The following is a 55,814-nucleotide window of genomic DNA, read 5'->3' as shown; positions in this document are numbered from 1 at the left end:
CGCAAGAGCGCCAGTGAAGCGTTCGGCGAATGTGACGGGAGCCAGCCCTGTCACGCCGTAAACATTCAGGGTAGCCAGCCGGAGGATTTCCTCCATTGCGTTCCTGCTGAGAACAACTTTACCTTTTGTATCACTCATATCCACTCTCCAGGCAAAATGTGGTATTCGATTATACCACCAAACTTGAATTCGTTGGCCTTTGACGTAGAATTAACCTACTTTTTCATGGAGGTCCATCGAAATGAGCAGAGTATGTACTATTTGTGGCAAGGGTCCAATGGTAGGCAACACGGTCAGCCATTCCATTCGGCGCAGTTCTCGTCGTTTCCTGCCGAATCTTCACACAGTACAGGTAGAGATGAACGGCAGGGTTCAAAGGATTCGCGTGTGCGGCAAGTGTCTCAAGAAGCTGAAGGCCACAGCCTGATTCGACGCTTCAACGAATGAGTCAAGAACTCCGGAGCCTGTTGTGGACAGGCTCTAGTCTGCGTGTACTCGACCAGCTCAGGCTGCCCTTCGAGATTGAGTGGATCGAGTGTACGTCCTACAGGGATGTCTATTCGGTCATCAAGAATATGAACACTCGCGGGGCTCCCGCAATTGGCGTCGCTGGCGCCTATGGTATGGCTCTGGCTGCCCGAGAGGCGCTGACGACTCCGCAGCCTGCACAGTTTGTCCTCGACGCCGGTGCCTATCTTAAGAGCGCCCGGCCCACTGCCGTGAACCTTGCCTGGGCCGTCGATCGGTCTCTCGCCGACGGAGCGCCGAGTCTCGGCAAGAACCCAGAGGCAGCGGCCGATGAGCTTGCAACGTTCGCCGGCAGGCTGGCCCAGGACGACGAGGACTGCAATCTCGCTCTGTCGAAGCACGGTGCCGAACTGTTCGAAGACGGAGACACCATCCTGACTATCTGCAATACCGGCGCTCTTGCGACCTATCGATATGGCACAGCGTTTGGTTCTATCAACGAAGCGTTCAAGCAAGGCAGGAAGATTCAGGTCATTGCCCTCGAGACGCGGCCGTACCTTCAGGGAGCACGATTGACGGCTCTGGAACTCGTGACCGCAGGTATCCCGTTCCATCTTATTACTGACGGAATGGCCGGCTTCATGATGTTGCATGGGATGGTCACCAAGGTCATCGTGGGTGCCGACCGCATCGCCTCGAATGGTGACTTCGCCAACAAGATTGGGACCTACCAGCTGGCCGTCCTGGCCAAGTACCATGGGCTGCCGTTTTACACGGCGGCACCGTTGAGTTCCTTCGATTTTTCGATTGCTTCGGGCGCCGAAATCCCCATCGAACAGCGCGACGAGAATGAGGTCTTGTCATTTGCAGGCCAGCGTGTTGCCGCAGAAGGCGCACATGCCTTCAACCCGTCGTTCGACGTGACCCCCCACGAGCTGCTTTCGGGTATCGTCACTGAACGTGGTGTTTTCAGACATCCCTTCGGCAACTGGGAGCGAGCCTGAGCAAGAGCAACCTTGGTACAACCAGGCCACGGACCGTCACCAGAGAAGGTGTCGCGACCGTGGCCTGTTGCATTTTGTCGGACGTGGCTGGTCCCGGCATGTCGCAGGTCAACGACCTGTATCTCTTCCCGTCTCTCGACGAATTGCGCACGCTCGCTTCGTCAGCTGTAGTAGGCCTGCGGCCCGGCTACCGCTCCAGTTGGTTCCTTGACCTGCTCGCACAACTGGGAATCCCCTCTGTCAGCGCGGAGCCTTCACGTCTGGCACGCCGTTCTTCGGACAAAGCCCGGTAATGGCGCAAGCGTCGCAATCCGGTGTGCGAGCATTGCAGGCAGATCGCCCGTGGGCAATTAGTGCGTCACAGAGGGAGTTCCAGTGGCTCTCAGCAACCACAGCCATGATGTCCTGTTCCACTTTCTCCGGAACAAGGCTCTCGCTCAGTCCGATGCGGTAGGCCAGACGCTTGACATGCGTGTCGACTACAACAGCCTGCTTACCGAACGCATGCGCAAGCACAACGTTGGCGGTCTTGCGTCCGATGCCAGGGAGTCCGGTAAGAAAATCCATCTCGGGAGTCACCGTGCCTCCCCATTTCTCACAGAGCTCGAGGGATGCGGCAACGATTGCCTTCGCCTTGTTGTGAAAGAAGCCGGTCGGCTTGACGATCTCTTCGACAGCAAGAATATCGGCGTGACCCAGAGCGCATACGCTGGGATAGGCAGCAAACAGACGTGGGGTAACCTTGTTGACCATGATGTCTGTGCACTGGGCGCTGAGTATCGTTGCCGTAAGCAGCTGCCATGGGTCCCTGAACTCTAGTGCGGTGCCTCTGTCGGGATAGGTTTTCTCGAGTATGGTCACTACCTGTCGAATGTGCTTCTGCGCTGTGAATCGCATCTCGATCTCCCCTTACTTGACGTTTGCATGCAAACAATAGTATACTCCTATGTCACAGCAGCAAGATGGCTATTCTGGCCCGCTCGAACAAAAACCAGAGGGTTCAAGGCCTCTTGGGTTGTGGCAAGCGGGCAGCCCCGAGTCAGAGGGCTTGCAGCCGTGCGTGTTCTGTGTATACTACAGCAAGTCCGGTTTTGTGGGCGGTTAGTTCAGGGGTAGAACGCTTCGTTGACACCGAAGAGGTCAGAGGTTCGATTCCTCTATCGCCCACCATCTGCGTTTCCTAGGAGCGGACATGGATATCAGAATTGTTGTTGACGACGCATCGTCTCAATATTCTTTCACTGATGGCGAGTCCATCCTCACGGCTGTTCAGAAGCTCTTTCCTCAGCAGAAGCGATCTATCGTTGCTGCCAGGATTGGCGGTTTGCTCGTGGACTTGACGACGATCCCATCCACGGCCGACGACATCCAGCTTGTGAGCACTGCCAGCAGCGACGGGCTCGAAATCCTTCGCCACAGTACGTCACACATCATGGCCGAGGCGATCAAGGAGCTCTACCCGGACGCCAAGCTTGCCATCGGACCATCTATCGACAATGGTTTCTACTACGACATCGACATGTCGAAGACGCTTTCCCCCGATGATCTCGCTGCAATCGAACAGAAGATGCACGAGATCACTGAGCGCAGCGAGCATTTCACCCGGCAAGACAAGCCGATACCTGAAGCCATCGAATTCTTCAAGGAGCGGGGCGACCAGTACAAGGTCGAGATCCTTTCGGAGATCCCTGCGACGACTGTCTCGCTCTACACTCAGGGATCGTTCACAGACCTCTGCCGTGGACCGCATATTCCTTCCACCAGCTACCTCAAGCACTTCAAGCTTCTGTCGATCGCAGGTGCGTATTGGCGTGGGGACGAGAAGAACAAGATGCTTCAGCGCATCTATGGCACGGCTTTCCCGTCGAAGGAAGAGCTGGTCGGTTTTGTCACGGCCCGGGAAGAGGCTGCCAAGCGCGACCATCGCAAGCTGGGGCAGCAGCTGGACCTCTTCAGCATTCAGGAGCAGGCCGGCGCTGGACTGATTTTCTGGCATCCCAAGGGAGCCATTGTTCGCAAGGAAATCGAGGATTTCTGGCGTGCTGAGCACATCAAGCGTGGGTATGAATTCGTCTACACGCCCCACATAGCGAATCTCGAGCTCTGGAAAACCTCTGGCCACTGGGGTTTCTACCAGCAGAACATGTACTCGCCAATCCAGGTCGATGAGGACCAGTACATGCTCAAGCCGATGAACTGCCCCTTCCATATTCTCATCTACAAGTCGCAGGTTCGCAGCTATCGTGATCTTCCGCTCCGGTGGGCTGAACTGGGCACCGTGTATCGCTACGAGAAGTCGGGAGTCCTTCACGGTCTTCTGCGCGTGCGTGGGTTCACTCAGGACGACGCTCACCTCTTCGTCCGTCCGGACCAGCTTAATGATGAGGTCAAGGGAGTGCTCGACTTCACCCGTCACATGATCGAGACGTTCGGATTCACGAAGTACAACATCTATCTCAGCACACGCCCGGAACACTCTGTCGGAACCGATGAAGGCTGGCAGATGGCGACCGAGGCCCTGAGGGTGGCTCTTGAGGAAATGCATCTCGACTACAAGGTCGACCCAGGCGAAGGCGTATTCTATGGACCAAAGATCGATTTGAAGCTTGTGGACGCCATTGGTCGCGAGTGGCAGGGGCCGACGGTCCAGGTCGATTTCAATCTGCCTGAGCGTTTCGACGTCACCTACATCGGCGAAGACGGCAAGGAACATCGCCCGATCATGCTTCACCGTGTTGTGCTGGGTTCCATGGAACGGTTCTTCGGGACTCTCATCGAACAGTATGCTGGTGCATTCCCTCTCTGGCTTGCTCCCGTGCAGGTCGAGGTAGTTCCCATCACGGACGTGCAGGAAGAGTATGCCAAGGCAATCACCGCCAGACTGGTCGAACGTGGCATCCGTGCCAAGATCGATATCCGTAGGGAGAAGATGCAGGCGAAGATCCGCGATGCCGAGATGCAGAAGGTCCCGTACATTGCCGTCATAGGCGCCAAGGAAGCAGCAGTGGACTCGGTAGCCGTGCGCATGCGGCATGAAGGCGATCAAGGTGTGGTGGCCGTCGACCAGTTCATCGAGCGTCTTCTAGAAGAAATAAGGCGCAAAGTTATTTTTGCGTAGCTCAGGGCCGTATAAGGAAACGCGTCGGGATTAGTCGTATTCCCCTCGTGTGACCAGGAGCAATTAAGTTGGTCTGACACTTCTGTTTAGCCTGTTTAGCACAAAGGCGCCGTCAGCGAGACTTTGCTGACGGCGCCTTTGTGCTCTAGATTGGTAGCCACCAAGATAAGCGCAAGACTGGCCTATCTTGAGTAAAGAAATATATGTGATAATATTCACAGCTGGGTGAAGCAGGTTCTCAAGTCTTTCACCCATAAAACCAGGGGGGGTAACGAAAATGGCATCCAAGGTAGATTACACGCTCGACGAGCGTGGCGAAGTTTGTCCAATTCCAGATGTGGAGACACGGCGGAAAGTAAAGGAAATGAAGTCCGGGGAAACCCTTGAGGTGTTGATTGATTACGCACTCTCCAAAGAGAGAATTCCTGTAAGTGTAAAAGCGGCAGGCGGAGAAGTTCTCTCGATCGAGGAAAGTGGGCCAAGTGAGTGGAAGATTACCATCAAGAAACTGTAATACACCTCATAAGCGTTAGGAGACAAAAGTGAGCGCTATAATCCAAGGTCTTTTGGTTGGTATTGTCTTTGGTGTTGTCCTGCAGAGATCGAGACTGTGTTTTAACTCTGCTATCAGAGATGTAAAATTCTCCCACGATAATTATCTGATGAAAATGGCTCTTGTCGGAATTCTCATCGAAACCATTGGGTTCCAGGCTGCCGCACAGTTCGGCTGGATCAAGTTAAGTCCAATAGCGTTTATTCCAGCCGCACAGATTGTCGGAGGCTTTTTCTTTGGTATGGGGATGGTTCTTGCGGGAGGGTGCGCGAGTGGTATTACTTACAGAATTGGTGAAGGGTATGTAACCGCTCTTGTCGCAGCCGTCTTCTTCGGAGTCACTGCCGCAGCAGTAAGGGGTGGTGCCCTTTCCTTCGTGAATAAGTGGTTCGGAACTGCAATTACAACGACTAATAACCCGGGCGGAGTTTATTCGGCAAACAATGGAGCAGTAAATCTCACCATTGCGAGTTGGCTCAATATCAATCCATGGATCATTGCCATCATATCTGCAGTGATTCTTCTCGCCGTTATCCTTTTTACGAAGACGACAGAAAGAAAAGTGAGCGGTCTTAACTGGGTGTGGGGTGGTGTTGCTGTTGGTGTAATCGGTATTATTGGCTATCTCTCGCAGAAGACGTATGCACTTGGAATTACAGGAGGATGGATCAACCTCTTGAGAGCCACCACTGGGTCTCTTGATCCGACGAAGCCAGTTCCATACAACTGGATTGGAATGCTCGTCTTTGGAATAATTATTGGTTCCTTTATTGCTGCACTTCTCTCTAAGGAATTTAAGTTGAGACTGCCAAAAGATCCGAAAACATTCGCAAAAGTAGCACTGGGCGGCATCTTTATGGGATTTGGGGCAGGAGTGGCCGGGGGCTGCAATATTGGGCATATCTTGTCTGGTCTCCCACATTTGGCGATCAGCTCAATTGTGGCGACAATCTTCTTTGTCCTCGGTAACTGGTTCATGTACTGGTGGCTGTTTGAACGACAGAGATCCAAGAGGTCGTAATGAACATTACAATTCAAGTCAATGTCCCTCCATATACAAACGAGGATATGGACACTGCTATGCATTTAGCGGATGCATGCCTGAAGAAGGGACACAAGGTGTCAATCTTTCTCTTTGCTGATTCTGTGCTTGCAGCCAATAAGCAGGTAAAGCCCATGAGAATTGATAGGAACATCCCTGTAAAGATCCAAGAGCTTGCCTCAAAGGGCGTTGCCATGAATATCTGTGGGCTATGTGCAGAATATAGAGGACTCACTCAGGGAACAAATGTCGACGGCAGTGTGTTTTCAGGTGTTCCGGAAATGGCTTCTCTTGTCTTTACGTCAGACCGTTATGTTAGCCTGATGCCATAGGAGGCTCACGATGAAAAGCGTCCTGTTTGTAGCCTATCAATCCCCTGCAGGAAGCATCTGGATCAACGAGACGTTCCGCAGTGCATTTGGCATGTATGGGGAAGAGCTGGAACCGGTGGTCCTGTTTATGGGGGAGGCAGTTCTTGCAGTACGTGCCAACTGCAAGCCAGAGCAACTTGGCTGTCTACCTTTATCGATAACATTCAAATACATTGCAAGATACAAGACAAAAGTTGTCGCAGTGAATGAAGACTTGGAAAGATTTGCGATTGCTGAGGATGGAATAGAGCCAAGCTGGAATGTGACCAGGATAAGCGAGAGCGAGCTTCCTGACTTCATGCACGCATTCGACAAAGTTGTGTTTTTTTAGGAGGAGTGTATGACACTGATCGTCGTGAAGAAGAGCCCAGAGAATGGGATTTCAAACAGGCTTCTAAAAGTTGCACTTCCGTCAGATACCATACTCCTTGTCCAGGATGGGGTACTGTTCGCAATGGATAAAGACTTGGAGTCGAAGGTCACACAAGGCGTAAAGCTCGTTGCTCTGAAAGAGGATTTTCTTGCAAGGGGATTCTCTGAAGCCGACTCGTCCATTCCACTTGTGGATTACAATGGCTGGGTGGAGCTTCTCGAACAAAACGACAAGGTGATCTCATAAGAGAAGGGTTAAGCATCACTCTTTTTCCAAGGTACAGCGGTTGCGTTGCCAGGAATTGTTGCTATACTCGTGAAGGCTCGAAAGAGTAGAGCCACTGTAAAACGAAGCCGGTAAGGCTTCTACCTCCAGCTTTAAGCAAAGAGGTTCTTGAGTTCGCCAATGTGCTAGTTCAACTATATGGCGGCCGTTTTGCAGCGGCCGCCATTTTTCTTTTGGAGGTGTGGAATCAATAGGGATTCAGATCTGATTTACAACGAGAGAGTGCGCTGGAAGGAAGTCCGCGTCATTGACGACAACAATGGCCAGCTGGGCCTGTTGACGTCCGAAGCAGCTCTTGAACTTGCGTACTCGAAGGGGCTCGACCTGATCGTCGTGGCGCCCAACGCCACTCCACCCGTTTGCAAGATCATGGACCTGGGAAAGTACCAGTACGAGCAGATGAAGCGGCAGAAGGAAGCCAAGAAGAAACAGGTCACAGTCGAGATGAAAGAGATGAAGTACCGACTGCGCATCGACGTTGGTGATCTGACCGTGAAGAATCAGCATCTCAAGGAGTTCCTGTCCGACGGAAACCGTGTTCGCGTGACGATCATGTTCCGCGGTCGTGAGATGGCTTTTCCCGATCAGGGGCGTGCGCTGCTCAAGAGGGTCGCTGCTGATCTTGCCGACTATGGAACAGTCACTCAGGAACCCAAGATGCAGGGCCGCAATATGTCAATGATGATGGAGCCATCCAAAGAAGTGCTCGCCAAGATGAAAGGACCTGGAAAGGAGTAGGACATGGCTATCAAAAACAAAGTGACCAAGATCAGGACATGCAGGGGAGCCGCCAAGAGGTTCAAGATAACCGGTACCGGCAAGATCATGGCGTATGGCGCCAACCATGGCCACAAGCTTGGCAAGAAGTCCATGCGGAAGAAGAAACTGATGCTGAAGAAGCGTGTTCTTCAGGGTGCAGATGCTCGCAACATGAAGAGACTTGTGCCGTATCTCAAGGGTTAATGGAGGCTCACGATGTCGAGAGTTAAAGGTGGAAGCTCGATCCGCAGAAGGCACAAGAAGATACTGAAGCTCAGCAAGGGCTATGTCGGCGCACGCTCTATCCGGTACAGGGCTGCACGGGAGGCTGTTCAGCAGGCTGAGCGTCATGCCTATTTCAACCGCAAGGAAAAGAAGCGCGAGTATAGAGCACTCTGGATTGTGCGTATCAATGCACTGTGTCGCTCTAATGGCATCACGTACTCCAAGTTTGTGGGAAGCCTGAAGAAGGCCGGTGTAAAGCTCGACCGCAAGGTTCTGGCCGACATGGCTGTTCATGACAAGGAAACGTTTGCCACCCTCGTCGCTGAGGCGAAGAAGCAGCTGACTGCCTAGTCCTTTCATGATCTCGCTATTTGGTCGAGCGGCTCTTGCCCTCGACCTCCTGCCTCTTGGCGTCTGCAAGTGGGACCTCGCGGTCCTGCTTGAGGCGCCGGATGAATTAGAGACCGCGTCAGAGGAGAGGCTCGACCAACTGCTTTCTGCGTCGTCTTCGGCGCGCGGGAAGCATCTGTCGCTGGCTGAACGGGACAGTGCTCTGGAAAAGGCCGACAAAGAGATCTCCGAGCTCAACAGCCTCGGAGCTTCTCTCATTACGATGTTCGACGGACCGGAGATTTATCCGGGTCGCCTCCTCGAATGCTACCGTCCCCCGCTCTTCCTTCAGATTCTCGGTAATGCGACAGTTCTGCTCAGGGACTGCATTGCCATCGTGGGAAGCCGCAAACCGACGCCTGAAGGTGTCAGAGCAGCTTCCGACCTCGCGGGACAGCTGGCAGCAGCAGGTCTCGTGGTGGTCAGTGGCCTCGCCTATGGAATTGACAAGGCAGCCCACGTCGGATGTCTTGACGCAGGGGGCCAAACGATTGCAGTCCTGGGATCCAGTGTAGACGAGATCTACCCAGCCATTCATGGTCCAATTGCGCGGACCATCGCAGGAAGTGGCGGGGGAGCCGTCATTTCTGAGTTTCATCTTCATACACAGCCGACGGTCTATACATTTCCACAGCGCAACCGTGTCATTTCCGGCCTTTCGCTGGGTGTCCTCGTGGTAGAAGCTGCGAAGGAGAGCGGATCTCTGATTACGGCCAACTTCGCTCTGGAACAGAATCGTGAGGTCTTTGCGATTCCGGGTTCCATCTACGCTCTTCAGCACGTTGGAACGAACGCATTGATCAAGTCTGGTGCCAAACTGGTGCAATCTGTGCACGACGTTCTCGATGAACTCCCGGGGTTCAAGGCCGCCCCCGAGGAACACCCGTCCGAGGCACTGTCGCAGCAGGAACTGACGATCGTAGGCTGCATTCAGACAGGGTGTACCTCCGTTGATTTGCTCTGTGAACGCCTAGCCTGCACTGCACCTCAGGTGCTCAGCGTTTTGACCAGTCTTGAACTCCGGGGCCTCCTGGTGCGTCGGGGACCCGACAGTTTCGCTATCGTCCAGCCACTATAGCATGGACATTGATATACGTGTTATCGGGGGCGGCCTGGCAGGCAGTGAGGCTGCACTGACTCTGGCTCGTCTCGGTCTGTCGGTGGAGCTATGGGAGATGCGGCCCTCGCACCAGACCGATATCCACGAAACCGACCGATTCGGAGAACTTGTCTGCAGCAATTCCCTTGGCTCTGACGCCTTGCGGGACGCGAGGGGCCTTCTCAAAGCCGAACTTCGACTCCTGGGTTCCGCTATCGTGCGGTGTGCTGATGCGAGCCGTCTTCCTGCAGGCAAAGCCTTCGCGGTTGACAAGAACCAGTTCAGCGCCCTGGTGACCGAGAGTATCCAGAGCAATCCGCTCATTTCCATTCGCAGGGAGGAATACAGAGAGCTCGACTCCTCGGTTCCAACCATCCTTGCAACAGGTCCTCTCACGAGTCCGGATTTTCTCCATGAGCTCCGGAAGCGCCTCGGGTGCGAGAATCTCTTTTTCTACGATGCCGTTGCTCCCTCCGTCTGGGCTCATTCGGTTGACCGCAACTCTTCGTTCTTGAGCTCCCGAGGGGGAGATTCCGCCGACTATCTGAACTGTCCCCTGACGAGGGAGGAGTACTATGCATTTGTGCATGCGCTCCAATCTGCCAGACAGCACCTCCCCGAGACTCCGGATGAACAGAAGTACTTTGAGGGGTGCCTGCCCGTCGAGGAAATTGCGCGAAGGGGCGACGACTCTCTCAGATTTGGTCCGATGCGCCCCGTCGGCCTCCGGGAGAGACCTGCAGACTGCTTCGCCGTCATCCAGCTTCGCAAGGAGAACCGCGAAGGAACCGTCCTTGGCCTGGTTGGATTTCAGACTTCTCTGGCCGTCGCCGAACAGCAACGGGTACTTGGCATGATACCAGCCCTTCGCAACGCTGAATACGTGCGGTATGGCCTCATTCATCGGAACGCGTTTCTGCGCGGCCCTTCAGTGCTGTCTCAAGACCTCCAACTGGGAGCGTTTCCACGCATATGGGCAGCGGGGCAATTGTGCGGCGTCGATGGATACATGGAGTCGACCGCACTGGGACTCGTTGCGGCACTGAACGCTGCTGCTTCGCTTCGCGGCTTTCCGCGGCCAGTCTTTTCTGTCCAGACGATGACGGGTCTTCTGGTCGACTACGTTACGCGTGACAGAGAGGACTTCCAGCCCACGAGCGCCAACTACGGGCTTCTTCCGCTCGAATCCGGCCCCAAACAGAAGGCCGTCGACCGTGAAGCATTCGCTGCTGTGGCCCTGGAACACATCCGGGAAGTTGCCGCCCAGGTTCGAGTATGGACTGCACAGAAAACGGACCTCTAGGCTTGGGCGCGGTCGTGGTGCCGAGCCAGGGCGACGCGACGAGTCCGGAAGTGGTTGCGGAAGTCGAAGGGTCGTATCTCCGGCTGTCGGATGCAGAGTTCCGAGCTCGGATCCGGAACGCGTATCGCCGCATGGTGGCCTGCGATCTTTGTCCTCGATGTTGCGGAGCCCATCGGCTTGCTGGAGATACTGGGTACTGCGGTGGCGCTCTCAAGGCCAACGTCTTTGTCTGGAATCTGCATCGTGGCGAGGAACCTCCCGTCAGTGGGACACGAGGATCAGGTACGGTCTTCCTCAGCGGTTGCAACCTGAATTGTTGCTATTGCCAGAACTATCCGCTGAGTCAACTGCATCATGGAACGCAGATGTCGGTTGGGCAGCTCGCGGCTGCGCTCGTCGAGCTCCAGGCGAAGGGAGCCCACAATATCAACTTTGTCACACCCTCTCACCAGGTTCCCCAGTTGCTCGCAGCAGTATTTGCAGCGCGGCAAGAGGGGCTGCATATTCCCATCGTCTACAACACGAGCAGCTACGACGAGCCATCGACGCTGGCTCTTCTGGATGGAATCGTGGACATCTACCTGGGCGATCTTCGATATACGGACGAAGCCGTTGCCATGCAACTCTCGGGAGTCGCTGATTACGTTCAGGTCGCTGAACGTGCGCTTATCGAGATGCATCGCCAGGTTGGAGACATCAGCATAGACGAACAGGGCAGATATGTCCCGCGAGGACTCATCGTGCGATACCTCATTCTCCCACACCATGCCGGTATGGCTCGAGAGGTCTTTGGCTTCGTGTCCCGCCGGCTGTCACTTCGGACATACGTGAGTGTCATGACGCAGTACTTTCCTGCCTACAAAGCATTTGACCGTGTACTGGGCATCTCGCGGAAACTCACCGATGCGGAGTGCGACCGGGTCATGAGAACATGGTCCCGATCAGGGCTGGTCCATGGATGGGTGCAGGACATGGGCGACAACGGGGAAGCCTGAGCGAACGCAGAACGGGCAGAGCGCCAGCCCCGGCATCCCACCATCTCTCGGGCATGAGCGACACATCAGATCTTGCTGACAACCTCGGGAGTGATTCCTTTGAGGCATTCCATGACAGAGACTCCGCTACTGGCCATGCCAAGGTAGATGGCTTTCCCCTTCAGCTGCAGGTCATCGACAACCTCACGGACCGGCATGATAGCGGGCATGTCCCGTTTGTTCAGCTGATACATGATAGGTGTATCCGGCAACTCGTAGTCTTCGAGATTCTTGAACATATCGGCAAGGTTATTGACGTTGTCTTCTTGCCGGTCGCGATTCGGGTCTGCGACGAAGACGATCCCGTCGACAGATTTGAGCACAGACTTGCGTGTCAGCTTGTACAGTTCCTGCCCCGGCACGGTATAAAGGCTCAGGCGGATCTTGAAGCCCTTGACGGCCCCAGTTCCACTGGCAGGAAGTCAAAGAAGCGCGTCCTCTCTGTCTCAGTCGCGATGGACGTGAACTGACCCTTCGCCTTCTCCGGGATCGTCCCGAAGATCCAGCTGAGGTTCGTCGTCTTGTCGCTGATTGCCGGGCCATAGTAGACGACTTTGAACGTGATCTCAGACCTGGAGAAGTCGATCAGAGGCATGTGGTGGATCGCATCAATTTGCTAGAAGAGGTTGTCGATCTCATCCTGCAGTCCATTCCTGAGGTCCTGCGAAGGTTCTTGACGCGGGCCGGAGGCCATTTTCTCGAGGACTGGCTTGATCGAACCGGAGATCTTCTTGGCCCAAAACCTGATGGCGCCGATGGGCGCCTTGTTGTCGAATATGACGGCGAGCAGGATCAAGGGGTCTACGAGGGAAATGTGGATGTTGGTCTCTTTGCCCTGGTGGAACGTCAGGGTAAACTCACGTTCGCCGAGCAGTTTCGCCAACTCATTCGTGGCCGAGAAGACACCGGCCGCCAAGGCGGACACGGCGACTGCCGACTCCCGCGTGACAGCACCACTCTTCGCTAGGAGCTCGCCGCTCTTGTTGAGGAGGATAAGGTCCTTCGCCTGCGAATCCACGAGGTACTGTGAAAACAGTTCGTCGATGGTTTCGATATCTTCCTTTGTGATCACCAGTGAAGACAGTTGACCTTCCATCTATGCCTCCGATTTCGACAACGTAACCATCTTCTTGTCCACAAGACTGTTGAGAACTGTCCATGCGCGGAAGAACCCAAACTCAGCTTCCTTCAGGATCCTGTCGAACGACTCCAGGTTGCCAGCCTTCTGCGGGACTAGAAACTCATCGGCGGTCAGCGTAACGGCTGCGTCGGAGTCATTCTCGCCCAGGCTTACCTGCAGTTCGGACGGTTCCGTCTGGATTCCTGACCGTACGTATTCGTTAGCAAGTCCCGTGGCCCCTATGAGGAGGCTCGTATTGCTCTGGGTGATCCTTCGAGGGGGCATGATGACACTAGATACAAAATTGAACGTACCGTCACGTTCGAGAAAGGCATCAAAGAAAGCCGGTAGCCCGCTGCTGTACGGTGACTGCGCATGGATGACCTTGCCTTTCTGGAAAAAGATGGCAAAGCTACCCAGATGTCCCTTTATGTCCAACTTTCCAGTCCTTTCAGCGTTGTCCAGGGTCTGAATAAGCTGGGCAAGCGGAAAGCTCCGTAGGTCACCGCGCAATTCCATAGGACTCCTCCATTCTTCTAACTTAGCATGCTATTTGATTTCGGTCCAATTTCAAGGTATGCTAGGTTTCTCACACACTCGGAGGTGAACAGTGATGAAGTCCAAGGAAATCGGGTTGAACAAGACATCTGCCTGGAGCGGCATCGATCGCAAGGCAACCGACAAGCTGGCTGCGGAGTACATGTCGGTTATGAGGGATGCCAAGACTGAACGCGAGTTCGTCGAGGCAGTGACGGTCATTGCCCAGGCTAGCGGCTATCGGACCGCCGACGCTCTCTCTACCAAAGCATTGCCCTCAGGCGGGAAACTGCTTTTTATCAACCGTGGCAAGAACGCCGTGATCGTGAGGCTGGGTAAACGCCCTCTTGGCGAGGGCGTCAACATGATAGCTGCACACGTCGACGCTCCACGCATCGACGTGAAGCAGAACCCGCTGTTCGAGAGCACTGGGCTGAGCCTCTTCCAGACCCACTACTACGGTGGAATCAAGAAGTACCAGTGGGTGACGATTCCGCTTGCCTTACACGGCGTGATCTATGACAAGGCAGGGAAGAAGCTTCAGTTGCGCATCGGTGAGGAAGACAGTGATCCAGTGTTCAACATTTCCGATATCCTTCCACATCTGGGACAGGCTCAGGGAGAGAAGAAGCTGAGCGAAGGCGTTTCGGGTGAAGCGCTGGATGCAATCGTCGGCCACGTGCCCGCGGATGACAAGGACGACAAAACGCCTATCCGTACGAATGTCCTGAAGATACTTGCCGAGCAGCTCAACGTCCAAGAGCGGGCCTTCGCTGCGTCTGAACTGGAGCTCGTGCCGGCAATGAAACCGCGGGAAGTCGGTTTTGACCGTGGACTCATCCTCGCCTACGGACACGACGACAGGATCTGTGGCTACACGGCCCTGCGTGGCCTGCTGGACCAGAAGAAGGAGCCTGAGCGCACACAGGTCGTTTTCCTCGCTGACAAGGAAGAGATTGGCAGTGACGGCGACACCGGCATGCAGAGCGAGTTCCTTGAATTGGCCATTGAGCGGCTTATCCTGGAAACTGGAGAGAAGACCACTGCCAGACAGGTGTTCTGGCACTCCATGGCACTCAGCGCTGATGTCGATGCAGGTATGGACCCGAACTATCTGGATGTGTTCGAACCGACAAACGCTGCCACTGTTGGCAACGGTATTGTGATCGCGAAGTTCACCGGCTCTCGAGGCAAGTCCTCAGCCCATGACGCCTCTGCCGAGACTCTCCACAAAGTGCTCGGCTTGCTGGACGAAGCCAAGGTCCCATGGCAGGTGGCTGAGATAGGCAAGGTAGACGTCGGCGGAGGTGGGACTGTAGCAAAGTTCCTGTCGAAGCGTGGCATCGAAACGCTCGACGCCGGCCCCGCGCTTCTGTCGATGCATGCGCCACAGGAGCTGGCGAGCAAGGCGGATCTATATGCCTGCTATCTGGCTTACAAGACGTTCCTGGAGAAGGCCCGCTAGCTCATCTCACTTCAAAGCGATGCAACCGGATGCTCCCGTGAAGGGTTCCTCCGGTTGTATCGCTGCAGCTCCTGCATATACTATTTTCGCTCTCTGCCGTCGTGAAAACGGCCGAAATCTAAGTCCAAAGGGAGGAACTGTTGAGAGAGTTTGAATTGATGTTTATTGTGGACGGGACAATGCCGGAGGAAGAAGCTACGGTTGTCGCCACTACCGTTCAGTCCTTCATCTCATCGAAGGGCACGATTCTGAAGGCAGACCCATGGGGTCGTCGTCGCATGGCATATCCAATCAACAAGAAGCAGGATGGCTATTACTGGGTGATCGTATTTGAGTGCGAGCCTGGCGAGGTCGACGCGCTCAAGCAGCAGCTGAGAGTGAACGAAAATGTCATCCGCTGGATGGTTACGCGACCCGAGCACAAGAAGACTGTCGTTCCAGTTGAGACCGTTATCCCTCAGGAAGGTACCCCTGAACCTGAACCCACTCCAGTAGCTGTACCGGTATCTGAACCCGCTCCAGTAGCTATGCCGGTATCTGAACCCATGTCCACACCTGAGGCGTAAAGATGAACGACCTCAACCAGGTTGTCCTCACAGGCAGGATTACCAGGGATCCGGATATCCGCTACACGCCCTCGGGCAAGAAAACGGCCCGTGTTTCAATTGCTGTGAACCGGAGCTGGAACGCGTCCAAAGACCCGTCTGTCCGTGACTGGAAGGAAGAAGCCTTCTTCGTTAACATCAACGCATGGACCTACGTCGCCGACAAGATCGAGAAGTCGGCTGAGAAGGGTCTGCGCGTTCTCGTGACAGGACGCTTGTCCATTCGAGAATATACGGCCAACGACGGAACCAAGAAGCGTGCTACCGAGATCGTGGCTACAACATTCGAGATCATCGGTGCTCCTCAGAACCGTCAGGGTTCCGGTGAGCCCGCTGAAGCGCCCGGCGAAGATGACCTTCTGAAGGACTTTGAAGTCCCCGAGGGATCATTGCAGCAGGGTTCCGGCTCTGAAGACCACGACGTGCCATTCAACTGAGATGAAGGAGTAGATTACCATGCCAAACGCACCATTCAAGAAACCAAGCAAGACCGGCAAGAAGAAATCGTTTTACTTTCGCGCGCGTAAGAAGTTTTGCCCATTCTGCGCTGACAGGACTGATGATATCGACTACAAGGATGCTTCACGGCTACGCCGTTTCGTAAGCGACAAAGGCAAGATCCTCCCTCGCCGTGCGACAGGCGTGTGTGCGAAGCACCAGCGTGCCCTTGCGGGTGCCATCAAGAGAGCTCGCGTCATGGCTCTCCTGCCGTTTGTGAATCGGTAGTTCAACACCAACCATGGACAGGAAGGTAATCCTGCTCGCCGACGTCAAGGGCGTAGGCCACAAGAATGACGTGGTCAGCGTTTCTGTGGGCTATGCTGCCAATTACCTCCTTCCCCAGCGTTTGGCCATCGAGGCAACGTCCGAGAGAATTGCCGCCCTCAGCAAACACAAGACGGCAGTGTCTCAGGAAAAGGATGTTGCGCTTGCGCGGGCCCAGGACTTGGCGGCGAAACTGACAGGTCAGTCGGTTACCGTTCGCGCCAAAGCGACGCCACAGGGGAGACTGTATGGAGGTATCACTCCGGACGAAATCGCTGCGGCCATTGGCAGTCAACTCGGTGTTGCCGTGGAGAAGAGAACCGTGAGTACCGATGAACCCATCAAGGCACTTGGTGTATATGCGGTTGCTTTGAAACTGAATCCCCAGGTCACTGCCCTCGTCTCCGTCACCGTGGCGGAAATTGTCTGAGGATGGCCGATCGAAGTGATGCCCAGGTAAACGAAGCCCGCCCACGAGCCGGACAGAATGAATCCGGTTCGACTCCGGGGAATGTTGTTCCACCGTATGATATGGGAGCCGAGCAGTCTCTGCTGGGCTCCTTCATTGTCTCAAATACCACCGTCGACGAAGTCATGGACTATCTCAAGCCTGAGGACTTCTACTTCGATGAACACGTCGTCATCTGTGACTCCATTTTCCGCCTCCGAGCGTCCAACAAACCTGTCGACGTCATCGTCCTGAGCAACGACATCAAGAGTCATGGAGACCTCGATCGCATTGGCGGTGTGCCATACCTGGCCAAACTCACTGAGCTTGTCCCGACAACCCAGAACGTCAAGTATTACGCTGAGATCATCAAGGAATCATCGGTCAAGCGCAGTATTATCCGTGCGGGCCGAGACATCTACGAGTTGGGGTTTTCTCCCACTGTGACGGCCATGGAGCTGATCGACCGGACCGAGAAGTTCATCTATGAGGCGTCTCAAGGTATGGTACGCGGTGACTTCCAGCCGCTGGAACGCATCCTCCCGATGACGTTCCAGGTGCTGCAGGAGCGGTATGACCACAGAGGTTCTATTCGCGGGATTGCCACTGGTATCAAGAACCTGGATCTTCAGATCGGCGGGTTCCAGCCCCAGGAGCTGGTCGTCCTGGCAGCGCGACCAAGCGTCGGGAAGACGTCGCTTGCATTGAACATTGCGGCGTACAACGCGGTCCGCCTGAAGAAGCCCGTGGGCATCTTCAGCTTGGAGATGTCCCGAGAGCAGCTGGCCGAACGTGTTATATCGTCAGAAGCGATGATCGAGGCGGACAAGCTTCGGTCGGGCTATCTGTCGCAGGAAGACTGGCAGGCGCTGACACAGGTCAGCAACAAGCTATCGGAAGCACCCCTGTATATCGACGACGCGGCGGGGCTGACGGCTCTCGAGATACGGGCGAAGGCAAAGCGTCTTGCGGTCACAGCGAAGGTAGAACTCCTCATTGTCGACTACCTCCAGCTTGCTGCCTCCGGCGAGAAGGTCGAAAGCCGCGTCCTTGAAGTGGCGCAGATCACTCGCATGCTCAAGAACCTGGCCCGCGAACTCAATGTGCCGATCATTGTCGTTTCTCAGCTGTCACGGGATATCGAGAAGAGAGACCGCAAGAAGCCTCAGTTGTCCGATCTTCGCGAGAGTGGAGCCATCGAGCAGGATGCCGACATTGTCATCTTCCTGTATACCGACGAAGCGATAGATACTTCCGAGATGAACACCCGGACGCCCACCAATGCTTTGGTCGCCAAGCACCGCAATGGCAAGCAGGGCAACGTGAAGCTGATGTTCGACAAAAGATACACCCGATTCGAGTCTCTCGACACGACTGCAGAGGACTAAGCACAGCCACTCGACCGTCGTAACTATTGACGAGGAGCTGGTTCTCAGTAAAATGAACTCGTGCGCGGGCCGTTAGCTCAGTTGGCAGAGCATCTGCCTTTTAAGCAGAGGGTCACAGGTCCGAGTCCTGTACGGCTCACCAAAGCCCTTGTAGTCTAACGGTCAGGACACGGCCCTTTCAAGGCTGCGATAGGAGTCCGATTCTCCTCGAGGGCACCAGGTATGGGCGGATGGCTCAGCGGTAGAGCACCTCCCTCACACGGAGGGGGTCGCAGGTTCGAACCCTGTTCCGCCCACCACGTTTCTTATGTCGCATATGGTAACAGCTTTGCGCGCCTAGCGAGACTGAGACACCGGATGCTCACTTGACTTTTTGTGGAACAATCTATACTAAGTATGGTACGGGGTCGTGGTGTAGCTGGTCTAACACGCTGGCCTGTCACGCCGGAGACCACGGGTTCAAATCCCGTCGATCCCGCCAGAGCGGGAGTAGCTCAGGGGTAGAGCTCTGCCTTGCCAAGGCAGTTGTCGCGGGTCCGAATCCCGTCTTCCGCTCCATTTTTTTCGTTCTGGCCAGTTGGCTATTCGTATGCCGGCGTAGCTCAGTTGGTAGAGCAGCTGATCCGTAATCAGCAGGTCGTCTGTTCAAATCAGATCGCCGGCTCCACTGTTTTTCGCTCCTACTTCGCGATACCCAGTACAGGAGGACCCTTGTAGTGAGTATTCCATCGCAAGCAGCTGTTGCCTATCCTCTCATTCTCGTTCCTATCCTCTCGATTGTCGGCCTCCTGTTCGTAGCTGTTCTGGCGAGATCCATTGCGCGCCATCCACTCGATAACGAGGCAATCCTCCAGATTACGCTTACCGTCCATCATGGTGCGACCACGTTCCTGGCACGTGAATATGCCGTGTCGTTCCCCATCCTGGCGGTCGTGGGCGTTCTTCTCGCCCTGGGGGACGGGCTTGTAGCAGGACTTTTCTTCGTTGTCGGAGCGGGATTCTCGGTACTGGCCGGTTATGTGGGAATGCAGATTGCCACAATGGCCAATGGTCGCACTACTCTCGAGGCACGACGTTCCCTGGGGGCAGCTCTCAACATGGCCTTCCCTGGCGGGTCCGTCATGGGGATCGTCGTGAGCAGCCTTGGTGTTGCAGGGTCGTTCCTTTCGATGTTTGGCACATTGTCTATCCTTCACAGTCCGGAGAAGGCTCTCGTCCCTGCAACCGGATACTCCATGGGAGCATCCCTTGTTGCACTATTTGCGCGCGTCGGGGGAGGCATCTACACCAAGACAGCGGACGTGGGAGCAGACCTCGTCGGCAAGGTTGAGGCCGGTATCCCGGAAGATGATCCTCGCAATCCCGCCTCGATAGTGGACAACGTCGGCGACGTTGCAGGCATGGGTGCCGATCTCTACGAGTCATACGTGGGGGCCATCCTGGCCGCTGACATCCTGGGCTACTGGTTCGCCCATCAGCATGGAATTGCTGATGCTCTCCTACCGGTGCGCTATGTCTACTACATCGTCGCGGCGGGTTTGATGTTCTCTCTGATGGCCGTGCTCCTGGTGAAGCTCCTGTCGAGAAGTGACCGGTTCTCGCCTGAGTCCCTCCTGCGCTATGGGTCTATTGGAGCTTCTGTTGCGCTCGTAGCTGCCTCGCTTCCTCTTTGTCTCGTAGTATTTGCCGACATGAAGGCAGGGAGCGCTGTCACCGTGGGCGTCGTGTCCGGAGTCCTCATTGGTCTGACTTCGGAGTATTTTACGTCGTCACGACCTGTCGCGCAGATTGCGCTTGCATCCAAGAGCGGTGCGGCGACCAACATACTGAGCGGAATGCCTGCCGGAATGCGCAGTGTCGTCATTCCGGTGGTTGTGATTTCGGCGGCTCTGCTTGCAGCCTATGCCGGACTCGGGATGTATGGCATTGCGCTCGCCGGTGTTGGGATGCTGGGAACACCTGGCATATCCCTGTCAGTCGATGCCTATGGTCGGATTGCCGATAACGCAGGTGGAATTGCCGAACTGACTGGACAACTGCCTGTTGTTCGAGAGCGTACGGATCAGCTCGATTCGCTCGGCAACACAACGGCGGCAATGGGGAAGGGTTTTCCGGTTGGCTCTACCGCAATGCTTATGGTTGCCGAAGTGCACAGGCAGTTCCGCGAGATCCCCGGTCTTCTGCAGGGTCTCGCTGCGTCCGATCCAAATGCGTGCATAGCCATCAGCACGCGAGGCACGCTCAAGTACATGGTGCCGCCAGCTCTCGTTGGTATCGCCGCTCCTTTTGTCACGTACTTCCTGCTGGGCAAGGAAGCGGTCGGTGGTCTTCTTCTTGGTGCTACGGTGACCGGCACACTGCTCGGGCTGTATATGGCAAATGCCGGCGGAGCATGGGACAATGCGAAGAAGCTTATCGAGCGATCGTTTGGCGGAAAGGCCAGCCTCGAGCACCGGGCAAGCGTTGTCGGGGATACTGTTGGCGACCCACTGAAGGACACTGCAGGACCTTCACTGAACATCCTTATCAAACTCATATCGGTGGTTTCGCTCAGCTTCCTTCCCCTATTCATGAAATAGGTAGGACCAGTCCGTAGAAACCGAGGCATTCCTTCAGTGTTTGCGTCTTGCGCTGTCGCTCCAAATGGGTACTCTTTGAGTACGCAGATGAACGAATCTGGACTCTCAGGTGAAGGAACGTGCCAATGAAAACGGAAACCAAGGGACTGACGGGTTCTTCTCGCTCGACAAAGGTCCGCAAGACGCTTCTCATAGTGCTTGTCTCTATTTTGACCATTGTGGTCTGTTTTGCCGGCTACGTGGTCATCTCTCTCTACAGCTCTCTCCGCGCGATCAACCCCAATGCAGGTGCCACGAGATCGACTCTCAACCTGCAGGAACGAGTCAACATCCTGGTCGCCGGTGTCGACTCACGGGCCAAGAACGATCCAGGTCGCTCTGACAGCATTATGCTCATCGGCCTCGATCCAGCCTCCCACACCATGTCGGTCATGTCGATCCCCAGGGATTCTCGTGTCAACATTCCTGGACACGGCTATGACAAGATCAATGCTACGACAAACCCTGACTACTTTTCCGATGGTGGAATAGACCTTCTCGAGAAGACGGTCGAGGTGATGATCCCCGGCATCAAGATCAATTACTATGCGAAGGCCGACTTCGCCGGGTTTGAGAAGGTCATCGATGCTCTGGGAGGCGTGACCATCAACGTCGAGAAGGCGATGTACTTTAAGGCAGTGGACACTCTTATCAACTTGAAACCGGGAGTACAGCACATGGACGGCAAGACGGCTCTGGAGTACGCCCGCTTTCGTCACGATGCAATCGGTGATTTTGGCTCCTCAAACGGAGAAGAATTGGGACGTGTTGTTCGTCAGAAGACTCTTCTCAAAGCTATCGTGGCCCAGACCACCTCGCTTCGCAACGTCTGGAAACTCCCACCCGTCATCCGTGCCGTCGAGAATGCCGTTGTGACTGACCTTCTCCCGAACGACATGCTTCGCATCGCCCTTGCTTTCAAGAATACGACCGACAAGGAAGTAACCACGATCCCGTTCCCTGGAGTGACAGGGACTGTCGGGGGAACCTCGTACGTCATCCCGGACCTGGATGCCTTGCGATCGAAGATTGCTCCGCTATTCAGTCCGCTCGTTCCGTCCAGCTAGGAGCCCCGACGAACGGAGTCTCCGTCTGGTATTGGCAACAACCGCGCAAGTCCGTTCTTCCCGGAGCGTGCGTGTGCCTTGCCTGGCACGATCTCGCTGAGTCCTCCTTCAGCCCCGGCAATGTCTGTGATAGAGCAGTCCACCTCAAAGTGGCCGCATTACCGGCTCGTGCAGGCTCGCCGTGGCCCTGCCGACCTAAGCAAATCGGTGCTTCATGAGCGTCATTGCCGTCGTCATCACCCTGGACCGCCCCGAAACAGCATCGTGCTGTCTGTCGTCGATCCTGCACGGCTCCCAGCGACCCGACCGGGTCGTCGTCGTGGACAATGGGTCTACCATCCCGTATACGCCTCCGCAGGAATACCGGCAGGATGTCGATGTCGTTCGCCTGGAGCACAACAGTGGCCCGGCAGGAGGTGCAGCCATCGGCCAGCAGAAGGCACTCGAGCTCAAAGCCGACTGGGTATGGATGCTCGATGACGATGCTATCATAGACCCAGAAGCCCTGGAGCGCCTCCTACGAGTTGCCGAAACGCACGGCGTGCGGACGTACTTCCGCTCTGTATGCTATAATATGCCACAGCCGGAACTCCCTTTCTTTAACTCGTTCACATACAGTCGCCAGACTGGAATGCTCAAGCCAGTGCCCCGGGAACGCTATCAGGATCCTGAATTTCCCTTTGACACCTGTGCCATGGCAGGCCTGTTCGTCCCGTCTTCCTTGCTCCTTGAATCCGGCATCTTCGACGCGTCGCTGTATGGATGGTACGACGACACAGAATTCACTCTGAGAGCAACGTTGGCGGGGTTCCATGGGTACGCCATCCCCGCGAGCAGGTTGCTGCACCCTTCGGCCAACCGGAGACAGCTGCGGTTTCTCGGAAGGTCACTTGCGGTGCTCATCGACCAGCCGTGGCGCTTATACTATGGAACCCGGAACTGCATTCTGACGCAGCGCCGGCTCCTCACGCGAGCCCGTTTTCTGGCCTTGTTCCTTCCTCTCTTCGCAGTTCGGCGTTTCATTTCGATTGTGCTCTTCTACAATAATCGTCGTGCCTTTCTGCACTACTTCGTGAGGGGCCTCTCAGACGGCCTCCGCGGCCGAAAGGGCGAACTCACACAAGGGGGTCGTAGCATATGAGAAACAAATGGATTGTTGGAGTCGTTCTTGCGCTCGTCGTCATCGCGGGTGTCGCTGCAGCCTATAAACTAACGCGTCCCTCTACCGGGGCAAAGGGTCTCAGTGGCAAACGCATCGAGGCCACGTTCCTCGCTTTTGGAATCGAGCCGGAGACAGCCGCACAGATCAAGATGGGTGCCCCCATCTATGACGAGACGGGCAAGGAGTGTTTTACGATTACGAACATCACGACATCACCAGCCGAGGAGGACGCGTTTGACAGCAAAGGGGAGCTTCACATCGTCAAGCACCCGATCCTCAAGGACGTCGTTATCACGGCGCAGTCCATCGACGCGAAGGTTACATGGGTATACATGTACGGCCGCGACAAGGTCCTCGCCGGAGTGAACCTTGCCCTGTATGGAGACACGTGGAAGGTATGGGCACGTACCCTGACGGTGCACGGTCTCCCATAGGGACGGAATGAACCTCAACTCCACCAAGAGCAAGAGGCGGTTGGCAGCGAGAGCTTTTCTCCTGCTGGTTGCCTATTACCCTCTTGTCAACTGGATGATCCGGAAAGCCAATCTGCCTCTTGCCAACCTGTGGGAAGAGATCATGCTCCTGGTCTTCCTTGCCTTCGCCGTCGCCACGAGTTGGCGGAAGATCGGGCGGCTCATCACTTCACCCGTCGTTCTGACAGCCCTGCTGTTTGGTGCTGCAACGCTTCTGGGCTATGCGGCGAACACCTACTACATTGGCGCCTACATTCATGAAGCCCGCCTGGCGTTTGAACCATTCATGGCTTTTGTCATCCTTTGGCTCCTCGTCGACGGGGATGCTGCCGGTCTTCTCCGCGAGACGGCTCCACACCTTGTGGCCAGCGCAACTCTCGTGGCGTTCATCGGTGTCTATCAGTATGTCCGGAAGGTCCCGGTCCCCGCTCAGTGGCTCGACAAGGCCACGGAGACCGGGGTTATCAGCACTCGGGCGTTCTCGCTCTTCGGCAGCCCCAATGTTCTCGCTGCCTACCTCGAGACCATCATCCCCCTGGGTGTGTACGTGGCCCTCGTGCGGACAAGGTGGTACGAGCGAGCGATTGCAGTGGGATGCGTGCTGGTTATGGGAAGCGGATTCCTTCTCACCCTGACGCGAGCCGCCTGGTTGTCGGCAGCGGGGTCCTACTTCGTCGGACTCCTGATCTTGAACCCCGCACTTGCAGGGGTATTTGCCGCCGCCGGCACAGGTATCCTCATCGTCGTCCCGACATTCCGACTCCGCATGGCCAACCTGCTCAGTTCAACTTATATCGACAAAAGCAATAACCTCGGTCGCCTGTTCCGCTGGAGGCAGGCCTTTGTGAATCTCATTGATCACCCTCTTCTTGGAAGTGGCCTTGGCACGTTTGGAGGTTCCGCAGCACAGAAGTATGGCTACTTCACGGGCATCTCCATGGATTCGGTGTGGATTCGTGTACTTGCTGAGACAGGCATGGTCGGTTTCGCTTTGTATGTCTCATGGTTGTCGAGCGCCTTCGCGTGTGTCGCCACACGCTTCTTCCGCTCGAAGGACAAGCTCTGGCTGTTCGCGTCGGTGGGCCTCCTTGCGCTTCTGGTCAACCTTTTCACCGACAACCTTCTCGACTCGTGGGCAATAGCGCTTGTTATGTGGAGTCTTTTCGCCCTCGGCGCTATTCCCGAGGCCGGCGAATGAAGGCGCTTGTCCTCAGCACCAACAACTATCGCTCGTTCCCCAGCCGAAAACAGCGCTTTGCCCGCCGACTGGCCGAACGGGGCTATGACGTTCTCTACGTCGAGGCCCCGGTAACCTGGCTAGCGGTAGCCCGCCCGAAACAATGGTGGAAGTTGAGTGCCTGGCGGTCAGGCGTGCATGACCAGGGAGACCACATGTGGACTGCGTCGCCCACGCCGTGGCTTCCGTACTTCAAGAAGTATGAGCGTGTGGCAGATCACGACTCGCTCACCTACTACCGCTACCTGCAGAGTCTCGCCGGTGACTGGACGGCCGAAGCCAGCATCGTCCTGACGTACCTGCCGTTTGTCCCGAGAACTCTTCGGCTGCTTGGCGCTCCGGTCGTCTACGACTGCGTCGACGACCACAGCGCGTATCCTGGGCTCCTCGGCAAGGCTACTGTCGACCGCCTCGAGGCGCGGACTGCTGACATAGCGTCTGCTGTGATTGCGACTAATGAAACGATTGCCGCCAAGTTCTCGTCGCACGAGGACAAGCTTAGTCTGATCCAGAATGGCGTGGACCATGAGCTGTTCGCCGCTCCTGCCATGACGTGGCTCGACACGCTGACCACACTGCCGAGGCAACGCAGATTCCTGTACGTCGGAGCAATGCGCGAATGGTTCGACGTACAGGCACTTGGCGCAGTTGCCGCAGCGTATCCAGACTGCGTGATCGACTGCTTCGGCGAGACCCTGCCGGTTGTCCGAGATGGACTGGCCGTCCATGCCAACGTTGTCTTCAAGGGCACGCTCTCCCAAGCTGCGATCGCGCAGGAAGCCCCCCACTACGACGTGGCGCTTATCCCCTTCCGTGAATCGCCGCTGACCCTAGGCGTCGACCCACTGAAGTTCTATGAATATGTCTCGGCTGGACTGCCTGTGGTTTCGTCGACAATCCACGCTCTTGGGGCATTCGGCGAAGACATGGTGCGACTCGCGTCCACCCCTGAAGAGTTCATCTCTGCGGTGCAAGACACTATCGATGCAGATTCACTCGAGCTGCGTCGCTCGCGCGTGGAATCATCCCGACGTTTTGACTGGTCGTTGCGGATTACCGAATTCGACCGCGTGCTGGACACTATGGCACACCACCAGTCCTGAATATGGAGGAAAAGATGGAAAGGAAGCTTGCAATTGTCGGTCTTGGCTATGTTGGCCTTCCTCTTGCGCTCACCTATGCGCTGGACGGATTCCAGGTCTCCGGGGTCGATATCGACCCGCGTCGCATCGAGTCGATCAAGGCGTCGTCGCTCGGCATGCGCGAGGACTTCGACGGCGTACCAGTCAATGACGTCCTCCGAACGTGTCTTGCAAATGGCAGCCTGAACGTCACCAGCAGGTTCGACGAACTCCCGAAGGACGTGGCGACGTTCATTATCACCGTTGGCATCCCCATCGACAATGCATGGGCCCTGGACATGAGCATGCTCACGAGCGCCTGTGCAGAGCTCGGCAAGCTGCTCAAGAAGGGGGATCTCGTCATCTGCCGGTCCACCGTGCCTGTTGGCACGACTCGCGGCCTCGTGCTCTCCACGTTGGAGCGCGCAAGCGGGCTGGTAGCAGGCACCGACTTTGACCTCGCGTATTCGTCAGAGCGGATAGCTGAAGGGCACGCCTATGATGAGTTCCGCAACATGCCACTGGTCGTCGGGGGAATCAATAGAAGAAGTCTCGACCGCGCGACCCAAGTGCTCGGAGCCGTGAACCGCGAACCCGTCTTCAAAGCGTCCTCTATCGAACTTGTGGAAGTGGCGAAGATGTTCGAGAATGCTCAGCGGGACGTCAACATTGCAATCGCCGACCAGCTGGCGCGCTTCGCGAATCGCTTCGATATTCCCACGTGGGAACTGGTTGAGGCCTGCAATACCCACTCGAGAGTCAAGATTCTCATCCCTGGCATCGGCGTCGGGGGCCACTGCATCCCCTATGCCTCGCCCTATCTGTTCGGTTCGCTCTCAAGCCAGGACGAATGCGGCGACTTGCTGCCGACCTTCGTCTCCGCACGTCAGGCGAACGCCGCTCAACCTGGTTACATTGCCGGGCGCATGTCCAGGAGGATGGGTGGGCTCGCGGGCAAGCATGTGCTGTTCGTCGGCATCGCCATGAAGGACTACTCGGACGATGTCACTGGGAGTCCGGCCGTCGACCTTGCCACCGCGCTTGCGAAGGTGGGAGCCGAAGTGCATGTCTTCGACAGCATCGCTGAGGCGCCCAGGGAATTCGGACGCGAGACGGACATCGAGGCGGGCTCGTTGTGGGCAGACGCACTCGTCCTGCCCATCCGCCAGGGCAATGTGGACTATGAGCGCCTCAAGAAGGCAGTTGTGGCAGAAGCTGGCCGCCTGATTCTATGTGACTTCAGGGGAGTGTTCGAACATGACGCCGACGTCCTCCAGCAACCCTGGTACGTTCGTCTGTAGAACGCGGACGCGTCGACCGGACAATGGCTGAACGAGTCCACGTCGCCGGTATTCCGGTCGACAACCTGGACATGGACGAAGCTCTCGCTGCTGTCGAGGGCTTTGTCGCGTCTCGGACCCCTCATATGGGTGTGGCCATCAATCCAGAGAAGGTTATCAAGGCCAAACAGGACAAAGCCCTTGAGAAGGTCCTGCGCAAGAGCGACCTGAACTTCTGCGACGGCATAGGAATCATATGGGCTTCCCGGGTCTTCTACCACGAACACATCAAGTCCCGGATCACTGGCGTTGACCTGTTCTTGCGGCTGCTTGAGCTGGCAGACGCTCGTGGATGGCGTCTTTTCCTTCTTGGATCGCGCCCGGAAACGCTCTCCGGAGTTGTGACAATCGTGAAGGAGAGATACCCCGGCCTCGTCGTAGCGGGTTCACACGACGGATACTTCACTGCTGTGGACGAACCTGGGCTGGTTGCAGAAATCGTCGCTGCCAGGGCAGACATCATGTTTGTCGGCATGGGCAGTCCCAAGCAGGAAAAATTCCTTGCCGGCAATCTTTCCGCGATGGACGTCCCGTTTGCCATGGGCGTGGGAGGAAGCTACAACGTCCTGTCGGGCGAGTTCAAACGTGCACCTGCCCGCGTCCAGAGACTCGGTCTTGAGTGGTTGTACCGGTTCGTGCTTGATCCCAAGCGGCTGCCTCGCATCCTTTCGCTTCCGCGGTTCGTAGGTATTGTGCTGCGGTCACCTCGGGAACATGTCGACAACATCGACTTCTTTGGCATTTCTATCAGCAACAGGGATATTGACGAGCTTCTTGAGATAGCCGACGATTTCGTGAGAAGCGGAGTGCCCCATCTCGTCGTAACGCTGAATGGCGAGATGGCAGCTCGTGCGTTCAGGGACGCCGAGTTTCTCGAGATTGTCCAGCAGGCGGATCTTGTCGTTGCCGACGGCGTTGGCATCGTATGGGGAGCGCGTATGCTGGGCCCACGCATCGAGAACCGCATCCCCGGCATCGAGTTCTCGGGTTCTCTGCTTGCGCTCGCCGAGTGCAGGGGCTACCGCGTGTACTTCCTCGGTGCAAAGCCGGATATCGTCGAACGGGCCGCCTCCAACGTCATGGCCCGTTACCCAGGTCTTCATGTCGCCGGTTTTCATTCGGGCTACTTCGATGCAACAGAAGAAGCGCACATCATCCAGGAAATCCTGGGAGCGCACGTCGACATTCTCCTGGTCGGCATGGGCGGAGGAGCCCAGGAGAAGTGGATCTGGCACCACCGCGACATGAGTATCCCTATCGCAATCGGCGTAGGCGGCACATTCGATGTCTGGAGTGGACTTGTCCGCCGAGCGCCGCGATTCGTTCAGAAGACCGGCACGGAGTGGTTGTATAGACTGGTCGTCCAGCCAAGCCGCGTACGGCGCGTAGGGAGTATCTTTTATTTCATGTTCCGCGTGCTTGCGCATCGTCGGACAGCATCCAGGAGCTAGATGACCCGAATCCTTGTCCTGGGCTACTATGGCTTTGGCAATTTTGGCGACGAGCTCATTCTGTCGGGTGTGCAGGATGAACTGACGAGTATCGAGTGTGAAGCGGTGTTCGCGGTCAATGAACCGGGTCAGTATGCCAGCCTCGTCTGCCCGCGACACGCCCTCGTCGATCGGCATGACCCGGCAGCGATGAGAGCAGCTCTCAGGGCGTGTGACCATGTGATGCTGGGTGGAGGGGGGCTCATCCAGGACGTCACCAGCTGGCGAAGCAGCCTGTACTATCTGGGAATTCCCCTGCTGGCCGTGCTATACAAGAAGGGAATCATCTCCTACGCACAGGGTGTCGGCCCTGTCAGGCGGTTATGGATCCGTCGTCTGGTGAGGACCGTCTTTGGCCGCATGATCCTCATCGATGTACGCGACGACGCTTCGCGGGACCTCCTGCTCGAATGCGGGATTCGAACGCAGGATATCTGCGTGTCATCCGACGCTGGACTTTCCTATCTGCTCGCCCGAGGCGGTGAACCTGTTGCGGCCACTCGTCGCGAGCCCCGCATCGTTGCCTGTGTCAACAAACGGTTCGGGTGGACGCCTGAAGAGACAGCCTCGTTTCTCGACTGCCTGGGGTCCCAGTCATCTGCCCGACTGGATCTGGTCGTGCTCTTTCCATCAGCAGACTTGGCCTTCACACGGGCGGTCCAGGACCGCCTGCTCACGCCGTCAGAACTCATTATCTCGCCTCAGCCACTAGGGCTGCTGGACCTCTGCAGTTCTGCCAGTTTGACGGTTGCAGGCCGATACCATATGGCTGTGGCGGCAGTTGCTGCGCGGTCTCCGGTAGTGGCGCTCGCCTATGACCCAAAGGTCTCCCAGTTGGCCGACTGCTGTGGCTTCGATGCCTTCCAACCAGGAAACTCGCCGCAGCAGGCTGCTCAGCGTGTTCGCACCAGAAGCATCCCGCCCGTGACCGAAGAATCTATTGAACGAATCGGCCAGACCAGAACGGACCGCATCGCCCGGCTGAAGACCGTTCTGGAACGTCGGAACCCGTGAGCGTTCTGTCGGTTCTTCGTCAGATCCTCGCTGACAAGGCCTGTTTTCTCTGTGCCGAGGAATCGGACCTTCCTATCTGTCCCGGCTGCGCTTCTTCATTTCGGCCATGCGACCCGGGATGGAGCGATTGTCATCTCGCTGCCGGTCCGGCGTCGGGTTTCTCCGCGTACTGGTATGAAGGAACATTGCGACAGGCCATACTGCAGATGAAGGTACAAGGTGAGTATCAGTTGGCCGGACAACTGTCTGGCATGCTGGCAAGCCTCGCAAAAACCCTTCCACTTGGAGACCGGCCGGTTTTTGTCCCCGTTCCGCGGTTCGGTATCCGGGATGAGAGAGATCCTCGTCACTTCCCCCACGTTGCATGCAGAATACTCTCCGTCGGTTTCGACGGCGACTCCGGCAGTGGCCTTCTGCTCAAGACCCGTCGCACGCCCCTTCAGACACAGTTGTCGGATACGGAACGCCTGAAGAATGTTGATGGCGTCTTCGAACTTTCGTCGAATGCGGGCGACCAGCTGCGCGGCAGGACGGTCGTCATCGTGGATGACGTCCTGACAACAGGAGCTACGGTCTGTGCCGCCACGAACGTCATCCTGCAAGCGCGTCCCCATCAATGTCTGTACTTGACCCTCGCTCGTAGTCGGGCTACAATACGCTCAGGCTTATGAAGGCAAGAGCCGAATCCGATGCAAAGGGAGGCACACATGAAGGTAGAACATAAATCCAAGACGCTTGAGATCCCTCCGCGCATTCTTGCCTATCTGAACGAGAAGGTCAGTCGGTTCGACAAGTTTTTTCGCAAGGAACCCACGCTCGGTGCCAATCTGAACCTCCTGCGAGGTAAATATACATGCGAACTGACTCTTCAGGTCTCGGGCCGCATCATCAAGGCTTCAGGGCAGGGACCGGACATGGAAGGCTCTATTGATGCTGCATGCGACAAGCTCGATGTGCAGATCCGCAAGTTCCACACCCGGGTCTTCCGGAGGGACTTCAAGGCGGTTGCCGAGCTCAAGGGTCTGTTCCAGTCCGAAGTACCGGTAGAAGATGTTGAGGAATCTCCTGAAGGCATCGTGAAGCGCAAGGAATTTGAGGTGCTTCCGATGTCTGAAGAAGAGGCGATCCTTCAGATCGAGATGCTGGGGCACCAGTTCTTCGTCTATCGGAACGCCTTGTCCAACAAGGTCTGTGTCTTGTACAAACGTACCTATGGGGGCTACGGTCTGATTGAAATCGACTGACCAGACGACGCCCCCGATTGTTGCGACGACACTAGCGACTATCATTTCAGCTTTGGCGTTGCGGTCTGATAAGCGACGCCAAGGCTGTGTTGTGCTGTCGCGTACACTGGAAGGCCGAGCCCTGTGACGATCCAGCAAACCAGCGCGGTGTTTGTGTCGAAACGTCTAGGAGTTCACTCAATGGAGGTACCTCTCTGATGGGATTGTTCAGCTCGTTTTCCCCAGCTGCTCGCAAGCTCAAGACATATCAGGCCATGGTTCCACTAATCCTTCAACTCCAGCCGGCGTTGGCCGAGCTCGACGAGGACGGTCTCAGAAGTTATGGAGCCGAGCTCAGAAAGCGGGCTGCAGCAGGCGACGCCGAGACAGCCCTGTTGCCTGAGGCCTTTGCACTGGTGAAAGAGACCTCCCGCCGTCTCATAGGGCTGGAACACTTCCCCGAACAGCTCCTTGGAGCTATCGCCCTCTATTTTGGCAACATCGCCGAGATGAAGACGGGCGAAGGAAAGACACTTGTGGCTACCTGTCCCCTGTACCTCAACGCCCTCATGGGCCACAAGGGACATCTCGTCACCGTCAACGACTACCTGGCCAAGCGTGACCGGGCCTGGATGGGTCCCATCTATGAGTTTCTTGGCATGTCGGTCGGCCTCCTTCAGAATGACAGCTCTCCAGAAGAGCGCGGTGCTGCGTACGCAGCCGACATCACCTATGGCACAAACAACGAGTTCGGCTTCGACTACCTGCGAGACCATATGGCCGGTTCAGAAGACGGCATGTTCCAAAAGGGAGTTCTCGATTTCGCCATCGTCGACGAAGTCGACAACATCTTCATCGATGAGGCTCGGACAGCTCTTATCATCGCGGGCCCCGGTGGTGACTCGGACATGCCTTATTACGAGGCTGCAGCGTTCGTCAAGCGGCTTAAGGGAACGGTTCGTTCGGAGATGCCTGCTGGTGACAACGAGACACCAGCCGGCTCCGACTACGTCTACGACGAGAAGCACAAGACCATCGATCCGGCCGAGGATCTGCTGGCCCGTTTTGCCCGTGCTGCCAGGATTCCCGAGGACAAGCTGCTGAAGGAACAGGCCACCTATGGCAAGATCCTTCGCAACGCCATCAGAGCACAGGTCTTCTTCAGAAAGGACAGCGAGTACATCATCAAGGACACAGAAGTCGTCATTGTCGATGAGTTCACGGGTCGACTTATGTATGGGCGTCGCTACTCTGAAGGGTTGCACCAGGCCATCGAGGCAAAGGAAGGCCTCAAGGTCCGCGAGGAGAGCCAGACGCTGGCAACAATCACGATCCAGAACTTCTTCAAGATGTACGACAAGCTGTCTGGGATGACGGGAACGGCGCTCACGGAGGCAGACGAGTTCAAGGAAATCTACGGACTTGATGTCCTCGAGATTCCCACACACCGTCCAGTGGGGCGCCAGGATGCGGACGATGAAGTCTATCGGTCCGAGCGCGGCAAACTGGACGCGATTCTCCGCGAGATCCAGGCCCGCCATGAGAAAGGGCAGCCTGTCCTCGTAGGTACGCGTTCCGTCAAGAAATCCGAAGCACTCAGCCAGGAGCTCAGGAAGCTTGGCATTAAACCTCAGGTTCTCAACGCCACGATTCAGGAGTTCAGTGCAAAGCCTCACGAAAAGGAAGCGGAGATCATCGCCCAGGCGGGCCGAAAAGGCTCGGTCACGATTGCCACCAACATGGCAGGCAGAGGTGTCGATATTCTGCTCGGCGGCAATCCTGTCGCTCTTGCTCACGCCGCTGCTATTGCTCATACCAAAGCTGACCCCAAGAAACAGCCGGAACAGTACGCGGAACAGTATGCAAAGCTGCTCACAGAGTATCGCGAGTCATGCTCGAAGGAACATGACGATGTCGTCAGCCTGGGGGGTCTCTTTATCCTTGGGACCGAGCGCCATGAGTCGCGTCGCATCGACAACCAGCTCCGGGGACGGTCTGGCCGGCAAGGGGATCCTGGTGAGTCGAAGTTCTTCCTCTCTGCAGAAGACGACATCCTGCGCATCTTCGGCGGCGACCGCATCCAGCGCATCTTCGAAATGATGAAGGTCGAGGAGTCGATGCCCGTGAATCATCCGCTCCTCTCAAAGACAATCGAGATGTCCCAGAAGAAGGTCGAGTCCTACAACTTCGATGCACGCAAGAGCCTCCTTGACTACGACAACGTGCTCAACAAGCAGCGTGAGGTCATCTACGCGGAACGTGACAAGGTTCTTGCGGGGGTCGATCTTGCGGACGAGGTGCACGAGTTCATCAACGAACAGGCCGAAACGACAGCACAGCAAGTCGTCCAGGCGCAACGAGCCGATGAGACTGATCTTGGCAAAGTCTACAATGACCTGGTCCTGGATGCCTTTGGCAGACCCGTGGAGATGACGCTCGAGGAGCTAACGGACCTCGTCGAACGCCGTGACTCCGAACAGCAGCTCACCGCCATGATTCAGGACCGTGCCGAGGCTATTTACCGCGAGAAGTACAACAGGTACGGAGAGAATGTCATGCACCAGATTGAGCACTACTTCTTCTTGCACACCATCGATAGTGCATGGAGGGACCATCTTCTTCAGATGGACGACCTCAAGGACGGCATCGGCCTGCGTGCTTATGGCCAGCAGGACCCGGTCATTGCCTATCAGAAGGAAGGGTACGATCTCTTCAACCAGCTGATGGACCAGATAAAGCACGATGTGACAAGGGCATTGTTCACCTTCGAGCTACAACCCGCACAGCCGGAGAAGAAGCATGATCGATCTTGAACCGCTGCGCAGGCGTGTTTCAGAGTGTGAGTCACGCACAACCGGACTCTATCAGCCTGGCTGGCTGACGAGCCAGCAGGCGCGGCTAGAAGAGCTGCGAACCAAGACAATGGCTACCGGCTTCTGGAATGACCAAACGAGCGCAGCAGAGATCATGGGTGGTATCGCACGCATTGAGGCAGACATTGCTTCCCAGCAGAAAGCACTGTCTGAGCTGGACGACGCTCGGACCGCCATCGAGCTCCTTGTCGGGATGCCGGACCTCGAGCTCGAGCGGGAAGCTGTCGGCAGCATTGAACAGCTCGAGCATGACTTGCAGATTCTCGAGACGACGGCCTACTTTAGCGGTCCCTATGATGCGTCCAATGCTATCTTGTCACTGTCGAGCGGAGCGGGCGGAACGGATGCGCAGGATTGGACCGAAATGCTCATGCGTATGTATATTCGTTATGCCGAACGACAGGGGTTCGAGGTACTCGTGACGGACTACATGCAGGGCGAGGAGGCAGGCATCAAGGGTTGCACGCTGGTCATCAGGGGACACTACGCCTATGGTCTTCTGATGCACGAAAAAGGCGTTCACCGCCTGGTCCGCATCAGTCCTTTCGATGCGAACAAACGTCGCCATACGTCGTTTGCGGCGGCAGATGTCATCCCGGAAATCCCAGAAACCCGCACGGACGCCGAAATCCCTGAAGGCGATCTGCGCATCGACGTCTATCATGCGTCAGGTCATGGAGGCCAGAACGTGCAGAAGGTTTCTACCGCTGTTCGCATCACACACATTCCGACGGGCATCTCGGCCAGCTGCCAGAACGAGCGCTCGCAGTTGCAAAACAAGCGAATGGCAATGGCCGTTCTCAAATCCAGACTGTTTGTGCAGCGGGAGCTGCAGCGTGATGCCCAGATTTCGGAAGTGCGCGGGGCCTTCAAGTCGGCTGAATGGGGCAACGAGATCCGGTCGTACGTTCTGCAGCCGTACAAACTGGCCAAAGACCACCGGACGGGACTGGAGAAAGGAAACGTTGATGCAGTTCTCGACGGCGACCTGCAGGACTTCATCCTTGCAAGTGTGCGACATGACGCGGAAGATCGTCGTTCGAGCGATTCGTGACGTCGTCGGCATAACGATCGGGTGTTTCGTCTACGCCCTTTCGTTTGCCCTCTTCGTCATCCCTCATGATCTGGCTCCCGGAGGCGTCTCGGGACTCGCGATCATTGTGAATCACTTCTTCAAGGCCGTTCCTATCGGCAGAACAATTATCATCCTGAATACTCCGCTGTTCCTGCTGAGCATCAAGAGGCTGGGAAAGGGATTCCTGTGGCGTTCAGTGTATGCAACCATCATCTCGTCAGTCCTTATTGATGTGATCGTGCCCTACACACATGGCTTCCACGTGGACATGCTTCTCTCGGCGGTCTATGCCGGAGTCGTCATGGGCATCGGGATTGGCATCATCTTCCGCTTCTTCGGTTCCACCGGTGGCACCGATCTCCTTGCTCAACTGTTGTCCGAACGCATGGGGCTGAGTTTCGGAACGACCCTGCTGATCATTGACACGATCATCATTGCTTTCTCAGGCATCGCGTTCCGGAGTGTTACGATACCACTTTACTCAATTGTGTCGCTCTATATTTCCGCAAAAGCTATCGACCTTGTGCAGGAAGGAATCTCTTTCTCCAAGGCGGCCTGGGTGGTCAGCAACCAACCGGAAGCCATCTCCAACAAGGTCATGGTCGAACTGGATCGCGGAGTGACGAAATTCACTGCAGCTGGCGGCTTCACGGGCGAACGCAAGGAAGTCGTGTTCTGCATCGTGCCCCAAAGCCAGATATCGCATCTCAAACAGATCGTCCATGAGGTTGACCCTGATGCCTTCGTAGCCATCATGGACGTCACCGAGACTCTGGGTCTCGGCTTCAAGGAGCTGGGTACACGATGATACAGATGTTGAGCGTCTCAAAGAGATATGACGATGGATACTATGGTCTCAGGGATATCACCTTCAAGGTAGGCCCCGGCAAGTTCGTCTTTCTGACAGGTGAGTCGGGCGCAGGCAAGAGCACCGTTCTGCGACTCATCTATCGTGCCGAACGGCCGACGAATGGCACGATCCTGGTTGATGGAGCGGACACGGCGGCGGCTCATGGAGGCTCGCTCACGTCTCTGCGACGGAGAATGGGCATGGTGTTCCAGGACTACATGCTTCTATTCGACCGCACCGTGTATGAAAACGTGGAGCTGCCGCTGGCTGTCCGAGGCGTGGGCAAAGGGATCATCAGCCAGGAGGTGGACAAGTACCTGGATCAGGTTGGCCTCGCGGGATACCAGCGTCGCCTGTGCTGCTCGCTTTCCGGAGGCGAGAAGCAGCGTGTTGCTCTCGCCCGCGCGCTCATCGCAAAACCCGACATCATCCTCGCGGACGAGCCGACTGGGAACCTCGACCTGAGCAACGGAGAGAAGATTGTCGAGGTCCTCCATGACGCCAACCGTCAGGGTGCCACTGTCTTCATGGCTACCCATGATCTGTATCTCGTCCAGTCAACCCGGCTGCCGTTCGTGCGGCTCCGCGGTGGGCGAAAGGTTGAGGAGGGCAACTTCTGACATGTTTACCTTCAAGCAGACACTGCGAGACATTGCGAGACATCCTGTCCGCACTCTCCTCGTTTCAATCCTGATAGCTGTGCTGATGGTGGCAAGCGCCGGCATCTATGCAATGTCCATGGACGTGCGCCACACCATCTCGGAGATTGAGAGCACACACTCCATCAATGCATACCTTCTGCGCGGCCTGGACCAGACTTCCATCCAGACTCTTCTCGAGCAGATGCAGAAAGATGAAGCCGTTGCCCGTGCGGAATACGTGAGTCCCGCAGACGGCCTCAAGAAGCTTGAGACTCAGTATCCCCAGTTCGCAAGCGTATTTAGCGACCTGACACGCAATCCGATTCCACCTCTCATCCGGGTCTATCCGGTCTCCGTGCAAGGCATCGCCGGCCTGGCTGCGGAGCTTCGTTCTCTTGCGGGCGTTCAAACCGTGGAGTATGACGAAGGCTCGGTGCAGGGGATGGCCAACGCGAACGAGTTTGTCCACAGCCTCCTGCTCTACGTACTGGTTCTCGCCAGCTTTCTCTTCATTGCGGGTTTCTGCCTCATGGCATTCAGCATCATCAACGGCAAGCGAAAAGAGACTGCAGTGCTGAGCATAGTCGGTGCCAGCAACCTCCAGGTTCTTCTTTCGACGCCCGCCCACCTGGTCGCTGTCTGGGCGCTCGCATCAGTCTTCTTCGCTGTCGTTCTCCCGAGCGTCATCAGGTATTCCACGACACGCCTCAAGGCGTCCTTTTCGTGGGTGACACCCAAGCCTGCGGGTGTCGTCTACGCTGGAGCCGCCGCCGTTGTTCTGCTGGCCTCCCTGGCCTGCCTCGTTCTGGCCTGCGTCATTGCAACACTACTGGCGTATCGTATTGATGAGGAACAGCGTCGAGAGGAGACGCTTCTCGAATGAGAATCCTGAGGTTTCTCATTGCCATTGTCCTAATTCTCTGTCTGTTTGTCGGCGCCTCCGTCTTCGCTCCTGGCGTCGAAGGAGACCTCACGAGCGACCTCAAGGCCGCCCAGCAGAAGATGAACCAGCTGAAGGCGCAGCTTCAGGAAATCCAGAAGCTGATCAACGAAAACAAGTCGGCCAAGTACAACCTGCTGAGTCAGCTGACCTCCCTCAATGACCAGGTGGATCAGCTGGAAGGCGACATAGGGAACATCGACAGTCGCATCGTTCAGCTCGAGACTCTCCTCGGCAAGACAGCGGCTCAGATCGCCATCAGAGAAAAGCAATACAATGAGCTGTCATCGGGAACTGAGTCGTCGATCGACCTTCTCTACCACGTGTCCAACCTCGACGTCGCAGGTCTTCCTTTCACAGGAGGAGATCTCAATGCCACCGTCGACGCGCAGCAAGGTGTGTCAGCCGTCCTTCAACAGATCACGGCGTCTCTGTCTGCTGTGAGTACACAGAAACTCGCTCTGCAATCGGACCGCGCCGACTATGCACAGACGAAGAAGCAGCTGGAGCAGGTGTATGCGCTCAAGAAACAACAGGCAAGCCTTCTGGCGCAGCAGAAAGCTACCACACAGCAGACCCTGAACTATCTGGCAGCTAAGGGTACTCAATTCTCCGCCGATGACAAGCGCATTCAAGACGAAATCAAGCGGGAAAACAAACTCATCGACCAGATTGTCGCTGAGATCGATCGGCAAAAATATCTTGGCAATGAGTCGACAGGCAAACTCCTGTGGCCCATACCCGGGCACATTCGTATAACCGAGCTCTTTGGGATGCGCCACGACCCGATCAACGGTACGTGGGAGATGCACAACGGCATCGACATGGGTTGTCCGATGTCAACGACGCTTCGGGCTCCCGCTGATGGCGTCGTTGCGTACGAAGGGAGATTCGCAGGGTATGGCAACATGCTGATGGTCCAGTGCAGCCAGCACATGACCCTGGTCTTTGGACATCTCAAGTCGTTCATTGCCGAGAAGGGGCAGTCCGTGAAACGTGGTCAGGTGATAGCGCTTACAGACAACACTGGCTGGAGCACGGGCCCTCATCTGCACTTTGAGGTCCGGATTGATGGCACTGCGAAGAACCCGATGCTCTATCTTAGGCGAAAACCGTAGCGCTCACAGCGAAAGGAGATTCCCATGCCATCCAGAAGATCCTCGCTTGTCATAGCAGTAGCCGCGCTGCTCGTTGTCGTGATCGCATTCTGGGCAGGATTCGTTGCATATCCATTCCTTGCCCCACGCCTTACAGGCTCTTCCCGACCATCGTCAGTCCAGACGACCCTTGACCGCGACACCTATCTCAAGCTGTCCGGGGACATCTATGACACCCTCAGCCTGCAGTACTACCAGAAGGTTGATGCCGGCAAGCTCCTCAAGGGACAGGTCGTCGGGCTCGGCGACCCGTACACGGAACTGTTTACACCTGCCGAGGCGGCGGACTTTCGCGAACAGCTGTCTGGTGAATACGTAGGCATCGGCGTCGTCATCACGCCGAGCAAGAAAGCTGACGCCATCGAGATCGTGAGGGTGTTTGCCGGTACGCCTGCAGAAGAGGCTGGGCTGAAACCTGGAGACCTCATCGACAGCATAGACGGCACGACCGCTCGAAAACTGGACCTCGATACCGTCTCCGCTCGTGTCAAGGGCAAGGCGGGTACCTCGGTACGATTGAAGATCGAACGTGCCGGGACACTTCTGGACTACACTGTCGAGCGGCGCCAAGTCGAGCTCCCGGTTGTAGAGAGTCGCATCATCGGGAACAAGGTTGGCTACATCTCCGTCTCCTCATTCAACTCTGGTGTGGCTGTGAAGTTTGCCCGGGCGCTTCACACACTCGAGGACCAGAAGATTGCAGGACTGGTCATCGACATACGGGACAATGGAGGCGGCTATCTGAGTGAATGCCTCGACATGCTCTCGAACTTCATTCCCCATGGGACAGCTCTATGGACGAGGGAGGCTGGAGGCGAAGTAAACCCTGTGACCGTCAATGGTGCCAGTGTCTCGTTTCCGATCGTTGTCCTGGTCAACGAAAACTCTGCGAGCGCTTCCGAGATCTTCTCGGCTGCCATGCAGGAGAACAAGGCGGCTCTCGTCGTGGGAACCACGACGTTCGGCAAAGGACTCATCCAGCGAAGCTGGGACCTCGCGGAAGGATACGAACTCAAAGTGACGGTCGAGGAGTACTACACGCCAAACAAGAACACGATCCAGAAGAAAGGGCTGACTCCCAACATCGTGGTGGCAGATCCAGCCCCCGCACTCTTTGGAACGCTGCCGGGTGATGGCCAACTCGCACGTGCTGTCCAGACGGTGGAGGAAGGAAAGCGCCCATGATTGTCGTGGTATCTGGTCCTGGAGGCGTCGGCAAGAGCACTGTCGTCGCGGAACTGCTGCGGCGCTACCCAGACATGCAACGCTCGATCTCCGTGACGACGAGGGCCCCCCGACCGTGGGAAGTGGACGGCGTCGACTATCACTTTGTGACCGAGGAACAGTTCACAGATTGGATTGACAAAGGACTGTTCGCAGAGTATGCTGATATACGTGGCCATCACTATGGGACGCTAATGTCCTCGCTTGAGGCTGTCAGGCCACAGGAGATTCTCGTCCTAACCATCGATATTCATGGCGGTCCCAGCATAAAGCGCCTGTTTCCAGGAGCCCTTATGATTTTCCTTAAGCCCCCGGATGTGATGGAGCTCGAACGTCGTCTGGAGTGCAGAGGCTCGGAAACGCCCCAAGAGATAGCCGGACGCATCGAGCTTGGTCATTACGAGATGACTTTTGCCAAGGACTACGATTACATGGTTACGAACCGCGACCTTGAGACCACGGTCGACATTGTCGACAGCATAGTCCGCAGTGTACTGCGGAGATAGGAGTCGTGCATGGACGAGCAGAAAGAACAGCCTACCCAACAGCCGGAGCTGGCAAACCTCTATCTGGAGACGTTGATTGCGAAAGTCGACACGAACAAGTATCGGCTCATTCGTCAGCTTCTCGATACATCGCATGAATTGCTCGAAGAGAAGACTGACCCGCTCCGCGAGCCTGTTGATGACATCCTTCGGAAGTCCGCCGGCCGCATGGTGGCTGCAGCGGCACGCGACGCTGCGAACCCGGTGATCGAGGACATCGAGCCGAAGCGCTAGAGTACCCGGAATCCAATCACTTACGAAGAAGCGTCAACCACCCCGTACGAGCGTGCGGGGTGTCGACAACTTGCGAAAGGAGAGACCTATGGACAAGAATGCGCGCACCAGCCAGACCGTAGAGTTTGTGACGATCGGGCATCCCGACAAGGTCGCCGACCAGATCTCAGACGCCATTCTGGACGAACTGCTTACGCAGGACCGATACAGCCGCGTCGCCTGTGAAACCTTTGTCACACATGGCCTGGTCATTGTCGGGGGAGAGATTACGACCAACGCATTCGTCGACGTCGACGGAGTCGTCCGGTCGACTATCGACACCATTGGCTACAATCACCCGAAATATGGGTTTGACGCCAAGACCTGTGCGGTCGTCAACGCAATTGGTCGCCAGTCTCCAGACATTGCGCAGGCTGTCGACGCAGGTGGCGCCGGGGACCAGGGTATCATGTATGGCTATGCCACGGACGAAACGCCTGAGTATATGCCGCTACCGTACGAACTGGCGCGCAAGCTTACTATGCGGCAGGAGGAAGTCCGGCAGCAGAATATCCTTGACTATCTGGGCCCGGACGGCAAGAGTCAGGTCACGCTGGAATACGATGGCGACAAGCCCGTGTACCTGCGTTCTGTGGTCCTCTCATCTCAGCACCTCGACACCGTTCTTGATCCCGACAATCCCTCACGAATGTCGAATCAGGCTCGTGAGGAGATCATCGAAAAGATCGTACGGCCATCGTTGCCGATTGACCTTCTCGACAGCAAGACCACGATCTTTGTGAATCCAACCGGCAAGTTTGTCGTGGGTGGCCCACAGTCCGACACGGGTATGACGGGACGCAAATTAGGCATCGACACGTACGGGGGACGTATCCCGCATGGCGGAGGAGCTTTCTCTGGCAAGGACCCCACAAAAGTGGACCGGTCGGCCACCTATCTTATGCGGTATCTCGCCAAGAACATCGTGGCAGCCGGTATTGCCCATCGATGCCTTACGCAGGTGGCTTATGTCATCGGTCAGAAGGACCCCGCTTCGTTCGAGATTTCCTTCGAAGGCACTGGCGCGGTTCCCGAGTCGATCGTACGGGACGCCATTGCGAAGAATGTCGAAATGACTCCTACTGCCATGATAGACTACCTCGGGCTTCGAAAGCCCATTTACCGCCAGACGTCCATGCACGGTCACTTCGGACGTCCGGGATTCAGCTGGGAAGAACTTGACCTGGTTCGAGAACTGAAGAACTGGCTCAACATCTAGCCCGTGCTCGGCAGTTTCGCCGTTCTGACACAGAGAGGTCCATTTTCGCGTAACCTCCTATCGTACGATCTCGGTTCGGTTGGGGACAATCCGGAACCAGGGACGTGGTTCCTGGTTCCTTTTATGCACAATGTCGCGCCTGCCCTGCTCGTGTCGGTATCTGGACTCGAGGGTCCATGGTCCGAGACAGGGGGGCTTCCTCTCTCCGCCCTGAGTGTGTGCTCAGCGCCTGGCATCTATCCGGCGCTGGGGCTTGATGTGGTGGCGCTTCAGCATTCTCTCGAGAGACAGGTCCTTGGTTGGGAAGATGCTCTCGCGATTGTCCGTTTCCTGCAGGCATCTCAACCGCATGACCGCAGCAAGGCTCGCCTCACTGCATCCGACCCGGCAAGGCTTCTGCACAATCTGCAGGTGATGGCCGCGCGGGACCCCTCCTTTTCCACAAAGACCGCTCCAGTGCGCCAACTGCTTTCAGATAGTGAAGCCACTGCTCATCTACAGAGCGCGCTCTGGAAACTCTCAACCCCCGCAAGACGCAAGCTCTATGAGCAGGGATTTGTTGTCGACCGCGGACTAGCCGACACCGAGCCACGAGTGTCTTACGCACGGGGCGACCACAGTGACCCACAGCTTATTGTCGGATCCTTCGTGGACAGGGCGACTCGCTTTCGCTCGGCCATCGAAGCCGCGATCGCTGGCGGCGGCAGCGTTGCCCTGATCGTCAGCTCAGACGTACTCGCGAGTCTTTACGAAGGGCTCCTGTCCCGCGACTGGAACATTCCGGCTGTCCGTTGGCCCTCAGTCGGCGCCAGACGCTTTCGTGGCGACCGCCACTCGACCGTCTGGCTGAGCACCCGTCAGTTCTCGTCATTGATCCTCCCTGAAATCGCACTTGTTGCCGTCGACCTAGGGATCCCCGGGGAGTGGCCCTTCTTCTGGCAACACTTTTCGCTCAGAAGTCTTCTCAGTGTTGCAGCTGACATGAGCAAGGCGCACGGCATCCCGTGTCTGGCTGGCGTGAGTGCGCCCACACTCTCAGTACTTGACGCGTGTGGTGTCCCGACAGACTCCGTGCTGGGATCAGAGGTCGAGAACCCTGCCCACGTGTCTGCTACCTTCGTTCTTCGGAGTCAGAACCCTGCCTCGGAGAAACAGACTGGGCCTTCGGGGGTTCTCCTCGCACCCACGATGCACCTCCTCCGGCAAACCTACGACCACGGCAAGGACTCCATGCTTCTCCTGAACATTCGCGGTTTTGCGACGCTGATCGAGTGTGCGGAATGTGGGTACACAGCGACCTGCCCTGACTGTGGTGCGACGCTGACCCTGGGAGGGGATAGGAAGAGGCTCTTCTGCAAACAGTGCGGTCATTCAGAGGTTCCGCCCGATCTCTGTCCCAACTGCCATGGGACACAACTTCGATCACGCGGGTACGGTCTGGACCGCCTCGCCCGTGAGCTCCAGCGTACGTTTCCGGTCTCAGCCGTCCAGCTAATGACACCCACCGACGAGGCCATGGTCGCGCAGAACACCGGTCCGTCGCTGTTTCTCGGCACGTATGCCGATGTCCAGCGCATCGCTGTCCTGAAGCCTGAGCTCGTTGTCTTTCCCGACGTAAGCGTCGGGCTCCGGCACCCGGTGTTCGATAACATCGAGCAGCTGGCCGTCGTCGTCAGTGGCGCGGTAGCAGAAACCGCGCCAGGCACTGTTCTGATCCAACTCGACCGCCGCTCCACAGGCCTGCGAGGCGTTCTCGACGGTACTGAGACCATGGCAGCCTTCCTTGAAAAGGAGAGGGAACAGCGCCGGGAGCTGTTGATGCCGCCTTTCGCACGCCAGTTCGTTATACGTGTCTCGTCTCGCGGCGCGAGCCCCGACGTGGACGCAATGACCAAGGACTTGGAGAACGCCCTTGTTGCGGAAGGAGTGGATTTCCGCGGGCTGCACGCGGACCTGCTGACAGTCTCGGCTCGGGCAAGAGTCCTCTCTCTCGAGTTCCGGGCCGACTCCCTGCAGGCGGCCCTTGGACTGCGTGTTGGCACCGCTCTCGCTCACAATAGACACTTCCAGAATGCCACCATCCGGGTATACTGATCACATGAAAATCGTACTGATTGGCAGTCCCATCCTTCGCCAGAAGGCAAAACCCATACGGAAGATGACAAGAGAGCTTGTTCATCTGGCCGAATCGATGGAAGATTTCATGAAACCAACAGGAGTCGGCTTGGCTGCCCCTCAGATTGGCCTTAGCCAAGCGTTCTTCATCTACGATGTCGGCGAAGGGCTCCATCTTGTGGCGAACCCTCAGATCCTGGAGCGCAAAGGATCAGCAAGCGCTGAGGAAGGCTGTCTCAGCGTTCCCGGTGTTTATGCTCCAATCGACCGTGCTACTGAAATCACGCTCTCATACTTGGATCATACCGGCAAGAGACGCATCCACAAGTACGTCGATTTTGAAGCTCGTGTCATCCAACACGAGTTGGATCACCTCCAGGGCATGCTGTTCGTCGATCGGATCACTGACCCGTCCACGATTTCCGTCCAAGAAGGAAGCCCCGTCGCCGCCGTACTGACTCAAACAATCAAGGGAAAGGGACAGGAACTCTGACGATGGCCTTGGACGTTCCCCGCATCGCTGTCTTTGGTTCGTCATCGATTTCGGTCCCGGTCTTCGACGCCATCAGATGCCGGTTCCACGTCGTACTTGCGGTCGTGTCAGAGGAGCCGCGCATCCGCCGAGGCAAGCTCCTGGCCAACCCCGTACAAGCGTGGGCAGAGTCTCATTCAATCCCCGTGCTGAATGGCGCAGAGACCCCTGAAGGGCTACTGACGAAGCAACTGGTCGACGGTGCCGTCGACATCCTGTTCCTGCTTTCCTACGGAAGACTCCTTCCGCAGGCTCTCCTGGATGCACCGCGTCTCGCCTCCATCAACCTCCACCCGTCCCCGCTGCCCTGGTATCGGGGGGCAGCTCCCATTGAACGCCAGATCATGGACGGTTGCAGGCAGTCAGCCGTGAGCATCATTCGAATGAACGGCCTGCTGGACCGTGGTGAGCTTCTGGCTCAGGAATCGTTCACAATTGCCGACTCGGATTACCGCACCGATGTCGAGGCTTCTATCATCCGGGTAGGAGTGCCGCTTACTTTGCACGTCTTCGACCAACTGTTGCACAGCTCAACAACGCCACTGCAACAAACCGGCGCGGGCTCCTACGCACGCAAGCTCAAGTCTGACGACGAACTCATCGACTGGTCAGGTTCGATCGAGCAGGCATACAATCTCGTCCGGGCTCTTGCCCCTGAACCATGTGCGTGCTCTTTCCAGGAAACGGACCGACTGAAGATCCTCAGGGCTATCCCTTTGTCTGCAGACATCGACCTCTCCGCAGACGCCCCCTCTGGTACGGTTGCACAATTTCTGCGCAAGCGTGTCGCCGTTCGCTGCGGTGACGGATGGCTCGAACTTTTAGAGCTCCAGTTTCCGGGGAAGACTCCCATGTCGACGGTCGACCTTCTCAACGGCCGGCGTCTTGTCCCCGGAAATGTCCTCCGTCGAAACCCATTTGCATAGACTTACCCATCTCAAAGGTCGGGCCAAAGTTATCCACAGTTTGGTCCAACGTTCACAAAGATTGATTTGTGGCGATCGGATTCCTCAATTGACTGACCTGGCAAATGGCCCATATACCAACTCATGGATCCGGATCGCCTCAGCCTCGGCTTCCTCTTGGATATCAACTGCACGCATCACGCTGGCAACCCACTTACCAGTGCTCTTGTTGTAGTGCACTCCCATAGTCTTGCTTGCACTGCCCCAGCCCCGCCTGTTCTGCATGTTCTGCCAATGTGTAGCCCAGCGGAGATTTTGCAAGCGGTTGTCAAGCCCGTTGCCATTGATGTGGTCAGCCATCAATCCATCGGCGGGCCGGCTGCCAAGCACCAACCAGGGTAGTGGATATGAGCTTCCTGGATAGGTGATCCCGCAGATTCGTCCAATATAGGCTCGCGCAAGAGGCGTCTGCGTAGGCACTCTCGTGTTGGCATAGTTAACGCCCAGCAGAGCGTTGCCATCTTTCAGCCTCTCATAGATGCTACGGTCTACGATCACCTCCAGCGTATAGACCACAGGCATTTTCCAAGACTGGCCGCAGTGTTGTCCTTTGTTCGAGGCATGGTGAGGCACGAAGATGCGTACGCTTTCGCCTTCCACCCTTGAATCGTAGTCAAAGTCTCTTCTCATGGCCTCGAGTGCTCCTTTCTAGAGGTCTCCCCACGATTACTACGGAGTCGGCCACAAATATGTTTGGCCAGCCGAGTAGTGATCAGCCGTTCAGAACTGTCGCATTTCCGGCGATCTCATTCACGGTTGTACGTCTCGCAAATCGAAATCTCTTCCTAGGGCCGCTTTTCGGCACCCGAGGACAGACTCAGATCTTGATAGTATCTTCGGCCGCATGCTCCAGCCGGTCGGTCGTATGAACATAGATCTGTGTCGTCGTAATATTCTGATGCCGTAGCGTGTCGCGCACCTGTTCTATCGTCGCACCATTCTGAAGGGCCATGGTGGCAAAGGTATGCCGCAGCGAGTGCGCGGAGATGCGCGAGGAGTACACGCCGATTCCCAGGAGCTTCTGTTTCACCTCAAAACGCAGGGTCTTCGTCGTGATCCGCCTGCCCTCGTTGTGGTTGCTATGTGACACAAACAGCGGCGCACGTGGGTCTGTGCACCGGCGCGCGGCCAGGTAGCGCACAATCGGCTCGTACGCTTCCCGCGTGAGGACGACGAAATCATCTTTCGCGTCCTTGCCTTTGCTGCGCACGTACAGGAGTGTGGCGTTGGACGTCTGACGAATGTCTCCGACGTCAGAGCCAACGACCTCCATCGTGCGGAGCCCGGTCCGAAGCATCAGGTTGATCATGGCGAAGTCGCGCAGGCCGATCATGTCGCTCGTATCGATGGAGTTCAACAGATCACGCGCCTGCTGCAGGGTAAGCGGATCGCGGTTGAATCCGTACGAACGCTTGAACCCTTTGAGGCCCGCGGACACATCGGGATAGATGCGGTTCGACTCGAGATACTTGAAGAACTGGCGTACGGAGGTAAGGTACAGATTCCCCGTCCGAGGCGACAGTCCCTCTGCCAGCAGATGGCTCTTGTACTGGACGATGTCGGTCTTCGTCAGGTAGCCGACCCCGCCAGCGGCCTCTCGAAGCGACAGGAACTCCTTGAACCGCTTGAGCGCGCGCCGATACACTATCTTGCTGGTGATGCCGACATCCTGTGCCAGCAGGAAGCTCTCGATCAGCTGGTCAAGATTCGCCGCCAGCGTGCCTGCAGGCTGTCGCGGCGTGATCTCCTTCATTTTTCCGTGGAGCAGTCGCCTCCGGCCGGGTCAGCCGAAGTGTCCGTGACAATACCGGCGCTCTTCAGGGCATCTTCCTTGATCATGGAGGGCTCCCACGGAGGATCGAACACAAGATCCACCTTGACGTTCCGCACACCTGCTACAGTCCGAACTCCCTGTTCAGCCTGCTGGAGTAGATAATCGCTCATCGGACACTGCGGAGCAGTCATGGTCATACGGACAGTGACGTCTCCCTCGGCTGTGATCTCTACTCCGTAAATCAGCCCAAGGTCAACGACGTTAATCGGAATCTCAGGGTCGTAGACGGCCCGCAGTGCGTCAAGAACCTGCTCTTGTTCTATCATGGTCTATGATACCTCCGGTTGGTTGACACGAGTCACGTGTGCGCCCAGTTGAGACAGCTTACCGTCTAGCGCTTCGTATCCCCGATCAATATGATGGATGGATTTTACGGTAGTTGTGCCATGCGCTGCAAGGCCGGCTAGCACCAGAGCGGCACCACCCCGCAGATCCTTTGCCTGGACTGTCGCCGAGTTCAGTGACTCGACACCCTCGATAATGGCTGTCTCTTCCGCCACCTTAATGCGGGCGCCCATGCGCTCAAGCTCAAGGATAGCACCGAACCGGTTCTCGAAGATGCTCTCGACAACGACCGAATTGCCATGCGCCAATGTCAGATACGCGGTCATCTGAGGCTGGGCATCCGTCGGATACCCCGGGAACGTCAGGGTACGAATATCTGTCGACCGGTACCCTGGAACGCCCTTGACGACAACGGCATCATCTCCCTTGACCTCGACCACCGCGCCCGTCTCCCGCAGTTTAGCGACGATCGACCAGATATGACGGACATCGATGCCCGTGATGGTAGCCTCGCCCTGCGTAATGGCCGTCGCCATCATGAGTGTCGAAGCTTCGATGCGGTCGCCGATGATGCGGTGCGACGCTCCGTGCAGCTGAGCGACGCCCTCGATACGGAATCCGAACGGGAAAACGGGCACGATACGGGCGCCTGCCTTGTTGAGGAAGGAGATGAGATCGTACACCTCCGGCTCCTGGGCCGCGTTGAAGACACGTGTCGTTCCTTCGGCAAGAGCAGCTGCCAACAGGAGATTCTCCGTCGCACCCACGCTGGGAAAGTCGAGGTAGACATCGCAGGCCTTGAGAGCCTTGGCCTGACCAACAAGATAGCCGTCTTTCCACTCGAACTGTGTGCCCATCGCTCGCAGCCCCTTGATGTGAAGGTCGATGGGTCGAGCACCGATACTGCACCCGCCCAGCGATGGGAGCATTGCCCTGTGCTCGCGCCCAAGAAGTGCTCCTACCAGTGTTTGCGTTCCGCGCAAGCTGTAGCCGTTGGTGTTTTCGACGCGCGTCTCAATGGGACCACGAGTGTCCAGCACCACTTCTCCATTACTGAAGGAAACCAGTTTGACACCCATCGCCTGGATGAGAGTGAGGAGAGACTGGAGGTCGCTGATGTCCGGGACATTCTGGAAGCTGACTACGTCGCGGACAGCAATTGCAGCCGCCACCAGCGGCAGGATCGAGTTCTTGGCGCCACTGCAGCGCACCGAACCGTGGAGCGAATTCCCTCCTTCGATGAGAAAGCTCTGTTCCGTGGTCATACGTTACCCTCCTGAGTGAGTCGCATTAAGATAATTGTCGATGTGAGCGAGTATCTGCGCTGCAGTTGTTCCATCGCCATATGGGTTGACCCGGCCCTCGCCCAGAACTGCAAAACCACTTGCCACAAGCTGCTCGAACGACGAGACGATGAGGTCCTCGTCCTGGCCGACCAGCTTGACCCAGCCACTTGTCACAGCCTCGGGGCGCTCGGTGACCTCACGGAGCAGGAGCATCGGCTTGTGAAGCGTCACGGACTCTTCCTGAATTCCGCCCGAGTCGCTGAGAACGGCAATACAGTGTTCAAGCATATACAGGAAATCGAAGTACGGAAGAGGGTCGGTGAGCACGACGTTCGGCAGGCCCGACGCAATCCCGAAAACCGTTTCTCGCACAACCGGGTTGAGATGTACCGGAAAGACAAACGTCAATTCTGGATGCAACCTGGAGAGCTTTACGAGCGCGCCCGAGAAGATTGCAATGCCGGTATCCCAGTTTTCGCGACGGTGTGCCGTCATGATGATCATGGGACTGCCCGGCCGAACCCTCGACATGATGTCCGGAGCACGAAGGTGAGGCAAGGCCATGTGCACGGCGTCTACGATTGAGTTTCCGACGACATCGATACTGCGGGCGTCGATACCTGCATGCAGGAGATTCTGTCTGGCCTCCTCAGTGGGCGCGAAGCAGAGGTCGGAAATCTGATCTGTAAGCATGCGGTTCACTTCCTCGGGGAAAGGGCTGAACTTCTGATGGGACCTGAGTCCCGCCTCGACATGACCGACCGGGATCTTTGCGTAGGTCGCCGCGAGAGCTCCCATGAACGTGGTAGTAGTATCTCCGTGGACGAGAACCATGTCCGGTTGCAGCTCAGCCAGTGCATCGGAAATCTGCGTTGCCAGCGCCGCCGTCAGATATGGAAGCGTTTGGCGCTGCTTCATGACGTTGAGATCTCGCCACACCAGGATCTCGAACATTTGCACAACGTCGTCCAGCATCTGCATATGCTGGCCGGTCAGGAGCACATGACTGTCGAACCTGGGATCGGCCTCCAGCGCCTTGACGATGGGTGCCATCTTGATCGCCTCAGGACGCGTACCAAAAATGCACAGAATGTTGCGACGCACGTCAGTGGAGTCCCAAAAGGGCGATGGCCAGCCCGATCGAGCATAGCATGAACGTCACCAGGTAGTACAGCGCCGTGATGCGCCGCTGGCTCCACCCATGGAACAGTAGCAGATAGTGGAAATGCCCATTGTCTCCCTTCATGGGAGACTGGTGCCTGGCCGCCCGGCGGAAAATGCTCGAGACTGTCTCCGCGATGGGGATGCCAAGCGCGAAAACCGCCACGATCAGCATGACAGTCGTCGGCAGTTTAAGGGCGCCATAGACGGAAAGGCTCGCGATCATGAACCCCAGAAACTCAGACCCGGCGTCTCCAAGAAACACCTTCGCCGGATTGTAGTTGAAGACAAGGAATCCCAGGACAGCACCAAGCAGCGCCACAAGGATGGCCCCCATGGTTGCCATGCCCTTGAGCGCGGCGAAGAAGAACATTGCGAGGAGAATCAGCGCAGCGACGCCACCCGCAAGGCCGTCTAATCCATCGATGAGGTTCAGCGCATTGGTGATGCCCACGATCCAGAAGTACGTGAGTATGATGCCGCCGATGCCAAGCTGGAAGAACCCTCCATGCAGGAAGTTGGTGAATGTGGTCACACGGACCCCAAACGCGATGACGACGATTGCTGCCACTGATTGTATCAGTAGCTTCAGTAACGCGGGGATGTCGAACATGTCGTCCAGGAGCATGCCAATGAATACGATGCTCCCACCGACAAGGATTCCCTTCAACTGCATTGTGAGTGAATCAAAGAAGAACACAGATACGATGAACGCGATCACGATGGCGATGCCACCAGTGCGAGGAATCACCTTCCGATTCACTCTGCGCCTTTGCCCGTCGATGTTCGCCTCAGCATTGGCAGCCGGCTTGTCGGTGATGCCAAGCCGCAGCCCAAGCTTGGTGAAGACCGGTGTCAGCACAAGGCTCAGCGCCAAAGCCACGAGGAACGACCAGAGCTGTGCCTGCGTAATCACAAGATGCATGGACTACTTCGTCCCGTATATCCTGTCTCCGGCATCGCCAAGACCGGGAAGGATATACCCATTCTCGTTCAAACAACGGTCAATTTCCATGGTGACGATTTTCACGTCGGGATGCTCGCGCTGCAACACCTCGATGCCCTCTGGCGCCGCAATGATACAACAGAAGGAGATGCTGCGAGGATGGCGTTCCTTGACGAGTGAAATGGCCTTGGAAGCACTGCCTCCAGTTGCAAGCATCGGGTCCACAATAAACACGTCTGACTCAGGAGTGCTCTCGGGAAGCTTGCAGTAGTACTGAACCGGTTCCAGAGTGTTCTCGTCTCTGAACAGGCCGATGTGTCCCACCTTGGCGTGAGGGATCATGTCGAGCATCCCCTGGGCCATGACGAGCCCGGCTCGAAGCACGGGCACTATCGTGACTTCGTTCTCCAGTTCCTGCCCATCGTAGGACTCCAGGGGGGTCTCTATGGGGCACGCCTTGGTTCGCATGTTCCTGCAAACCTCGTACGTCATGAGCCCGGCAAGTTCCTCCGCCAGCTCACGGAAGTCCTTGTGCGTCGTGTTCCTGTTGCGAAGAAGGGTCAGTTTGTGTCGTATCAGAGGATGATCCAGCACCTGGAGGTTACGATGGTCCATCAGTTCTCCTAGTACATCTTCCCTGCATATAGTGGAAAACGGTCCGTAAGCGCCGTCACGCGAGCTCGAATCTGATCCAGCTTCTCCTCGTCATCACGCCCCATGATCGTCTCGTCGATCAGGGCGGCGATCTCGACCATCTCTGGCTCACGCATGCCGCGAGTGGTCACAGCCGGAGTCCCAAGCCGCATTCCACTTGCCTTGTTTGGCGGCAATGGATCGAAGGGGATGGCATTCTTGTTGACAGTGATGCCTACGGTCTCGACAAGCGCCTGGACTTCTTTGCCCGTAACTCCCTTGGAAGTCAGATCGACAAGCATAAGGTGAGTATCGGTGCCGCCGGAAACGATGCGATAGCCACGCTCCGTCAGCGCCTGTGCCAAGGCTCTTGCGTTAGCGAGAACTTGCTTCTGATAGGCGGCGAACTCGGGAGACGCAGCTTGTCTCAGAGCGACTGCCTTCGCCGCGATGACATGTTCAAGAGGTCCTCCCTGGCTACCAGGGAACACAGCACTGTTGAGCTGCTTGGCATACTTCTCCTTGTAGAGGATGATCCCTCCTCGAGGACCGCGAAGTGTTTTGTGCGTCGTCGTCGTGACGAAATCCGCATACGGTACCGGTGAAGGATGAACTCCTGCGGCGACCAGCCCGGCTATGTGGGCCATGTCTACCATGAGCAATGCACCGACCGAATCGGCGATCTCGCGGAAACGCGGGAAGTCGATGATGCGCGGATACGCACTGGCACCTGCGATGATCAGCTTGGGATGCTCTGTTCGGGCCAGCTCGGCTACCTGGTCATAGTCAATTGTCTCGCTGTCCTTCCGAACGCCATAGGAGACGATGTGAAACAGTTTGCCCGTGAGCGACACGGGGCTTCCGTGACTCAGATGCCCACCGTCGGCAAGAGACATGCTCAGGATCGTGTCTCCTGGCTGTAGAACGGAGAAGTAGACCTCAAGGTTGGCTTGCGTTCCCGAGTGGGGCTGAACGTTTGCCCCCTCCGCACCGAAGAGCGCCTTGGCACGCTCAATAGCCAGCGTCTCGATGACATCAACATACTCACAACCGCCATAGTAACGTTTGCCCGGGTATCCCTCGGCGTACTTGTTTGTCAGGACTGAACCCTGTGCTGCCAGGACTTCTTCGGACACAAAGTTCTCAGATGCGATGAGCTCAATGTTATTCTGCTGACGGTGCAGTTCCTTGTTCAGTGCATCAGCTACTTCGGGATCAACTCTCGTTAAACCTGTCATAACGACCTCCCATCATTTTTTTCGGCATTTCGTCGTTCAAATATTCTATCACGAATGGCGGACGACGACACTACTTGCGCACATCCATACTATACACGATTCCCCGCGCGGTCGCCTGCACCACCTGCCATGCATTCAGACCTCCCTGCAAATATCCGACGTACGGCTCGCGAAGGGGGCCGTCGAAACTCAGTTCAATCGTGGATCCCTGCACAAAGGTTCCGCCTGCCATCAGGACTTCCGTCTCGTATCCCTGCATGGCGCTCGGCTCGGGTACGGCATCGGCGTCCAGTGCAGAGCACTCCTGCACAGCGCGTGCAAACGCTGCGAACCGTTCCCTTGACCTGCACTCGATGCGCAGCACAATGTCCCCGCGGAGGTCGTGAGGGCCCGGATCCACGACGAAGCCGTTTTCCTGCAGAAGCGCGCTCGCAAGAAGGTTTCCCGTCAGGACCTGCTCAATTACCGTCGGGGCAAAGAGCAGACTCCGCAGGAACGTCTCGGCAAACCCAAGATTCGGCCCAATCTCAGCACCTACTCCTGGACTCGAGTACCGGGTCGCGGCCAGGGCCACGGCCCTGGAAGTCCCCACCACGTAGCCGCCCGTTGGGGCAATCCCCGCTCCGATATTCTTCATGAACGACGAGACCAGCAGATCCGCGCCGTCCATTGTGGGTTCACGATCCTCGAGAAGGTCGCCATAGCAGTTGTCGACAAGGACCAGACTCTCGGGCGAGACATGTTTCACGGAGGAGATCATCCGTGCGATCTCACCCTCGCGAAGCGCCCGGATGCGCTTGTATCCCCGACTCCGCTGAATCAGGACAACTTTCGGCAACTGGGTCGAGAAGCATCTCTCGAGCTGCTCCTCCCACAGTTCTGCGGGTGATGCCGTGATGTCGCACTGGGCATAGCTGACACCAAACTCTGCAAGCGAACCATCAGATGGGCGGATTCCAATGATCTCCTCCATCGTATCGTAGGGAGCCCCCGTCACGCAACACAACACATCCCCGGGACGAAGCACTCCGAACAGTGCGATCGCCAGAGCATGAGTTCCAGAGATGATCTGCGGGCGCACCAGTGCAGCTTGTGCGCCGTACAAACGGGCAAAGACGCGTTCGGTCTTGTCCCGCAAGTTGTCCCCGATGCCATAACCCGACATGGGACGAAGGTCCGATGTCGACAAGCCAACAGTGTGGAATGCGTCAAGGATACGCATGAAGTTGCGACGTTGAACTGCACGAATATCTGCAATTTCGGTCGCATACTCACGCTCGAGCTGCTGCGTCCGTTCCATGAGCTGGCGTTCCGTGATCATCTGCTGTGCCCTCCTGCGGCGGATTCGACGAGGGCTCCCGCCTGCACCAGAACCGAATCAGATGTTTGATTGCTTACGTCGATCCAGTGAACGTCCTTCTCTCTTCTGAACCAGGTCTCCTGCCGTTTGGCGTAATTGCGTGTCCGCCTTTTCCAGAGCTCGATCGCCTCGTCGCGCCCTATCTCTCCACGCATCCAGGCGTTCAGCTCCTTATAGCCTATACCCTGCATCGCGGTGTCGTCAGAGTTCAGGCCATCGGCCAGCAGACGCCGCACTTCCTCTTCCATTCCTGCAGAGATCATGGTATCAACGCGCCGGTCAAGCCGTCTGTAGAGTTCGGCCCGCTCTGCACGCAAGCCAATACGGAGGACTCGCCATGGGACCGGGTGCTGTCTCCGCTTCAGGACGCTTGGCATGTCTCCTGACTCAGCACTCATCTCCAAGGCCCGTTCCAGTCGCCTGACATCGTTCGAGGCAATCTCGCGTTCCGCCACAGGGTCAATCTCTCTCAGACGCGCGCGCAGCTCCCCCTCGGACAACATTCGCAGCTGGCTCCGTAGACTTGCATCGGGCTTCTCCGGCAGGAATTCGTATCCGTCGAGTACAGCCCTCACGTACAGGCCTGTCCCTCCCACTAGAATCGGCAGACGCTGCAAGCGAATCGCCGCATTCACAGCTTCGAGTGCCAGCAGCTGGTATTGGGCGACAGAGAAGTGCTCGTTGGGAGGAACGACGTCGATGAGAGCATGGGGAACACCTAGGCGTTCTGAAAGGCTGAGTTTCGCCGTGCCGACATCCATCCCCTCGTAGACCTGCATCGAGTCGGCAGAGATGATCGACCCTCCGAAACGACGGGCGATGCCCAGGGCAAGCGCAGTCTTGCCCGTTCCGGTGGCGCCGACAATGCCTACAATCAATGGGAGACTAGCAGAGTCGGGTGCCATGCAATCCTTCTCTCGAGCCATGGTCAATAGTCACACTGACGAATGTACCAACTCCTGGCGCTGGTTCAGAACACGAGAACCAGACATTTCTGCCATCGATCGACCTTCCAAAGGCATGTCCGCCTGCATGTACAGCTAGGACGAGCACGTCGACGCATCTGCCTGCCAGCACCTGGTTGCTCTGCTCGCTCAGGTCCTGGACGATGCTGAGCAGGGCGGAGTGCCGTTCGTCGATGAGCGCGGGCGGGACCTTGTCCTGCATTCTGGACGCTGGCGTACCCGGCCTGTCGGAGTACTTGGCAAGGAAGGCCCCATCAAACTGGAATCGACGGACCGCGTCGACCGTATGGACAAAATCATCATCCGTTTCCCCGGGAAAGCCCACAATGATGTCTGTTGTCAGTGTCCAGCCGACGTTCTCGCGGATGGGCTCTGCAAGCCTGGCATAGTCTGCAATCGTGTACCGCCGGTTCATCCGCTCGAGGATGCGGTCACTCCCAGACTGCAGTGGAAGGTGCAATCGATGCTCGATGTGCCGCAGCTCCATGACCCGTCTCACTTCCTCCGGCGTGAAGTTTGCTGGATGAGAGCTCAGGAACCAGAACCAGAAGTTGCCGTCCAGTTCATCGACCGCAGACATGGTCTCAATTAGCCCTCCAA

At 56.7% G+C, this 55,814-nt stretch carries 62 protein-coding genes and 7 tRNA genes (1 of these 69 running past the window's edge); 51 read left to right on the top strand and 18 right to left on the bottom strand.

Translation table 11 applies throughout. The annotated features are described in order from the left end of the window. A protein-coding gene (locus tag SMC1_RS05205) for an Asp23/Gls24 family envelope stress response protein (protein ID WP_119085731.1) crosses the window boundary here: on the bottom strand, positions 1-138 show its beginning. 225 nt of this gene lie to the left of the window's left edge; only the first 138 of its 363 coding nucleotides appear in the window; it begins with the start codon at positions 136-138; its stop codon lies off the left edge, out of view. Between the two features lie 103 nt (positions 139-241). On the opposite strand from SMC1_RS05205, the gene rpmB reads away from it, so the two are divergent. Beyond that, complete coding sequence (gene rpmB, locus SMC1_RS05200; RefSeq protein WP_119085730.1) at positions 242-427, top strand: 50S ribosomal protein L28; 186 nt, start codon at positions 242-244, stop codon at positions 425-427. A 16-nt stretch (positions 428-443) separates the two neighbouring features. Next, a complete protein-coding gene (mtnA, locus tag SMC1_RS05195; protein ID WP_119085729.1) occupies positions 444-1,472 on the top strand; it encodes an S-methyl-5-thioribose-1-phosphate isomerase in 1,029 nt (342 codons plus the stop codon). 240 nt (positions 1,473-1,712) lie between these two features. Here mtnA and nth read toward each other — a convergent pair whose 3' ends face one another. Further along, on the bottom strand, positions 1,713-2,369 hold the full coding sequence (gene nth / locus SMC1_RS05190) for an endonuclease III (protein ID WP_119085728.1): 657 nt from the start codon (positions 2,367-2,369) through the stop codon (positions 1,713-1,715). A 198-nt stretch (positions 2,370-2,567) separates the two neighbouring features. Here nth and SMC1_RS05185 point away from each other — a divergent pair. The 12 genes from SMC1_RS05185 (at position 2,568) to trmFO (ending at position 10,990) form a co-directional block, all read left to right on the top strand. After that, positions 2,568-2,642 (top strand) — tRNA-Val (locus SMC1_RS05185). A gap of 22 nt (positions 2,643-2,664) precedes the next feature. After that, positions 2,665-4,590, top strand: a complete 1,926-nt coding sequence (gene thrS / locus SMC1_RS05180) for a threonine--tRNA ligase (RefSeq protein ID WP_119085727.1) — start codon at positions 2,665-2,667, stop codon at positions 4,588-4,590. 277 nt (positions 4,591-4,867) lie between these two features. Beyond that, a complete protein-coding gene (locus SMC1_RS05175) occupies positions 4,868-5,104 on the top strand; it encodes a sulfurtransferase TusA family protein (RefSeq protein ID WP_119085726.1) in 237 nt (78 codons plus the stop codon). 28 nt (positions 5,105-5,132) lie between these two features. Beyond that, positions 5,133-6,164: a YeeE/YedE family protein gene (locus SMC1_RS05170; RefSeq protein ID WP_119085725.1), complete on the top strand. Its 1,032-nt coding sequence runs from the start codon at positions 5,133-5,135 to the stop codon at positions 6,162-6,164. After that, a complete protein-coding gene (locus SMC1_RS05165; protein WP_119085724.1) occupies positions 6,164-6,517 on the top strand; it encodes a DsrE/DsrF/TusD sulfur relay family protein in 354 nt (117 codons plus the stop codon). Before SMC1_RS05170 ends, SMC1_RS05165 begins: the two co-directional genes overlap by 1 nt. A 10-nt stretch (positions 6,518-6,527) precedes the next feature. After that, positions 6,528-6,887, top strand: coding sequence for a DsrE family protein (locus SMC1_RS05160; protein ID WP_119085723.1), 360 nt, complete (start codon positions 6,528-6,530; stop codon positions 6,885-6,887). A 9-nt stretch (positions 6,888-6,896) separates the two neighbouring features. Continuing rightward, positions 6,897-7,175 (top strand): sulfurtransferase complex subunit TusB, encoded by a 279-nt coding sequence (gene tusB, locus SMC1_RS05155; protein ID WP_119085722.1) that lies wholly within the window; start codon positions 6,897-6,899, stop codon positions 7,173-7,175. A gap of 261 nt (positions 7,176-7,436) precedes the next feature. Beyond that, complete coding sequence (infC, locus tag SMC1_RS05150; RefSeq protein WP_207799315.1) at positions 7,437-7,952, top strand: translation initiation factor IF-3; 516 nt, start codon at positions 7,437-7,439, stop codon at positions 7,950-7,952. A gap of 3 nt (positions 7,953-7,955) precedes the next feature. Further along, positions 7,956-8,177, top strand: a complete 222-nt coding sequence (locus SMC1_RS05145; RefSeq protein ID WP_207799314.1) for a large ribosomal subunit protein bL35 — start codon at positions 7,956-7,958, stop codon at positions 8,175-8,177. A gap of 12 nt (positions 8,178-8,189) precedes the next feature. Further along, a complete protein-coding gene (gene rplT, locus SMC1_RS05140; protein ID WP_119085720.1) occupies positions 8,190-8,549 on the top strand; it encodes a 50S ribosomal protein L20 in 360 nt (119 codons plus the stop codon). 7 nt (positions 8,550-8,556) lie between these two features. Then, a complete protein-coding gene (gene dprA, locus SMC1_RS05135) occupies positions 8,557-9,666 on the top strand; it encodes a DNA-processing protein DprA (protein ID WP_119085719.1) in 1,110 nt (369 codons plus the stop codon). 1 nt (position 9,667) lies between these two features. After that, positions 9,668-10,990, top strand: coding sequence for a methylenetetrahydrofolate--tRNA-(uracil(54)-C(5))-methyltransferase (FADH(2)-oxidizing) TrmFO (gene trmFO, locus SMC1_RS05130; protein ID WP_119085718.1), 1,323 nt, complete (start codon positions 9,668-9,670; stop codon positions 10,988-10,990). Here trmFO and SMC1_RS11010 read toward each other — a convergent pair. Beyond that, the gene (locus SMC1_RS11010; RefSeq protein WP_243626495.1) at positions 10,987-11,232 is read right to left on the bottom strand and encodes a hypothetical protein; all 246 of its coding nucleotides are present in this window, start codon (positions 11,230-11,232) and stop codon (positions 10,987-10,989) included. The genes trmFO and SMC1_RS11010 overlap by 4 nt on opposite strands. On the opposite strand from SMC1_RS11010, the gene SMC1_RS05125 reads away from it, so the two are divergent. Next, positions 11,122-11,985, top strand: a complete 864-nt coding sequence (locus tag SMC1_RS05125; protein WP_243626494.1) for a radical SAM protein — start codon at positions 11,122-11,124, stop codon at positions 11,983-11,985. The two genes, SMC1_RS11010 and SMC1_RS05125, sit on opposite strands and share 111 nt — an antisense overlap. 65 nt (positions 11,986-12,050) lie before the next feature. Here SMC1_RS05125 and SMC1_RS10880 read toward each other — a convergent pair whose 3' ends face one another. From SMC1_RS10880 to SMC1_RS05110, 4 genes are read right to left on the bottom strand one after another with little or no spacing between them, the layout of a single operon-like run. Then, on the bottom strand, positions 12,051-12,386 hold the full coding sequence (locus SMC1_RS10880; RefSeq protein WP_207799313.1) for an ADP-ribosylation factor-like protein: 336 nt from the start codon (positions 12,384-12,386) through the stop codon (positions 12,051-12,053). Between the two features lie 11 nt (positions 12,387-12,397). Next, positions 12,398-12,619, bottom strand: a complete 222-nt coding sequence (locus SMC1_RS10875; RefSeq protein WP_207799312.1) for a hypothetical protein — start codon at positions 12,617-12,619, stop codon at positions 12,398-12,400. A 21-nt stretch (positions 12,620-12,640) separates the two neighbouring features. Then, complete coding sequence (locus tag SMC1_RS05115; protein WP_119085716.1) at positions 12,641-13,120, bottom strand: roadblock/LC7 domain-containing protein; 480 nt, start codon at positions 13,118-13,120, stop codon at positions 12,641-12,643. Beyond that, the gene (locus tag SMC1_RS05110) at positions 13,121-13,663 is read right to left on the bottom strand and encodes a DUF4388 domain-containing protein (protein ID WP_119085715.1); all 543 of its coding nucleotides are present in this window, start codon (positions 13,661-13,663) and stop codon (positions 13,121-13,123) included. A 94-nt stretch (positions 13,664-13,757) separates the two neighbouring features. On the opposite strand from SMC1_RS05110, the gene SMC1_RS05105 reads away from it, so the two are divergent. The 36 genes from SMC1_RS05105 (at position 13,758) to SMC1_RS04930 (ending at position 45,467) form a co-directional block, all read left to right on the top strand. Next, on the top strand, positions 13,758-15,146 hold the full coding sequence (locus tag SMC1_RS05105; RefSeq protein ID WP_119085714.1) for an aminopeptidase: 1,389 nt from the start codon (positions 13,758-13,760) through the stop codon (positions 15,144-15,146). 140 nt (positions 15,147-15,286) lie between these two features. Beyond that, positions 15,287-15,712 carry a 30S ribosomal protein S6 gene (gene rpsF / locus SMC1_RS05100; protein ID WP_126855174.1) on the top strand — a complete coding sequence of 142 codons (426 nt, stop codon included), beginning with the start codon at positions 15,287-15,289 and terminating at the stop codon, positions 15,710-15,712. Positions 15,713-15,714: 2 nt separating this feature from the next. Then, the gene (locus SMC1_RS05095; protein WP_119085712.1) at positions 15,715-16,188 is read left to right on the top strand and encodes a single-stranded DNA-binding protein; all 474 of its coding nucleotides are present in this window, start codon (positions 15,715-15,717) and stop codon (positions 16,186-16,188) included. Between the two features lie 19 nt (positions 16,189-16,207). Continuing rightward, entirely contained in the window at positions 16,208-16,477 is a 270-nt protein-coding gene (gene rpsR / locus SMC1_RS05090; protein ID WP_119085711.1) for a 30S ribosomal protein S18, read from the top strand. 13 nt (positions 16,478-16,490) lie between these two features. After that, positions 16,491-16,946, top strand: a complete 456-nt coding sequence (gene rplI / locus SMC1_RS05085; RefSeq protein ID WP_119085710.1) for a 50S ribosomal protein L9 — start codon at positions 16,491-16,493, stop codon at positions 16,944-16,946. 2 nt (positions 16,947-16,948) lie between these two features. Then, positions 16,949-18,352 carry a replicative DNA helicase gene (gene dnaB, locus SMC1_RS05080; RefSeq protein WP_119085709.1) on the top strand — a complete coding sequence of 468 codons (1,404 nt, stop codon included), beginning with the start codon at positions 16,949-16,951 and terminating at the stop codon, positions 18,350-18,352. 66 nt (positions 18,353-18,418) lie between these two features. Beyond that, positions 18,419-18,494 (top strand) — tRNA-Lys (locus tag SMC1_RS05075). A gap of 2 nt (positions 18,495-18,496) precedes the next feature. Next, a tRNA-Glu gene (locus tag SMC1_RS05070) sits at positions 18,497-18,571 on the top strand. Positions 18,572-18,576: 5 nt separating this feature from the next. Further along, a tRNA-Val gene (locus SMC1_RS05065) sits at positions 18,577-18,651 on the top strand. Positions 18,652-18,755: 104 nt separating this feature from the next. Continuing rightward, positions 18,756-18,833, top strand: a tRNA-Asp gene (locus SMC1_RS05060). Positions 18,834-18,835: 2 nt separating this feature from the next. Then, positions 18,836-18,910: transfer RNA gene (locus SMC1_RS05055), tRNA-Gly, on the top strand. A 33-nt stretch (positions 18,911-18,943) separates the two neighbouring features. Next, positions 18,944-19,019, top strand: a tRNA-Thr gene (locus SMC1_RS05050). Between the two features lie 49 nt (positions 19,020-19,068). Beyond that, positions 19,069-20,931, top strand: a complete 1,863-nt coding sequence (locus SMC1_RS05045) for a sodium/proton-translocating pyrophosphatase (protein WP_207799311.1) — start codon at positions 19,069-19,071, stop codon at positions 20,929-20,931. Positions 20,932-21,056: 125 nt separating this feature from the next. Further along, positions 21,057-22,037, top strand: coding sequence for an LCP family protein (locus SMC1_RS05040; protein WP_119085708.1), 981 nt, complete (start codon positions 21,057-21,059; stop codon positions 22,035-22,037). Positions 22,038-22,251: 214 nt separating this feature from the next. Then, entirely contained in the window at positions 22,252-23,178 is a 927-nt protein-coding gene (locus tag SMC1_RS05035; protein ID WP_119085707.1) for a glycosyltransferase, read from the top strand. Then, positions 23,175-23,633, top strand: coding sequence for a DUF4330 family protein (locus SMC1_RS05030; RefSeq protein WP_119085706.1), 459 nt, complete (start codon positions 23,175-23,177; stop codon positions 23,631-23,633). Before SMC1_RS05035 ends, SMC1_RS05030 begins: the two co-directional genes overlap by 4 nt. A 7-nt stretch (positions 23,634-23,640) precedes the next feature. Next, positions 23,641-24,870, top strand: a complete 1,230-nt coding sequence (locus SMC1_RS05025) for an O-antigen ligase family protein (protein ID WP_119085705.1) — start codon at positions 23,641-23,643, stop codon at positions 24,868-24,870. After that, positions 24,867-26,012, top strand: coding sequence for a glycosyltransferase (locus tag SMC1_RS05020; RefSeq protein ID WP_165849232.1), 1,146 nt, complete (start codon positions 24,867-24,869; stop codon positions 26,010-26,012). The genes SMC1_RS05025 and SMC1_RS05020 overlap by 4 nt, the downstream gene beginning before the upstream one ends. A gap of 14 nt (positions 26,013-26,026) precedes the next feature. Beyond that, positions 26,027-27,331, top strand: coding sequence for a nucleotide sugar dehydrogenase (locus tag SMC1_RS05015; protein WP_165849231.1), 1,305 nt, complete (start codon positions 26,027-26,029; stop codon positions 27,329-27,331). 23 nt (positions 27,332-27,354) lie between these two features. Next, complete coding sequence (locus SMC1_RS05010; protein ID WP_119085702.1) at positions 27,355-28,821, top strand: WecB/TagA/CpsF family glycosyltransferase; 1,467 nt, start codon at positions 27,355-27,357, stop codon at positions 28,819-28,821. Beyond that, positions 28,822-29,874 carry a polysaccharide pyruvyl transferase family protein gene (locus tag SMC1_RS05005; RefSeq protein WP_119085701.1) on the top strand — a complete coding sequence of 351 codons (1,053 nt, stop codon included), beginning with the start codon at positions 28,822-28,824 and terminating at the stop codon, positions 29,872-29,874. A gap of 185 nt (positions 29,875-30,059) precedes the next feature. Further along, a complete protein-coding gene (locus SMC1_RS05000) occupies positions 30,060-30,545 on the top strand; it encodes a ComF family protein (RefSeq protein WP_126855173.1) in 486 nt (161 codons plus the stop codon). Positions 30,546-30,581: 36 nt separating this feature from the next. Continuing rightward, positions 30,582-31,118 (top strand): ribosome hibernation-promoting factor, HPF/YfiA family, encoded by a 537-nt coding sequence (gene hpf, locus SMC1_RS04995; RefSeq protein WP_165849229.1) that lies wholly within the window; start codon positions 30,582-30,584, stop codon positions 31,116-31,118. A 197-nt stretch (positions 31,119-31,315) separates the two neighbouring features. Continuing rightward, on the top strand, positions 31,316-33,910 hold the full coding sequence (gene secA, locus SMC1_RS04990; RefSeq protein WP_119085698.1) for a preprotein translocase subunit SecA: 2,595 nt from the start codon (positions 31,316-31,318) through the stop codon (positions 33,908-33,910). After that, a complete protein-coding gene (prfB, locus tag SMC1_RS04985; RefSeq protein WP_119085697.1) occupies positions 33,897-35,024 on the top strand; it encodes a peptide chain release factor 2 in 1,128 nt (375 codons plus the stop codon). Before secA ends, prfB begins: the two co-directional genes overlap by 14 nt. Continuing rightward, complete coding sequence (locus SMC1_RS04980; protein WP_165849228.1) at positions 34,990-35,853, top strand: YitT family protein; 864 nt, start codon at positions 34,990-34,992, stop codon at positions 35,851-35,853. Before prfB ends, SMC1_RS04980 begins: the two co-directional genes overlap by 35 nt. Beyond that, positions 35,850-36,515 (top strand): cell division ATP-binding protein FtsE, encoded by a 666-nt coding sequence (locus SMC1_RS04975; RefSeq protein WP_119085695.1) that lies wholly within the window; start codon positions 35,850-35,852, stop codon positions 36,513-36,515. The genes SMC1_RS04980 and SMC1_RS04975 overlap by 4 nt, the downstream gene beginning before the upstream one ends. 1 nt (position 36,516) lies before the next feature. Then, positions 36,517-37,419: a cell division protein FtsX gene (locus tag SMC1_RS04970; protein ID WP_119085694.1), complete on the top strand. Its 903-nt coding sequence runs from the start codon at positions 36,517-36,519 to the stop codon at positions 37,417-37,419. Next, the gene (locus SMC1_RS04965; protein ID WP_119085693.1) at positions 37,416-38,594 is read left to right on the top strand and encodes a murein hydrolase activator EnvC family protein; all 1,179 of its coding nucleotides are present in this window, start codon (positions 37,416-37,418) and stop codon (positions 38,592-38,594) included. Before SMC1_RS04970 ends, SMC1_RS04965 begins: the two co-directional genes overlap by 4 nt. Positions 38,595-38,618: 24 nt before the next feature. After that, the gene (locus SMC1_RS04960) at positions 38,619-39,818 is read left to right on the top strand and encodes a S41 family peptidase (RefSeq protein WP_119085692.1); all 1,200 of its coding nucleotides are present in this window, start codon (positions 38,619-38,621) and stop codon (positions 39,816-39,818) included. Continuing rightward, a complete protein-coding gene (gene gmk, locus SMC1_RS04955; RefSeq protein ID WP_119085691.1) occupies positions 39,815-40,363 on the top strand; it encodes a guanylate kinase in 549 nt (182 codons plus the stop codon). Before SMC1_RS04960 ends, gmk begins: the two co-directional genes overlap by 4 nt. A gap of 9 nt (positions 40,364-40,372) precedes the next feature. Further along, a complete protein-coding gene (locus SMC1_RS04950) occupies positions 40,373-40,636 on the top strand; it encodes a hypothetical protein (RefSeq protein ID WP_119085690.1) in 264 nt (87 codons plus the stop codon). Between the two features lie 88 nt (positions 40,637-40,724). Continuing rightward, a complete protein-coding gene (metK, locus tag SMC1_RS04945; RefSeq protein ID WP_119085689.1) occupies positions 40,725-41,894 on the top strand; it encodes a methionine adenosyltransferase in 1,170 nt (389 codons plus the stop codon). A gap of 123 nt (positions 41,895-42,017) precedes the next feature. Next, positions 42,018-43,988 (top strand): hypothetical protein, encoded by a 1,971-nt coding sequence (locus SMC1_RS04940; protein ID WP_126855171.1) that lies wholly within the window; start codon positions 42,018-42,020, stop codon positions 43,986-43,988. A gap of 4 nt (positions 43,989-43,992) precedes the next feature. Next, positions 43,993-44,502 (top strand): peptide deformylase, encoded by a 510-nt coding sequence (gene def / locus SMC1_RS04935; RefSeq protein WP_165849227.1) that lies wholly within the window; start codon positions 43,993-43,995, stop codon positions 44,500-44,502. 2 nt (positions 44,503-44,504) lie between these two features. After that, positions 44,505-45,467 (top strand): methionyl-tRNA formyltransferase, encoded by a 963-nt coding sequence (locus tag SMC1_RS04930; RefSeq protein WP_119085686.1) that lies wholly within the window; start codon positions 44,505-44,507, stop codon positions 45,465-45,467. Between the two features lie 84 nt (positions 45,468-45,551). Here the strand turns inward: SMC1_RS04930 and SMC1_RS04925 are convergent, their stop codons facing one another. The 11 genes from SMC1_RS04925 to SMC1_RS04875 form a co-directional block, all read right to left on the bottom strand. Further along, positions 45,552-46,136 (bottom strand): HNH endonuclease, encoded by a 585-nt coding sequence (locus tag SMC1_RS04925; protein ID WP_207799310.1) that lies wholly within the window; start codon positions 46,134-46,136, stop codon positions 45,552-45,554. Positions 46,137-46,323: 187 nt separating this feature from the next. Then, a complete protein-coding gene (locus tag SMC1_RS04920) occupies positions 46,324-47,259 on the bottom strand; it encodes a tyrosine-type recombinase/integrase (RefSeq protein ID WP_119085685.1) in 936 nt (311 codons plus the stop codon). Continuing rightward, positions 47,256-47,606 (bottom strand): metal-sulfur cluster assembly factor, encoded by a 351-nt coding sequence (locus SMC1_RS04915; RefSeq protein ID WP_119085684.1) that lies wholly within the window; start codon positions 47,604-47,606, stop codon positions 47,256-47,258. Before SMC1_RS04915 ends, SMC1_RS04920 begins: the two co-directional genes overlap by 4 nt. A 3-nt stretch (positions 47,607-47,609) precedes the next feature. Continuing rightward, positions 47,610-48,890, bottom strand: coding sequence for a UDP-N-acetylglucosamine 1-carboxyvinyltransferase (gene murA / locus SMC1_RS04910; protein ID WP_119085683.1), 1,281 nt, complete (start codon positions 48,888-48,890; stop codon positions 47,610-47,612). A 3-nt stretch (positions 48,891-48,893) separates the two neighbouring features. Then, the gene (gene wecB, locus SMC1_RS04905) at positions 48,894-50,015 is read right to left on the bottom strand and encodes a non-hydrolyzing UDP-N-acetylglucosamine 2-epimerase (RefSeq protein ID WP_165849226.1); all 1,122 of its coding nucleotides are present in this window, start codon (positions 50,013-50,015) and stop codon (positions 48,894-48,896) included. A 1-nt stretch (position 50,016) separates the two neighbouring features. Further along, entirely contained in the window at positions 50,017-50,997 is a 981-nt protein-coding gene (locus SMC1_RS04900; protein WP_119085681.1) for an MraY family glycosyltransferase, read from the bottom strand. A 3-nt stretch (positions 50,998-51,000) separates the two neighbouring features. Next, complete coding sequence (upp, locus tag SMC1_RS04895) at positions 51,001-51,633, bottom strand: uracil phosphoribosyltransferase (protein WP_119085680.1); 633 nt, start codon at positions 51,631-51,633, stop codon at positions 51,001-51,003. A gap of 8 nt (positions 51,634-51,641) precedes the next feature. Next, complete coding sequence (gene glyA, locus SMC1_RS04890; RefSeq protein ID WP_119085679.1) at positions 51,642-52,889, bottom strand: serine hydroxymethyltransferase; 1,248 nt, start codon at positions 52,887-52,889, stop codon at positions 51,642-51,644. 70 nt (positions 52,890-52,959) lie between these two features. Next, positions 52,960-54,210, bottom strand: a complete 1,251-nt coding sequence (locus tag SMC1_RS04885) for a methionine gamma-lyase family protein (RefSeq protein ID WP_119085678.1) — start codon at positions 54,208-54,210, stop codon at positions 52,960-52,962. Next, a complete protein-coding gene (miaA, locus tag SMC1_RS04880) occupies positions 54,207-55,154 on the bottom strand; it encodes a tRNA (adenosine(37)-N6)-dimethylallyltransferase MiaA (RefSeq protein WP_165849225.1) in 948 nt (315 codons plus the stop codon). Before miaA ends, SMC1_RS04885 begins: the two co-directional genes overlap by 4 nt. Then, positions 55,135-55,814, bottom strand: a 680-nt coding sequence (locus tag SMC1_RS04875) for a radical SAM protein (protein ID WP_119085676.1), incomplete at its 5' end; no start/stop codon positions are given. The genes miaA and SMC1_RS04875, both read right to left, overlap by 20 nt.

This window comes from Candidatus Cryosericum septentrionale (assembly GCF_003570995.1).
Taxonomy (GTDB): domain Bacteria; phylum Caldisericota; class Caldisericia; order Cryosericales; family Cryosericaceae; genus Cryosericum; species Cryosericum septentrionale.
Note: the sequence above shows the minus strand (reverse complement) of the source record. Positions and strands in the feature narration are given on the sequence as shown.

Coding starts and splice junctions, on each gene's coding strand:
- SMC1_RS05040 (WP_119085708.1), top strand. CDS start 21,057: ATGAAAACGGAAACCAAGGGACTGACGGGTTCTTCTCGCTCGACAAAG.
- glyA (WP_119085679.1), bottom strand. CDS start 52,889: ATGACAGGTTTAACGAGAGTTGATCCCGAAGTAGCTGATGCACTGAAC.
- SMC1_RS05015 (WP_165849231.1), top strand. CDS start 26,027: ATGGAAAGGAAGCTTGCAATTGTCGGTCTTGGCTATGTTGGCCTTCCT.
- miaA (WP_165849225.1), bottom strand. CDS start 55,154: ATGGCACCCGACTCTGCTAGTCTCCCATTGATTGTAGGCATTGTCGGC.
- nth (WP_119085728.1), bottom strand. CDS start 2,369: ATGCGATTCACAGCGCAGAAGCACATTCGACAGGTAGTGACCATACTC.
- SMC1_RS04940 (WP_126855171.1), top strand. CDS start 42,018: ATGCACAATGTCGCGCCTGCCCTGCTCGTGTCGGTATCTGGACTCGAG.
- SMC1_RS11010 (WP_243626495.1), bottom strand. CDS start 11,232: ATGCAGATTCCAGACAAAGACGTTGGCCTTGAGAGCGCCACCGCAGTA.
- SMC1_RS05110 (WP_119085715.1), bottom strand. CDS start 13,663: ATGGAATTGCGCGGTGACCTACGGAGCTTTCCGCTTGCCCAGCTTATT.
- hpf (WP_165849229.1), top strand. CDS start 30,582: ATGAAGGTAGAACATAAATCCAAGACGCTTGAGATCCCTCCGCGCATT.
- thrS (WP_119085727.1), top strand. CDS start 2,665: ATGGATATCAGAATTGTTGTTGACGACGCATCGTCTCAATATTCTTTC.
- rpsR (WP_119085711.1), top strand. CDS start 16,208: ATGCCAAACGCACCATTCAAGAAACCAAGCAAGACCGGCAAGAAGAAA.
- metK (WP_119085689.1), top strand. CDS start 40,725: ATGGACAAGAATGCGCGCACCAGCCAGACCGTAGAGTTTGTGACGATC.
- SMC1_RS04885 (WP_119085678.1), bottom strand. CDS start 54,210: ATGATCACGGAACGCCAGCTCATGGAACGGACGCAGCAGCTCGAGCGT.
- SMC1_RS04915 (WP_119085684.1), bottom strand. CDS start 47,606: ATGATAGAACAAGAGCAGGTTCTTGACGCACTGCGGGCCGTCTACGAC.
- SMC1_RS04930 (WP_119085686.1), top strand. CDS start 44,505: ATGGCCTTGGACGTTCCCCGCATCGCTGTCTTTGGTTCGTCATCGATT.
- def (WP_165849227.1), top strand. CDS start 43,993: ATGAAAATCGTACTGATTGGCAGTCCCATCCTTCGCCAGAAGGCAAAA.
- SMC1_RS05010 (WP_119085702.1), top strand. CDS start 27,355: ATGGCTGAACGAGTCCACGTCGCCGGTATTCCGGTCGACAACCTGGAC.
- SMC1_RS05165 (WP_119085724.1), top strand. CDS start 6,164: ATGAACATTACAATTCAAGTCAATGTCCCTCCATATACAAACGAGGAT.
- SMC1_RS04900 (WP_119085681.1), bottom strand. CDS start 50,997: ATGCATCTTGTGATTACGCAGGCACAGCTCTGGTCGTTCCTCGTGGCT.
- dprA (WP_119085719.1), top strand. CDS start 8,557: ATGATCTCGCTATTTGGTCGAGCGGCTCTTGCCCTCGACCTCCTGCCT.
- SMC1_RS04980 (WP_165849228.1), top strand. CDS start 34,990: ATGACGCGGAAGATCGTCGTTCGAGCGATTCGTGACGTCGTCGGCATA.
- SMC1_RS04950 (WP_119085690.1), top strand. CDS start 40,373: ATGGACGAGCAGAAAGAACAGCCTACCCAACAGCCGGAGCTGGCAAAC.
- SMC1_RS05105 (WP_119085714.1), top strand. CDS start 13,758: ATGAAGTCCAAGGAAATCGGGTTGAACAAGACATCTGCCTGGAGCGGC.
- rpmB (WP_119085730.1), top strand. CDS start 242: ATGAGCAGAGTATGTACTATTTGTGGCAAGGGTCCAATGGTAGGCAAC.
- SMC1_RS05005 (WP_119085701.1), top strand. CDS start 28,822: ATGACCCGAATCCTTGTCCTGGGCTACTATGGCTTTGGCAATTTTGGC.
- SMC1_RS05020 (WP_165849232.1), top strand. CDS start 24,867: ATGAAGGCGCTTGTCCTCAGCACCAACAACTATCGCTCGTTCCCCAGC.
- SMC1_RS10875 (WP_207799312.1), bottom strand. CDS start 12,619: ATGCCTCTGATCGACTTCTCCAGGTCTGAGATCACGTTCAAAGTCGTC.
- SMC1_RS05175 (WP_119085726.1), top strand. CDS start 4,868: ATGGCATCCAAGGTAGATTACACGCTCGACGAGCGTGGCGAAGTTTGT.
- secA (WP_119085698.1), top strand. CDS start 31,316: ATGGGATTGTTCAGCTCGTTTTCCCCAGCTGCTCGCAAGCTCAAGACA.
- SMC1_RS04975 (WP_119085695.1), top strand. CDS start 35,850: ATGATACAGATGTTGAGCGTCTCAAAGAGATATGACGATGGATACTAT.
- SMC1_RS04970 (WP_119085694.1), top strand. CDS start 36,517: ATGTTTACCTTCAAGCAGACACTGCGAGACATTGCGAGACATCCTGTC.
- SMC1_RS05115 (WP_119085716.1), bottom strand. CDS start 13,120: ATGGAAGGTCAACTGTCTTCACTGGTGATCACAAAGGAAGATATCGAA.
- SMC1_RS05030 (WP_119085706.1), top strand. CDS start 23,175: ATGAGAAACAAATGGATTGTTGGAGTCGTTCTTGCGCTCGTCGTCATC.
- SMC1_RS05125 (WP_243626494.1), top strand. CDS start 11,122: ATGGTGGCCTGCGATCTTTGTCCTCGATGTTGCGGAGCCCATCGGCTT.
- mtnA (WP_119085729.1), top strand. CDS start 444: ATGAGTCAAGAACTCCGGAGCCTGTTGTGGACAGGCTCTAGTCTGCGT.
- gmk (WP_119085691.1), top strand. CDS start 39,815: ATGATTGTCGTGGTATCTGGTCCTGGAGGCGTCGGCAAGAGCACTGTC.
- upp (WP_119085680.1), bottom strand. CDS start 51,633: ATGGACCATCGTAACCTCCAGGTGCTGGATCATCCTCTGATACGACAC.
- SMC1_RS05145 (WP_207799314.1), top strand. CDS start 7,956: ATGGCTATCAAAAACAAAGTGACCAAGATCAGGACATGCAGGGGAGCC.
- SMC1_RS04925 (WP_207799310.1), bottom strand. CDS start 46,136: ATGAGAAGAGACTTTGACTACGATTCAAGGGTGGAAGGCGAAAGCGTA.
- tusB (WP_119085722.1), top strand. CDS start 6,897: ATGACACTGATCGTCGTGAAGAAGAGCCCAGAGAATGGGATTTCAAAC.
- murA (WP_119085683.1), bottom strand. CDS start 48,890: ATGACCACGGAACAGAGCTTTCTCATCGAAGGAGGGAATTCGCTCCAC.
- dnaB (WP_119085709.1), top strand. CDS start 16,949: ATGGCCGATCGAAGTGATGCCCAGGTAAACGAAGCCCGCCCACGAGCC.
- SMC1_RS04920 (WP_119085685.1), bottom strand. CDS start 47,259: ATGAAGGAGATCACGCCGCGACAGCCTGCAGGCACGCTGGCGGCGAAT.
- rplI (WP_119085710.1), top strand. CDS start 16,491: ATGGACAGGAAGGTAATCCTGCTCGCCGACGTCAAGGGCGTAGGCCAC.
- SMC1_RS05035 (WP_119085707.1), top strand. CDS start 22,252: ATGAGCGTCATTGCCGTCGTCATCACCCTGGACCGCCCCGAAACAGCA.
- SMC1_RS04965 (WP_119085693.1), top strand. CDS start 37,416: ATGAGAATCCTGAGGTTTCTCATTGCCATTGTCCTAATTCTCTGTCTG.
- SMC1_RS04960 (WP_119085692.1), top strand. CDS start 38,619: ATGCCATCCAGAAGATCCTCGCTTGTCATAGCAGTAGCCGCGCTGCTC.
- SMC1_RS05160 (WP_119085723.1), top strand. CDS start 6,528: ATGAAAAGCGTCCTGTTTGTAGCCTATCAATCCCCTGCAGGAAGCATC.
- prfB (WP_119085697.1), top strand. CDS start 33,897: ATGATCGATCTTGAACCGCTGCGCAGGCGTGTTTCAGAGTGTGAGTCA.
- trmFO (WP_119085718.1), top strand. CDS start 9,668: ATGGACATTGATATACGTGTTATCGGGGGCGGCCTGGCAGGCAGTGAG.
- SMC1_RS05025 (WP_119085705.1), top strand. CDS start 23,641: ATGAACCTCAACTCCACCAAGAGCAAGAGGCGGTTGGCAGCGAGAGCT.
- SMC1_RS05095 (WP_119085712.1), top strand. CDS start 15,715: ATGAACGACCTCAACCAGGTTGTCCTCACAGGCAGGATTACCAGGGAT.
- rplT (WP_119085720.1), top strand. CDS start 8,190: ATGTCGAGAGTTAAAGGTGGAAGCTCGATCCGCAGAAGGCACAAGAAG.